Below are 57,121 nucleotides of genomic sequence, written 5' to 3'. Positions count from 1 at the left end.
AGCCAAGCCACGCACAGCAAATGCAGGATCATTCTTCAATTCTTCTGGTAGATCAATAGACATTTCTATTGATCCAACAATGCCTTCAATATGAATTACTTTTGTACGGCTATTCATAAAAAACTTTCAACTCTCTGAAATGACTACGCTAATTGCAAGCGCTCGACTGGGCGCCCTGCGATTAAATGAGACTGGATGATTTCTTCAACATCATCTACGTCAACCATGGTGTACCAAACACCCTCTGGGTAGACAACCATGACAGGACCGTCAACACAGCGATCTAGGCATCCCGCCTTATTCACCCGAATTTTTCCTGGGCCCGCAAGACCAAGCTCTTTCACTCTTTTCTTGGCATAGTCAAACAAGGCAAAAGCATTGTGCTGATCACAACAATCCTCACCATTGGCGCGCTGATTGAGGCAAAAAAATAGGTGGTGTGAAAAGCTCATAAAAAAATTATATTCATCAATGTTTCGGTTTAAATTCCACGGCACCTCGAACCATCCAAATCAGTGCCAGAGGTAACCATACTACGGAAACCCACTGCATCAGTTCATTAAAGTGCAATAGACGCCCTTGATACCAGTGTCTGAGCGTCAGAATAAAGTACGGATTGTCAGGCAAAACATTGACCGCTATTGTGGTGCCGAGCAAGCAAATCAAAGCTAACCAAAACTTTGTCATTTGCTTTAGCTTTAAGGTCCATCTTAATAAAATGCTGCCTATGACCATCCCCCAGAGAGCTCCATCTGTAAGCCAGATCAAACTAAACTCGGCGCCAAATTGAAGTGCGGTAAATAAAGTCTTCACCATCACCGTTAGACCAAGCAGTCCATTGAGAATACGCCACTGGGGGGCTTTCGCGCGTAACCCCAGAGAGAGCAGCAAGGCCACCCCAAGCCAGCACAAGGAGGTAATAACCGTTTCTTGAATGAGCTGATTAATCACCACAGTACCCCAATCAACTGAGCCAAATATGGCATGCCCCCATACTCCCGTGCCAAGCCAAGAGCTTTGTGGATAAATTTGTGACCAAGGAAATAATAAGAACAAGGCGCAAGCCGCCCAGTTGAGGCCAAACCATTGATCAAAACGCCGACGAATTGCACTTCCAGAGAGCCATTGCGGCCCCAAAGGAATCGCTAATAAGCCCCCTAACAATCCTCCTAATATATTGGCCCACCAATCCATCTGACTCGGTATGCGTGTAGGTAACCAAGATTGCAAAGTTTCTACACCTAGCGCCAGGGCAGCACTCAAGCTAAGGGCAATTCCAAGGGCTACATAGTTACGCCAACGCGGGTAGGCAGCAAACATCACCAAAAACCCAAATGGAATGTAAGCCAAGATATTGACTGATACATCAAATAAGGTCATAAATCGAGGCAAAGGAGCATCCAACCAAGCCCAAGCAGAGATCCCATTCTGAAAATCAAAGTCAAAGGGGTTCAAGCTTACATAGATGATCAAAAGCGCGTAGCTTAAGCTCATAGCCCTCGCTAAGGGCATAGCCTGTAGTGGCCATACCAGCTTCCGAGGTCGTTGATCTTTTTGATCCATCCCACAATTCTAGGTCAGACCTTTCTACAATGGCGGAATGACTGCAAATTGCATCCTTGAGCGCGTTACCGAGACTGGATCCACCAATGACGATCTTATGAGTCGCTGGCGTGCAGGGGAACTCATTGATCCAGTGGCTCGGATTGCCCACAAACAAACTGCGGGCAAAGGCAGGGCAGGCCGAGCATGGCTGGCCAACCCCGAAGACTCTCTTTGCTTCTCTCTCGCCTTTCCATTTAAAAGAACTCCAGCCAAACTCAGCGGACTCAGCTTATTAGTTGGCCTCGCAGTGATAGAAGGTATTGCACAAGCTTGCAACCTGAGCGAGGAAGCGCTTCAAGAGGCCGGCCTGCAACTGAAATGGCCCAATGACTTATTGCTGAACAAGCGCAAACTCGGCGGCATCCTCATTGAAGGCGGCCAAGCAAAAGCGGGTGATCTTACTTGGATGATTATTGGGGTTGGTATTAACTTGTGCAATCCAGAAGCCATTGAAGCAAACCTAGATACCGACCTGAAAGTGGGTTCACTTACTCAACTGACGCAATCACTTCCTGATACAGAGTATCTCTGGCTCAAACTGATCGCCTCACTCGAACACAGTCTTGCCGAATTTGACCTAAATGGATTTAAGCCCTGCAAAGAACGTTGGATGAACTGGGATGCCTATCGAGATCAAGCCGTGTACATTTCTGGCGCTGGTGAAGATCCTCTTCATGGCATCGCTAAAGGTGTGGATGAAACAGGGGCATTACTATTGGAACAAGAAAATAAAACCATCGCCATTCATGCAGGTGATGTTTCATTGCGGATTCAATCATGAGCCTTTATTTATTTTTTGATGTTGGTAATACGCGCCTGAAGTGGGCGGCTGTGGAGTCAACACAAAATCCCAGTGCTCAACAAAAAAAGTTATGGGCATACTCAGGCTCTATTAGCAGTAAGTCTTTGCAATCAGCAGAACATCGAGCTGAGTTGGCGGAATATATTTCTAAAACCTTACCGAAGCCTGCAGCCATTGGTTTTGCCTGCGTTGCTGGCCATGAGGCAATGACTAATCTTAAATCACTATTTCCACAATGGAGTGATTTGGATTGGAAGCAACTCAAAGGGGATAGCACTTATGCAGGGATGCGTAGCCTGTATCAAGATCCCAGCAAGCTCGGCGCAGACCGCTGGGCCGCACTAATTGGGGCGCGAGTTTTATCGAATAAAAACACCCTGCTTGTGAATGCCGGTACTGCGACTACCATCGACTTACTAGGTTCTAACGGCTTACATTACGGCGGATGGATTTTGCCTGGCCTTGGATTAATGCAAGAAAGTCTGGCAAACAATACTGCGCAGCTAAGCCTAGCTAAGCGTGGGGAGCATCATGGATTTGGATGCTCCACCAATGACGCAATTATCGGCGGTTGTGATGCAGCGCAAATTGGTGCAATTCTGTACGGAATACAGCAGGCAAAAGAATTAAATTTTCCCATTGAAAAAATTTGGCTTGATGGCGGAAATGCTAAAGTCCTAGCGCAGGAAATTACAAAAACCAATTTGTCAATCAAGCAAGCTGTGGAAGTAACTGAAGGGTTAGTACTTCGCGGTACCTGGGCGTGGTTACTACAAAACCTTTAAGAGCGAATCTTACCTAAGAGGCTTGTAGTTGAGCGCTCGTATAGGAAAGGTATCGCAACTGCTTTACCACTCCAACTTTTTACCAGATGGGTTTCTGCCAAAGTGTCGATTTCGTAATCACCACCCTTAACGTAAATATCAGGACGAATTTTTTCAATCAAATTGACTGGTGTTTGTTCGGTAAACAACACAGTCATATCCACACTTTCCAATGCAGCCAATAAAGCCTGACGATCAGCCTCTGAATTAATAGGTCTGTCATCGCCCTTACCCAACATCTTCACTGAGGCATCAGAATTCACGCCCACGACCAAGCTAGCCCCCAAGGCGCGGGCCTGGGCCAAATAGCTGGCATGGCCACGGTGCAGGATATCGAAGACTCCATTAGTAAATACCAATGGTCTAGGAAGATTTTCCAGGCGAGCAGCAAGCTGTTCTGGTGAGCAGACTTTTGCTTCAAAAGAGGGGGGTGGCAAATGACTCATAACCCAATATTAATGGCATTCTTGCGAGGCCAGCGATATTACCCAGAATGTCTTAGACTTGGCTTCTCACTCGTGAATAAAAAAGGTGCAATATGCCCCGTTTTGTAATGAACTGCCTATTTGGGCTATTTGCATTCTTGTCTGGATTTCAGCTAGCCAATGCTGCGCCCACTTGCAGCCCCCTGCTCTCCCATACTTTTCCTCGCTTGCAGGATGAAGCGCCGCAAAACCTTTGCCAATATCAAGGGAAGGTCTTATTGGTAGTCAATACGGCCAGCTTTTGCGGCTTTACGAGCCAATATGAGGGTCTTGAGAAGATTTACGCCAAATACAAGGATCAGGGCTTTGTCATTCTAGGCTTTCCCTCTAATGACTTCGGACAACAAGAGCCTGGTAGCAATAAAGAGATTGCCGATTTTTGTAAGAACACCTATGACGTGAAATTTCCGATGTTTGCTAAGAGCACGGTTTCTGGCAACAACCCAAACCCCCTATTTAAGATGTTGATTGCTAAAACTGGCACAACTCCAAAATGGAATTTTTATAAATATTTAATCGATCGAAATGGTAATGTGGTTGATTCGTTTGGAAGCGTCACCAAACCTACTAGCAGCGGCATTACAAATGAAATTGAAAAGCTTTTAGGAGAAAAAGCTCAGTGAGTAAAAAAAGAATTGCCATTATTGGCGCAGGCATCTCTGGATTAGGCTGCGCCTACGCCCTAAGACAACATCCTGAATTTGAAATTACCGTATATGAAGCTGGCGATCACATTGGCGGTCACAGCAATACAGTCGATATCACTTGCAACATCGGTGGCAAAGACATCACACACGGTGTAGACACTGGTTTTCTGGTATTTAACCGCAAGACTTATCCACGTCTTGTGCGTTTATTCGAAGAAATTCAGGCGCCAGTAGCTCCATCAGAAATGTCCTTTTCAGTATCGATTGATACGGCCGCCAAATCTGGGGCAGGAAAAAAGATTGAGTGGGCTGGTAATGACATTAATTCTTTTTTTGGACAAAGATCCAATCTTCTCTCACCATCATTTTGGAGAATGGCCTATGACATCATGCGTTTTAATCGATTGGCTACTCAGCTAGCGCATGACCAAATTGAGGCCGGCCATCAATATAAAGAGCCTGATGAAAAAATTGCGGATTTTTTAAAGCGCCATCGCTTTAGTCAAAGCTTTAAAGAGAATTACTTTCTACCGATGATCGGCGCCATCTGGTCTTGTTCAGTCGAGCAGATGCTCGGGTTTCCTATTCAAACCATGGTGCGCTTCTGCCATAACCACGGCCTTTTGCAAATCCAAAATCGTCCGCAATGGTTGACCATCAAGGGCGGTTCACGAGAATATGTAAAGCGCCTTGTGACAGCACTAGAAAAGTATGGGGTTGCCATTAAAAGGGAATGTGTCCTGAGAGTAAATACAGGTCATGATGGCGGGCCAGTTGAGGTTATCAGTCAGGCTGGCTCGGCTCACTTCGATGAAGTCATCATGGCCTGTCATAGCGACCAAACATTAGATTTAGTCCATGGCATTGATCAGCAATCAAGAAATATCCTAGCATCAGTTCCATACCAAAAGAATCGAGCAATATTACATACCGATATTCGTTTTTTGCCAGACGCAAAACGTTGCTGGGCTGCCTGGAATTACACCGCTAAATCCGGTGCTAAACCAAATACAAAACAACATGTCAGCGTTAACTACTTAATTAATCGCCTGCAACCATTACCAGACCAACTTAAAGATACGCAAATTATTGTGAGCTTAAATCCCTCGAAAGAGCCGGATCCAAAACTTGTACATCAAGAGATTCACTACTCACACCCTGTCTTTGATATGAATGCGATACAGGCGCAGAAAGAGCTTCCCTTAATTCAGGGCACATCATCTATTTGGTATTGCGGTGCCTGGACAGGATTTGGGTTTCATGAGGATGGCTTGCGTTCCGGCGAATTAGTTGCAGAAGCTTTAATTGAAAGCATTCATCAACCAGTCAAAACCAAACAAGATGTGTAGTTGATGTCAAATGCCAAGATTAACTTTGGAGTAGTAAAACACCAGCGCTTGCGGCCGGCTAAGAATGCTTTTGGTTATGGAGTATTTACCGTCTCCATACCTATGCGTGCTCGTAGCACTAATCCAAATTTACTGAGTCAAAACGGCTTAAGTGATAACCGTTGGGGTCTTTGTGCATTTTTTGATAAGGACCATGGCCAAGGAGAATCGAATAGCCTTGCTTGGATCGAAAAGATTCTGACTGACAATCATGTACAAGATGTCGATGGAGAAATTTGGCTACAGACTTTTCCTAGGGTGCTAGGTTACGTCTTTAATCCGGTGAGCTTTTGGATCTGCACGCGCACTGATGGCAAAGTACAAGCGGTACTAGCTGAAGTTAACAATACTTTTGGTGAGCGTCATTGCTATTTACTGCACAAAGATTCGGGCGAAGAATTGCACTCGGGCGAAACACTTAGTAGTAAAAAGGTATTTCACGTTTCACCATTTTGTGCAGTACGTGGTGATTACCATTTCCGCTTTTTATTTCCGCAAGATAGTAGTAGCGGCAAGAATAATGTCTGTCGCATTGAGCTTCATGAGGACGGCCAACCCCTCATTAACACCAGCATTAGCGGCACCAGCCGCCCACTCAGTCGCACCAATATCATGCTGGCGCTACTACGCTACCCATTAATGAGCTTGGGTGTCATTTTCCGAATACATTGGCAAGCATTGAAATTGTGGGTAAAAGGTGTACCCTTTCACTCAAAGCCTAAACCACCAGAACTTGAAGTTAGCAGATGAATCGCCCAGGACAATCCCTTCTCTCCAGACTCAATTTTTCTCGTCCACAAGGACGAGATATCGCTTCGCCGCAACACCAAATTAAGGCTAAGGCACTCCTAACCCTCCTGACAAAGCTAAGCAGTGGTCATTTAAAACTCACCCTTCCCAATGGCGAGAAGCGGGAGTTTGGTATTCAAAGCGATCAATTACATGCAGAAATTCATATCTTGGAGTGGTCTGTATTTAAAGAGATCATGTCCCATGGAGATATTGGTTTTGCCGAGAGCTATATTCAAGGCAAATGGAATACTCCCGACCTCAAAGCACTGCTTGAGTTAGCCATACGCAACCGAACCATTTTAGAAAAAGCCATTTACGGCAATTGGTACGGATCCATTTTTTACCGCCTGAAACACTGGCTGCGAGATAACAGCAAAGCAGGTAGTCGTAAGAATATTCATGCGCACTATGACCTAGGCAATGCTTTTTATACGCTGTGGCTTGATCCCACAATGAGTTACTCGAGCGCTTGGTTTTCTGAAGGTAATAAGCAAGCTTTAGCTGATGCACAGCGTGCAAAGATTCGACGCATTCTAGAATCCTTGAAGACTGCACCAGGAGATCACATACTAGAAATTGGCTGTGGCTGGGGTGGCGTCATGGAGGAATCTCTTCGTAACAATAGAGCTATTACTGGCCTAACTCTTTCTACAGAGCAAAAAGTGTTTGCAGAGAAACGTTTGCTAGAAGTGCAAGCTCAAGTTGCCAACCCCCCTGGATTTGAAGTCCGCCTTCAAGACTATCGTGATTGCCAAGAAAAATTTGATGGTATTGCTTCCGTCGAAATGTTTGAAGCAGTCGGAGAAAAGCATTGGCCAGAGTATTTTGAAACGATTGCTGATTGTCTTACAGCAGGTGGCAAAGCTTGTATCCAGACGATTGTGATTGCAGAAGATCTTTTTGATCGCTACAGGCGCAATACTGACTTTATTCAGCAGTATGTATTTCCTGGAGGCATGCTACCTTCAAGGGCAAGCTTTAAAGCAAGCGCGGCTAAAGCCGGATTACAGATTGATGATGAATTCGCCTTTGGCTGTGATTACGCAAGAACACTTTGCTTGTGGCGTGATAGCTTTAATCAAAAACTGCAAGAAGTTCGTCAACTTGGCTTTGATGAAACATTCATACGCCTTTGGAACTTCTATCTCATGTATTGTGCCGCCGGCTTTACTGAGCGTAATATCGATGTAGTGCAATTCACATTAAGCCATCAACCATCACCAGCATCTTCTGATGCATTAAGCGCATGAAACAAAGCGGAATAGATCGTTTTTCAGGCAAAAGAGTCTGGGTCATTGGCGCATCGAGCGGCATTGGCGAAGCTTGTGCGAAGGCCCTTCTTCTTAAAGGCGCTAAGGTAGCACTTTCTAGCCGCAGAGCCGAACGATTAAATCAAATTGCCAGCACTGCAGGGGTTGATCAATGCCTCGTTATTCCATTGGACGTCACAGATGATGCCCAACTGCACGATGGCTATAAAACTATTGTGAGCGCTTGGGGTGGAATTGATCTCCTTCTTTTTGTATCCGGTATGTACATACCGCTACGCGTAGACAATTTTGATTTCAAAATTGCAGAGCAAACCATTGATGCAAACCTTCTAGGTCCAATGAGAGCTGTAGCATTAGTGATGCCGGAAATGCTCAAAGCTCACTCAGGACATATTGCTATTGTTGGGAGCGTTGCAGGTTACAGCGGCCTACCGAAGGCCTTGGCGTATGGCCCCAGTAAGGCCGCCATCATCAATTTTTGTGAGAATTTATATTACGACTTGCTGCCAACTGGAGTCAGTGTACATATGATTTCCCCGGGCTTTGTAGCCACTGAGGCTACTGCACAAAATGATTTTGAAATGCCAGCGCTCATTAGCGCAGAAGAAGCGGCTAGCGAGATATTGGCCGGCATTCAGAATGGGGAGTTTGATATTCACTTCCCCAAGAGATTCACAAGATTCTTAAAGTTTTTGAGAATCTTGCCTTATCCAATCTACTTTTGGATTGTGCGCCACCTTGTCAAAATTTAAGCGGCACTAAAGCATTACGCAGCAACCTGTTTCGAAGTTACTACTTGTACTTATCTTTACGAATTTTCTCTTCTAGATAATCCATTACTGCAATTGCTTTAGCTTTAGATCCAGCAATAGACGGTGAAGTAACGTACTTACCTTGCATCACAATAGTCGGTACGCCATCAATACGATAGGCTTCGGTCAATTGCTTGGCGGCACGCGCTTTAGAAACTACGGCAAAAGAGCGATAAGTTGCCAAGAAGGTATTGCGATCAACACCCTGGGACGCAACCCAATCCGCAATCTCTGTCTCAGTCAAAAGGCGCTTATTTTCTTTGTGCATCGCGTACATGACTTTTTCATTTAAGGCATCAGCCTTACCCATCGATTCAAGTGCGTAATACATTTGGCTATGGGGTAAGAAATCGTCACGGAAAGCTACGGGAACTCTTTTAAAGACAACGTCTTTAGGCTGGCGCTTTACCCAGGCACTTAGCTCTGGCTCAAAGTCGTAGCAATGCGGGCAACCGTACCAAAAGAATTCAATAACTTCTACTTTTCCCTTGGTTTCTACAGGCTGCGCAACAGGCAATATGCGGTAATCAAAACCTTCTTCGATTTTTTGAGCTTGCGCACTAGCAAAACCACTTAAAGAAAGTAGTGCTAATAAAGTAATGAATCTTTTGCTGAATGAAATCATGATTTACTGGATTTGATTAGGGTTGGTTTAATGCCAATGCCACTCAATTTGTCTCGCACTGAGTTACTCTCATCAACACTGTTATAGGGGCCTACACGCACGCGCCAAAGGGTATTGCCGTCACTCGTGACTTCACTTAACTGGGCCTGAATTCCCTGGATTGCTAAATTCGCTTTTTGTGCATCCGCATCGGCACGTTTAGTAAACGCGCCCACTTGCAAGAAATAAATGGAGTCTGATTTACTTGCAGGAGCTACATCTGCTGGCTTGTCAGCAGTTTTCTTACCATTTACCAAATCACCTATCGGGTCTGATGAGGCTGGGGCGGGTGATTTACCCTGGAGCGGCTTATTTAAATCAACTGGCTCAGCAGGGGCACCTGCTTCACCTTCAGCAGGTGCTGTAGAAGGTTTAATGATCAAAGGCAGACTTGGGGCACGCATCCCCGGTCTTTCTTGAGGGGTATTTTTAGAAAGGTAAAAGGCAATGACAAAGGCGATTCCAAGACCGGCGCCCAAACCCAAAATAAAGCCGAGAATAGTGCCGCCGTATTGGGAGTTTTGTTGATTCGGTGTTTTCATCATTTCCTCATCTTACATCTTCACTTCATACCTCGCCATTACATCTTTATTGGCGCAGATACCCCGAGTACTTTTAAGCCATTTTGCAGAACCTGACGGGTTGCCAGTAGCAATGCAAGGCGCGCTTGCTTTAAGTTTTGATCATCAACCAAGACGCGATCTGCGTTATAGAAGGTATGGAAATCACCTGCTAAGTCACGCAGATAAAAAGCCAATGCATGCGGTGCCAACTCTTCGGCAGCAGCGGTCAGAACTTCTGGGTATTCAGCCAAACGACGCAGTAAATGATCCGATGCCTTGCTTTGTAAGAGCGATAAATCGGCCGCAGCCAAATCCGATATTTGACCACCCCACTGCTGCAAGATTGAATTAATTCTTGCATGCGCATATTGAACATAGAACACTGGGTTCTCATCGTTTTGCTGCAAGGCTAAATCAATATCAAAAACGAACTCGGTATCTGCTTTACGTGAGATCAAGAAAAAGCGCACAGCATCGCGACCACGTTGCAAAGCTAACTCCCGCTCTTCAGGCGTCATCTCTGGAGTAACGCCACCAGACCATTCAACCAAATCACGCACAGTGACATATGAGCCCGCACGCTTAGAAATTTTGACCTCTTCACCATGGCGCATAACCGTAACCATCTTATGCAGCACATACTCTGGATACGTTTTAGGAATATCCCAGCCGCGCTTTTGTGCCACGCCCTGCAAGCCTGAACGCACGCGGGCAATCGTGCCATGGTGATCACTACCCTGCACATTAATCACTTTCTGAAAGCCACGATTCCACTTGCTGGTGTGATACGCCACATCAGGCACAAAGTAGGTAAAGCTACCATCAGACTTACGCATTACGCGATCTTTATCGTCACCATCATCCGTACTCTTCAACCAGAGCGCACCTTCGGATTCATAGGTCTTACCAATGCTCTGTAAATCGCCAACGATTTGAGCAACGCTACCATCGGTATATAAAGAGGACTCTAAGTAATAGCAATCAAATTTCACACCAAAGGTTTTTAAATCAATGTCTTGTTCATTACGCAAATAAGCAACCGCAAATTGACGAATGGCTTCAAGATCATCTTTAAATTCTGGAGAGGCTTTAAATGCGCCCGCAATCTCCGCAATATATTCGCCGTTATATGCCTGCTCAGGCCAGTTGGCATCACCAGGCTTCAAACCCTGTAAGCGTGCTTGAACAGACAAGGCTAAATTCGCGATCTGCACACCGGCATCGTTGTAATAAAACTCACGATGAACTTTGATTCCCTGGGTAGCTAATAGATTAGCTAAGGCATCGCCCAGCGCTGCTTGTCTACCGTGACCTACATGTAATGGGCCGGTTGGATTGGCGGAGACAAACTCAATCATGGCGCTTGGCGCAGACCGACCGTCCTGCACAGACTCGCCAAAATGAGCTCCCGCAGAAAGGATCTCCTGAACTACAGCAGTCTTAGCAGCATTGCTAAGGCGGAAATTAATGAAGCCAGGGCCAGCGATGTCACAGGATGCAATCAGCTCATTAAAGCCTACTTGCTGCTGCAAGCGCTCTACCAAAGCCTGTGCCAGCTCACGCGGGTTCAGCTTCCAAGCCTTTGCTAGCTGAAGGGCGATATTACAAGCGACATCACCATGGTCAACAGCCTTGGGACGCTCCAAACGGGGGGTAGGAGCCTCCCCTAGGTCGCGCTCCTGAGCCAAGCCTGCAAGTGCAGCACTCAGCATTTCAATTAAACGATTTTTATTGGTTAACAACATAGATAAGTGAGTTTATCAGGTGGTAAGCTATCGAAATGATCTATCAATTTCGCTCAAAGGCTGGTCCAGATGTCATCATGCTGGCGGATCTGACTAAACGAATTTTTGATATTTTGGGGCGCCCCCTGGAGCCTCGCGGAATTTTGACCGTTGAGCAACTGCCAGACCTCATCACTGCTCTAGAAACTGCCATCCTCAAAGATCTTGAGGAGCGGACTAAAGCAAATGACGAGTCCGAGAAGGGCGCTGAGAAGCCTAAGCTGGCCGATCGCCTTGGACAGCGAGCCTACCCGTTCCTGGAGCTCATGAAGCAGTCCAAAGCCAAAGACGAGCCCGTCATGTGGGGCGTTTAATCTAGCAAGCTCGCTAGCTGACGACGGGTGTCCTCAATACTTTGCCCACGGCGCTTAGCCAAGTCTTCAACCTGGTCATCCGATAGCTTGCCCACATTGAAGTAGCGCGCATCCGGATGAGCCAGATAGAAACCGCTCACGCTTGAAGCTGGATTCATGGCCATTGACTCGGTCAGAGTCATGCCAATATCTTCAGAGCCAATGACTCGTAATAAATCCTCTTTAACTTCATGTGCAGGGCAGGCTGGGTAACCAGGTGCCGGACGAATACCGCGGTACTCTTCATTGATCATTTGATCGTTTGTCAAAATCTCATCTGTTGCATAGCCCCATAAGTCTGTACGCACCCGATGGTGCATCAGCTCAGCAAATGCTTCTGCCAATCGGTCAGCCAAGGCCTTCAACATAATGGCGCTGTAATCATCGTGCTTTGCCTGAAACTCAGCCACTTTCTTTTCAACACCATGACCAGTAGTCACTGCAAAACAGCCAAGGTAATCAGCTATACCAGAATCTTTTGGCGCTACGTAATCTGCTAAACAACGATTAGGTCTGCGTACCCCCTCTACTACCGGACGTTCAGACTGCTGTCGCAAGTTATGCCATACAAACAAAGGATGCTCGCGTGCTTCATCACTATACAAAATGATATCGTCACCAACGGTATTGGCTGGATAGAAAGCCACCACCGCATCGGCTTGCAACCATTGCCCCTTAATCAACTTATCAAGCAAGTCTTGGGCGTCTGCAAAGACTTTGCGCGCCTCAACACCAACCACCTCATCATCCAAGATCGCCGGAAACTTGCCAGCCAAATCCCAAGTCTGAAAGAAAGGTGTCCAGTCAATATATTTAGCAATATCGCTCAGCGCAAAGTTTTTAAATATACGACGACCAATAAACTTTGGCTTCTCTGGAACATATGCAGACCAGTCAATCATCTCGCGATTTTTACGGGCTGCAGATAAAGAAATTGTTGGCGCTGCTTTCTTGTTTGCATGTTGCTCACGAATACGCACATAGTCATCGCGTAAATCTTGAATAAATTTCTTGGCACTTTCATCGGACAGCAAGCTGGAAGCTACTGAAACCGAACGAGATGCGTCAGGCACATACACCACGGGGCCATCGTAGTGTGGGGCAATCTTCACTGCTGTATGAACACGTGAAGTCGTTGCGCCGCCAATCATCAGCGGAATTTGACGTTCGCGGAACCAATCATCGCGTTGCATCTCTTGCGCAACATAAGTCATTTCTTCTAGCGAAGGTGTAATCAATCCAGATAAACCAACAATATCTGCATTCTCTTCTTTGGCACGCTTGAGAATCTCTGCACAAGGAACCATTACACCCATATTGGCTACTTCAAAGTTATTGCACTGCAGAACAACGGTCACAATATTTTTACCAATATCGTGCACGTCGCCCTTCACAGTAGCCATGACGATCTTGCCCTTAGCCTTAGCTTCGCCACCTGCTGCAATATGTTGACGCTTCTCTTCTTCGATGTACGGAATCAATATGGCAACTGCTTGCTTCATCACACGCGCACTTTTAACTACTTGAGGTAAGAACATCTTGCCCGCACCAAACAAGTCGCCCACGACATTCATACCATCCATCAGAGGACCTTCAATGACCTCAATAGGTCTACCGCCAGCGCCCATAATTTCTGCGCGCAACTCTTCGGTGTCTTCTTCAATAAAGGTAGTGATGCCATGCACTAGGGCATGCGTTAGACGCTCACGTACAGGGGCTTCACGCCACACTAGGTTCTCGACCTGCTTAGCGCCACCACCCTTAAATTGGTCAGCAATATCGAGCAATCGCTCGGTAGGTGTTTTGCCATCCTTTTCTTTAAAGCGATTAAGGACAACATCCTCAACACGCTCACGCAACTCAGGATCCAAATCAGCGTAGACGCCCAACTGACCAGCATTCACAATGCCCATGTCCATGCCGGCCTGAATGGCGTGATACAGGAACACCGTATGAATTGCTTCACGCACACGGTCATTACCGCGGAATGAGAAGCTCACATTAGAAACGCCGCCGCTTACCTTAGCGCCAGGGAGGTTTTCTTTAATCCAACGAGTAGCGTTAATGAAATCAACCGCATAGTTGTCATGCTCTTCAATGCCCGTTGCAATTGCAAAAATATTTGGATCAAAAATAATGTCTTCAGCTGGAAAGCCAATTTCATTCACTAAGATCTCATAGCAGCGCTGACAGATTTCTGTCTTACGCTTAAAGGTATCGGCTTGCCCTACCTCATCAAAAGCCATCACTACAGAAGCAGCACCATAACGACGAATTAAACGCGCTTGTTTTCTGAAAGACTCTTCACCCTCTTTTAAGGAGATCGAGTTCACAATTGGCTTACCTTGAATGCACTTCAAACCTGCTTCAATCACACTCCACTTGGAGGAATCGATCATGATAGGAACACGTGCAATATCAGGCTCAGAGGCGATCAAATTAAGGAAGCGTGTCATCGCCGCCTCAGAATCTAACATCGCTTCATCCATATTAATGTCGATGACTTGTGCGCCATTCTCAACCTGCTGACGCGCCACAACGAGCGCCTCATCAAATTGATTATTCAAAATCATTCTGGAAAATGCTTTTGAGCCTGTGACGTTCGTACGCTCACCGATGTTGACGAAGCCAACATCAGAGGTCACGTTAAATGGCTCAAGGCCAGAAAGCTTCATCGCTGGCATTACTTTTTTCTCTATCTTGCTCATGCTGATATCTCCGCATTTTCGCGATAGAAGGCACGTGGCTTACGCTTAGCAACGGCATTCGCAATTGCACGAATATGATCAGGTGTCGTACCGCAGCAGCCACCTACCAAATTTACTAAGCCATCTTTAGCAAAACCATCTACTAGGCTAGAAGTGATTTCTGGGGTCTCATCAAAGCCCGTATCACTCATCGGATTAGGCAAACCCGCATTGGGGTAACAAGACACTGCCGCATCGCAAATTCTTGCTAGCTCTGCAATATAAGGGCGCATTAAAGCGGCACCTAATGCACAGTTCAAGCCAAAAGTGAGTGGCTTAATGTGACGCAAACTATTCCAGAATGCCTCAACTGTTTGGCCTGACAAAATACGTCCAGATGCATCAGTCACTGTTCCAGAAATCATTACCGGTAAACGCTCACCAGTCTCTTCAAAAAATTCGTCGAGGGCAAACAATGCTGCTTTGGCATTGAGCGTATCGAAAATGGTTTCAACCAAAAATAAATCGACGCCACCCGCAAATAAACCTTCAATCTGCTCGCGATACGAGGCGCGTAATACATCAAAGCTTACATTGCGTGCACCAGGATCATTAACATCTGGTGAAATGCTCGCAGTCTTTGGTGTAGGTCCAATTGCACCGGCAGCAAAACGCGGTTTATCAGGTGTACTGTATTTCTCACAAGCTGCGCGCGCTAATCTGGCGGAGACTTCATTCATCTCGCGTGCCAAGCCGGCCATTTTGTAATCTTCTTGAGCGACTGAAGTTGCACCAAAAGTATTGGTCTCAATAATGTCAGCGCCCGCATCCAAATATTGCTCATGGATCTTGCTAATAATTTGCGGCTGGGTCAAAACCAGGAGCTCATTGTTGCCTTTGATATCTCCAGGATGATCCGCAAAACGAGTATTCCCCGGTAAACCACGATAGTCAACCTCGGTTAACTTGTATTGTTGAATCATGGTGCCCATGGCGCCATCCAAAATGAGGATGCGCTGCTTTAATAGCTCGGGAAGCTTTTGACCGCGGGTATAGGGCTGGGACAAACCATTAGATTGCATTGTTAAACCGGGATTAATCTCTAGAATCCCTTATTCTATTGGAAAAGCCACTTTTCATTTACCCCGGAGCCCCTATGTTTGGAACCATTCCAGAATTCAATCAAAGCTTAGATATGTTTAAAACCATGTGGGGGCAAGGTGCCGCAGGTCAGGCCGGGCAGTTCCCCTTCACGGCAGATGCCTCTAAGGCTGCAGGTGGCTTTGCTTCAGCCTTTCCTGGCTTGGATGTAGATGAGCTAGAAAAGCGCATTAAGGACCTGAAAAGCGTTGAAAACTGGCTCAATTTGAACCTCAACATCCTCAAATCAACGATTCAGGGGCTAGAAGTTCAGCATGCCACCATGATGGCTCTCAAGTCCTTTGGCGATGCTGTCTCTGCAGCTAGCTCAGCAGCCAGCTCAACAAGCGCCCCAAAGGAAGAATCTAAGACCAAAACGACTAGCGCTAAACCACGGAAAACCGCAACACGCCGTCCTCGCAAAGCTGGCGATGCAACTTTCCTCGACGAAGTAGGTAATTCAGATGAGCAATAGCCTCACCCATTGCAAATGTGAGTTGATGAATATCTAATTCACGCTTAAACAAGACCGGCACAATCTCCCTAGCATGTGCCGGTTTTTTACATGCGGCCAAAGTATCCGCCAAGCGATCTTCATGATGCGCTTTGAGTTGCGCAACACGCGGCCTAATTCCAGTAAATGGTTTGCCGTGTGAAGGAAGTACCAATGCATCCTCAGGCAATACTAAATATTTTTCAATAGAGTCAAGATATAAGCCTAGCGGATCTGCATCTGGATCAGCATCATAAACACTCACATTAGTAGAGATGCGAGGCAACAACATATCTCCAGAGATTAATACTCCAAGCTCTTTACAGAAGAGAGAAGCATGCTCTGGGGCGTGTCCATAACCCATGATGACTTGCCACGCACGACCACCAATCAAAATAGACTCGCCATCAATAATGCGACGATATTGACGCGGCACTCCAGGAACCATATTGCTGTAGTAATTGGAGCGCCCGCGAATTTTTTCTAAATCTTCTGAGCCCGTTAAACCATGTCTTTGAAAGTGATCTGCAGAACCACCACTGCCAGCGCGTGAACCAACTGCAGCACCACCCTCTTTGCAACTTAACCATTGAGCAGTTAAGTAATCTGTCATGGAAATCCACATGGGGACATGCCATTTTTCACAGAGCCATTGTGATAGACCCACATGGTCAGGATGCATATGCGTCACTATCACGCGCAAGACTGGTAAGCCTTCAAGCTGAGTAGCAAACACTTGCTCCCAAGAGTTTCTTGTCTCTTCATTAGCAATGCCACAGTCCACAATCGTCCAACCCGCAACGCCATCAATTTCATCGCGCAGCAGCCAAAGATTGATGTGATCTAAAGCAAAAGGCAGACGCATTCTGATCCAGCGAACACCTGGCGCAACCTCTATGCTGCTACCCACTTCCGGAAGAGCGTCTCCTAAGGGATAATGAATTGCAGCTTCAGAACTTGCTTTGTTTTGAGTATTCATGGCGTAGTGTTATTGATTGATTTTTTACTTCTAGGTTTGCTTTGACAACAGTTCCATCGCCTTGCATTAATTGGTGTGACATTAATCCTGAAAATGGTTACTGTCGTGGCTGCTATCGTACCTTGACTGAAATTGCTGATTGGTCAGATCTCACGAATCCTGAGAAGCTTGAGGTTTGGACGCAACTTCCAAGTCGCAAACCCCAAGCACCGCAGTAATACCAATCTTTATTTCTTTTTCATTTATTGACGTCGACAATCAATCGTCCACGTACATTGCCCGCCATTAATTCTTGCGCGTATTTGATCGACTCCTCAAGCGTGATCTCATGAGAGATTTCATCTAAGGTTTTCAGATCCACCAACTTACTCAACTGCTCATAGGCGGCAATGCGTTTTGCACGTGGCACAGTCACACTATTAATGCCATACAAAGTCACTCCGCGCAAAATAAATGGTGCAACACTAGAAGGAAAATCCATGCCCTGCGCCAAGCCACAAGCAGCTACTGCACCATCGCTCTTGGTCTGTGCACACGCATTAGCCAAGGTATGACTACCAACACTATCAACCACTGCAGCCCATCGCTCTTTTGCCAATGGCTTACCAGGAGCAGATAAAGTAGCGCGATCAATTACTTCAGTTGCACCCAATTTCTTCAGGTAATCCGCTTCAGCCATACGACCGGTACTCGCGAAAACAGTAAAGCCCAGCTTGCTAAGAAGGGTGATGGCAAAGCTGCCAACGCCGCCTGCAGCACCGGTGACTAGAACCTCACCATCACTTGGCTTAAGCCCATGCTTTTGTAGTGCCATAACGCAGAGCATGGCGGTATAACCGGCAGTGCCAATGGCTAATGCTTGTTTAGCAGTAAACCCCTTGGGCAGTGGAATCAACCAATCGGCTTTCACACGGGCCTGCTGTCCTAGGCCGCCCCAATGCCCTTCCCCAACTCCCCAGCCGTTGAGAAGCACCATGTCGCCAGTCTTGAAGTCGGAACTGGTGCTCTCCATCACTTCACCAGCAAAATCGATGCCTGGCACCATTGGGAAGCTGCGAACTACCGGGCCTTTACCCGTGATAGCCAGGCCATCCTTGTAATTGAGGGTGGAATATAGGACCTTTACGCGAACATCACCTTCTGGGAGCTTCGCCTCATCGACTTGGGCTAACTCTGCGCGATACCCTTGATCATCCTTGTTTACCAATATTGCTTTAAACATGTCTCTTCCTTTTAGAACGAGGTATTTCCCCGCAACAATTGCTTAATAGGTTTATCCTAACGAGCATTGCTGATTATGGAGGTTTCCATGAAAAAAATTCTACTATTAACTACGATTTCTGGCTTGGCGCTATCTGGCTGCTATTCCACCCAAATTAATATGTCCATGGGCAATATGCGCCTGATCACCTCTAGCGCTGCGCCGCAGGATGTTATGGATTTTGCCACTAAGACCTGTAAAGATGATTTCTATGAAGGCGCCAGCTTTCTATCCAAGGCAGGCAAGGAATATCGCTTCAAGTGCGTAAAAGCTGAAGAGAATGAAGTGTTAAATCCCATTCCCGGTACAACACTGACCGCTACAGCAAAAGCTGAAGCTAAATAAGCAAAGACTAATGACCCCGTTTACTTCACAAGAGCTACGCAAAGGTTTTGCATCATTTGCAACTGGGGTCACTGTTATCACTTGCCTGGATGAGGAAAATAATTCTCACGGCATTACGATTAGCTCCTTCAACACCGTCTCACTCGAGCCGCCACTTATTCTTTGGAGCCTCAAGAAACATTCACGTCTGATGCCTTGGGTTGAGCTTGGCAAGAAACATTTGATTCATGTTTTAGAACGCTCGCAAGAGAATTTGGCAATGCATTTCGCTAATGTGAAGACCGATCAATTCAAGGGAATTGATCACAAGCTAGCTGCTAGCGGACTTACGCAGATTGATCATTGTGTAGCTTATTACGAGTGTGAAACTGTTTGTGTTCATATTGGCGGCGATCACAATATCATTGTTGCCAAAGTAATTAACTTAAAAAATCATCCTGAACGAGAGCCCCTCATTTTTGCGCGCAGCCAATTTGTTGGTCTCGATTTCACAGAAACTAAAGCTAGCTAATACCACTTCATCTTTGTAAGGAAATGCCATGATGCGTTTATGGGGTCGCAAAAGTTCTATTAACGTTCAAAAAGTATTGTGGTGCCTTGCTGAGCTTGGACTTAAGGAAGGCAAAGACTTTGAGCGCCTCGATGCTGGCCTACAATTTGGTATCAATAACACTCCAGAGTTTTTAAATCTCAACCCAAATGGCTTAGTACCTACACTGGAAGATAGTCAAGTGGTGCTTTGGGAATCCAATACCATCATGCGCTACTTAGCCCGTCAGCATGATCAGACTGGGCGCTTTGCAGCAGATATTAAGACTCAGTACGAATCCGAGAAATGGATGGATTGGCAATTGGGCACGATGTGGCCAGCACTACGGATTGCATTTCTGGGTCTCACCAGAACACCAGAGGCAGAACGTAAATACGAATCCATTCTCAAGGGGTATCAAGAAACTAATCGGTTGCTTGGATTACTTGATCAAACATTGTCTAAGCAAAGCTATTGCGCGGGCAATCAATTTCAGATTGGAGATATTGCTCTAGCTCTGTGTGTCAGTCGTTGGATTCTTCTAAATCAGACCTTCCCACAACACACTGGCGAGCGTGCAGCACTTAAGAATGTTGACGCTTGGATGAAGCGCTTAGAGTCAGAAACTTGCTTTAACGATATTGTTGAAAAAGAACTCAATATCGTTAAATAGTTTTTCTGTCTTTCATTTTTACTGCTGCTTAAATTTCTTGGCGTGGTGATCGGCACCAATAAATAAGTACATTGCTGGCACTACAAAGAGTGTGAACAGCGTACCAATTGACAGGCCAGTGAAAATTACAATACCCATCGATTTACGTCCTGCGGCACCCGCCCCAGAAGCAATCACCAAAGGCAGTACACCTAAAACCATTGCTGCAGTTGTCATCAAAATCGGGCGCAAACGAACGCTACTTGCTTCGACGATGGCGTCGAGCTTACTGCGCCCCGCCTCCTGAAGTTCATTCGCAAACTCCACGATCAAAATACCGTGCTTACTAATTAAGCCCATGAGTGTGACTAGGCCAACTTGGGTATAGACGTTTAAGGTTGTGAATCCCAAATTAATAAAGATCAGGGCACCAAATAAAGCTAGCGGCACAGAAACCAAAATCACAATCGGATCCCGGAAACTTTCAAACTGAGCTGCAAGCACCAAGAACACAATCAGAATCGCAAAGAACATGGTGACCAAGAATCCACCGGATTCAGCCATAAATTGGCGTGACGGGCCTGCGTAGTCCATGGTGTAACCATTCGGCGCAACCTCTTTCAGAGTCTGACGCATAAACTCCAATAAATCCGCTTGCGAAATAAATGGCGTGCTCACTCCCGAAATCGTTGCTGAATTCAATTGCTGGAAGTGATTAATAGACTGCGGCACCACTCTTTGTTTAATCGTTGCAATAGTGCGCGCTTGAACCATCGCGCCACTAGGCGTGCGAATGTAGTAATCCAATATTTGATCAGGATTTAGACGATCCACTTGCTTCACTTGTGGGATCACGCGATAAGAACGTCCAGCTACAGAGAAGTAGTTAACGTAGCCACCACCTAAAGCAGCAGATAAGGCTGAGCCGACTTGTTGCTGAGTCATGCCTAAGGCAGCGACTTTTTCTCGATCAATCTCTAAAACATCTTGTGGCTTATCAATCTTAAGATCAGAATCCACGAAGAAGAAATTGCCACTGCGGCGTGCTTTATCAAGCACTGCTTGTGAGACTTCATTTAACGCCGCATAAGATTCTGTTGTATTAATAACAACCTGCACGGGTAAGCCTTGTGCTCCCGGTAAGGCCGGAAACTGGAAGGCGGCAACGCGTGCGCCGGCAATGGAGTTCCACTTTTGCTGCATATCTTCTTGGAACTGAGTTGCATTACGACCGCGCTCACCCCAATCTTTCAGCAAGATACCGCCAAAGCTCGAAGTTGGACTCGTGATCTGAAAAGCCTGTTCGTATTCTGGTTCTGCAGCAGCAATTGCGTAGATTTGATCTGCATAAGTCTGCATTTGCGTCACCGTACTATTGGGAGGTCCTGATGCTTGCATCAAAACAATACCCTGGTCTTCGGTTGGCGCCAATTCAGCACGCGCAGTTGAATACAAATAAGCTACGCCACCTAGCAAGATGACTCCCATCACGATGATGACCTGCCAAGTGCTTAGCAAATCACGCAAAGTGGTTTGATAGCTGTGATGTACCTTCTCAAAAATACGATCAATCTTTTGTACAAAAGGTGAAGCCTCTTGCTCTTCTGTAAAGATACGAGAACACATCATGGGTGAGAGAGTTAAAGCAATTAAACCTGAAACCGCTACTGCACTAGCCAAAGTAAAGGCAAACTCAGTAAACAGCGCACCCGTCAAACCGCCCTGAAAGCCAATCGGGATATACACCGCAATCAGCACCACTGTCATTGCCAAAATAGGTCCGCCTAATTCGCGGGCAGCAATTAAAGATGCCTCTAGTGGTGACTTACCTTCCTTCATGTGACGGTCAACGTTTTCCACCACGATGATGGCGTCGTCCACCACCAATCCAATTGCCAAGACCAGAGCGAGAAGGGTAAGCAAGTTAATCGAATAACCCAGCACTTGCATGAGGAAGAAAGTACCAATGAGCGATAAAGGCATTGCAATCACTGGAACAGCAACCGCACGAGCACTGCCCAAGAAGAGATAGATCACCACAGTCACAATCACCAAGGCCTCTATTAAAGTAGACACCACTTCATCAATAGAGCTAGTAATAAATTTGGTAGAGTCATAAACAATCTTGCCCGTCATGCCAATGGGTAATTGCTTCTGAATATCTGGCACCACATCCCGAACACGTTGCGCTACTTCCAATAGGTTGGCCTGTGGCGCAACCTTAATGGCAATAAATACTGACCTCTTACCGCTAAAGGCAACGTTCGTGTTGTAGTCCTCAGACCCCATGGTGACATTAGCCACCTGGTCTAAATACACAATATTCACGCCATCTTTTTTAATGACTAACTTGCGAAACTCATCCAGAGTATGTAAGTCGGTACCGGCAACCAAATCAACCGAGACCATCTCGCCTTTAGTACTTCCAACTGCTGATAAATAATTATTGGCTGACATGGCGTTATAAACATCATCGGCGCCCACGCCAAGACCGGCCATCTTCTCTCGATCCAACCAGGCGCGTAAGGCAAATTTGCGACCACCAGTGATCTCTGCATTCTGAACTCCCTCAACAGAATCCAGTTTTGGCTTTACAACACGCAATAGATAGTCAGTGATGGCATTGTTGGGGATGTCATCGCTATAGAAACCCATATACATTGCAGCAGTAGATTGCCCTACCTGCACCGTCAAAATAGGTTGCTGTGCCTGCGGTGGCAACTGATTTTTTACCGCACTAATTTGAGTTTGTATCTGCGTTAATGCCGCGTTTGAGTCATAGTTCAACTTCAGAGTTGCAGTAATAGTGGAGACCCCACTCACGCTGGCAGAAGATAAGTAATCAATCCCTTGTGCCTGAGCTATAGATGCCTCAAGAGGTTGAGTAATAAACCCAGCAATCGTTTCAGGGTCGGCACCATAGTAGGCCGTAGTGATGGTCACAATCGCATTTTGCGTTTGCGGATATTGATTTACAGGCAAAGAACCAATTGCCTTCAGACCAAAAATCAACACAAGAGCGCTCACCACCATGGAGAGCACTGGTCTGCGGATGAATATGTCAGTCCAATTCATCTGCTATTTATTCCTGCGGCTTTGGATCAGGTGAGTTAGCTGGCTGCACCTTGTTATTAATAATTAGTGGCGTGCCATTCTTGAGCTTAAGCTGACCGCTAGTCACCACCGTTGCGCCTTCATCAACACCCTTCAAAATGGCCACCTGATCACCACGAGTTAATCCAGTCGTTACAAATACCTGTTGTGCCTCAAGGGCTGGATTGCCTTGCTTATCTTTCTTGCCGGTAGGTTTAGCGATAAAGATGGTCGAGCCATATGGGTTATAAGTAACTGCTGTCTGAGGCAGGGTCAGGTATTTCACTTGATCACCCAACTTGATATTCACATTGGCAAACATGCCCGGCAAAATTTTCTTATCCGGATTAGCGAGTTGCGCTTCGACTTGAATATTGCGGGTATTGCTATCGACCTTTGGACTAACAGCAGTAATCTTGCCCGTGAAGCTTGAATCCTTAAATGCATCAGTAGTCACCTCAACCTCTTGGCCAACCTGAATGAGTTCAGCATTGTTTTGCGGTAAGTTGAAATCTACAAAAATAGGATCCAAGGTTTGTAGCGTTAGTAACTTATCGCCAGGGTTTACATACTGTCCTGGATTGATAGAAACAATACCTACACGACCACTAAATGGCGCCTTGAGGTTTTTCTTGGCTACTAAAGCAGTTTGCTGCTCAACCTGCGCTTGTTTTGATTTGGAATCAGCAGCACTCGTATCAAATACGTTCTTACTAATTGCCTGAATTGCTAACTGCTGTCTATCTCGCTCATTAATGACTTTAGCTAGATCAGACATTGCTTTTAAAGAATTCAATTGAGCTACATCAGATGCATCGTTTAATTTAATGAGGAGTTCGCCCTCTTTAACGTCTTGACCTGACTTAATGGGCACAGTCTGCACTAAGCCACCAATCTCCGTGCTGAGCTCAACACCCCTAAATGCACGCACATTACCAACGCTAGTTAACTTAGGCTGCCATTCTGCATTCGCAATAACCAAGGTGGATACCGTTGCAGGAGGCAATCCCATGCCCGCGATGAAATGCTTAATCATGAAAGTCTTCAGCTGATTGAAAGCGAAGATCAGGCCCAATAATAAAAATACACCGCAAAGCATGATGGTCATACGGCGCTGCAAGGGCTCCATTGCCATAAGCTTTTCATGAGCCTTGGTACCACGCCATTTTTGACCCATGCGAGCCCAAAAGGCTTTGGTCTTTTCCCAAAGAGCAATTGCTCTCTCACGCAATTTCCATTCAATTGCTTTACGTTGCATCCATGCCCACAAGGCAAGAATCAAAGCAACGAGCTTGTTCTTAATTTGTTCCAGAAGTTTCATTTTGATCTTTGTTCGCTATGTCTTTTGGTTTAAAAGCAGGGCCTTCACGATTCCACCAGCCGCCACCTAATGCTGCAAATAAAGCTGCGGTATCTGAGAAGCGAGTTGCTTGTGCTGCAACTGATTTCACTTTTGCTTGCTGATACTGATTTTGGTAATAGAGCACTGCTAAATAACTGGCTGTACCGAGTTTGTATTGTTGCTGCACTAAGTCCAGAGTTTCATAGGCATAACGCTCTGCGTCTGATGCTGCTTTGAGTGCTTGCGCACCAGTCTCTAGTGCACGTAATGCATTGGCTACTTCTTGGAATGCATTTAAGACAGTTGCCTGATATTGAAATGCTGCTAGCTCATAGTTAGCAATGGCTCCACGACGCTGCGCCAACAGCTGACCACCCTGGAACAATGGCTGCAAGATGCCTCCGCCAAGTGACCATAAGGCAGAGTTCGGCCCAAACAATCCATTGGAAGTTAATGAGGCTGCACCAATAGATCCTGTGATATTAAATTGCGGCAATAAGTTCGCCGTTGCAACGCCCACGAAGGCATTTTGAGCCTTTAACTGGGCCTCAGCCGCCCGCACATCGGGACGTTGCCGCACTAGGCTGGAAGGCACCGATAGAGGTAGCTTCTCTGGCAAATGCAAATTGGCCAAATCAAACTTGGCAATATTAGCGTTGCTCGGAATTTCTCCCACTAGCACTGCTAATTGATTGCGCGCAAATGCAAGATTTCGTTCGTAATTAAAGAGATCCACTTGAGAGTTTGATACCAAGGTTCGCTGGGATGTGACGTCTACCTTAGAAACCGTACCAATGACTAACTGCTTCTCAGTTACTTCGGCAAGATTCGTTTGAGCCTTCAAAATTTCTTCTGTAGCTTGCATCTGCGCGCGCAGTGCGGCCTCTTTAACAGCGCTCGTCACTACGTTAGCTGTTAAAGAAAGATAGGCGCCCTCTAATTGAAACTGTGCCACCTCTGCTTGCGCGCGCGCACCTTCAACCGCTCTACGAGCACCGCCAAATACATCTAACTTATAAGTCACATTGACTGTCGTGTTGTAAAGGCTATAAATGTTAGAGCCGGAGTTCATGCCATACACGGCTGCAGGTTGTTTCTGTCTTATTGCATTTGCACCAACACCAATTGATGGAAAGTATTGGCCGCCAATCTGTGCGTTCACATTTTCCTGAGCGGCGCGCAATGCTGCATCGGCTGCACCTAAATTCGGATTCTGCTCAAGCGCTCTTTTAATAAGAGCATCGAGCTCGGGAGATTTATAGAGCCCCCACCATTGCGCCTCTATATCTGCGCCTTCAACAAACTCTTGCTCACTACCGCCTGGAACGCCGGGTGCAGTTGTCAATTTCTTGGATAGCGTTGTTTCTGTATAAGAAGAGGTCTTAGGTGCTTCGGGTTGCTTGAAGTCTGGGCCGACGGCGCATGCCGAGAGAGCTAGCGCCCAAATTAGCGGAAGCAATTTCAAACCTGAAAGACGGGGCATCGACAGAAACATGGGTTTTAACAAATATCCTCTTCTACATGAGTTATTTGAACACAGAAATACAATCACGGCTTCGTAACGCCCTGATTTAACTACTGAAATTTGTTCACAACTCTAGGTGAATGTCAAACAAGTGGAAAATTATTCGACTGTCACGCTCTTTGCAAGGTTTCTAGGTTTATCGACATCGGTGCCGCGTGCGCAGGCTGTGTGATAAGCCAATAGCTGTAGAGGAACTACGTGCAATATTGGCGAGAGGTTGCCATAGTGCTCAGGCAACTTGATGACATTGATGCCTTCGCTACTGGAGATATGAGTATCCTGATCAGCAAATACATATAGCTTGCCGCCACGTGCTTTGACTTCTTGCATATTAGATTTAAGTTTCTCCAATAAGACGTCATTTGGCGCAACGGTAACAACCGGCATCTTGTCTGTAACTAAAGCAAGCGGTCCATGCTTTAACTCGCCAGCTGGATAAGCTTCAGCATGGATATAAGAAATTTCTTTGAGCTTTAATGCACCCTCAAGTGCAATTGGGTAATGCATTCCACGGCCTAGGAATAGGGCATTTTCACATTTAGCAAAAGCATCGCTCCAGGCTATGATTTGTGGCTCAAGCGCTAGTACTGCATGTAGCGCTTTTGGTAAATGGCGCAAGTCACGCAGGAGCTCCTTCTCTTTTTCTGGAGAAATTCTGCCATCACGCTTAGCAATCGAAACCGCCAAGAGATAGAGCGCTAAAAGCTGCGTAGTAAATGCCTTTGTTGAAGCAACACCAATTTCAGCGCCAGCCTTAGTCAAAAAATGCCAATCAGTTTCACGAACCATGGCGCTACTAGCCACGTTGCATATGGCTAATGTAAAGCGGTGGCCCAAACTCTTGGCATGACGCAATGCTGCTAAGGTATCTGCTGTCTCGCCAGATTGTGAAACCACCACAATGAGTGTTTTTGGATTTGGCACGGTGGTGCGATAGCGATACTCACTCGCAATTTCCACTTGAGTCGGAATGCCCGCAATATCTTCTAGCCAATATTTAGCAACACATGCGGAGTAATAACTTGTGCCACATGCCAATATTAAAATCTGCTCAAAAGCTTTCCAGTCTTCTGGCTTTGCTTCAAATAGCTCAGGACCAAAGTCAGCGATATTGGCAAGCGTGTCGCCAATTGCTCTAGGCTGCTCAAAGATTTCTTTTTGCATGTAATGCTGATATGGGCCAAGATCAACCGAGTCAGCCTGTGCTGGCATAGGCTTCAGCTCTCTTTGAGCGACCTTACCAGCCTGATCAACCACATCAACAGAATCAGCCTTGAGAACAGCAACATCACCTTCTTCCAAATACATCATGGAATGAGCGCGTCCTGCCAATGCCAAAGCATCAGAAGCTAAGAAGTGCTCATGATCGCCTATGGCAACCACCAGAGGAGATCCAACGCGGGCGCCTACTAAAGTGCTTGGATTATCTTGTGCGATCACGCCAATAGCGTATGCACCATGCAACTGAGGAAGTACTGCTCTTACCGATGCCGCAATATCTTTTTGACCACTAGCCACATATTGCTGGTGAATTAAATGGGCGATAACTTCAGTATCTGTTTCAGAGGTAAACACATATCCAGCAGCTTTTAAATCTGCACGAAGAACTTCATAGTTCTCAATAATGCCGTTGTGTACAACCGCAATTAAGTCGTTGGAAGTATGGGGGTGGGCATTTTGGGTATCTGGCTTACCGTGGGTAGCCCAACGTGTGTGCGCAATACCCAAGGTGCCGAAAAAATCTTTACCTTGCTCACCTAATTCAGAAACACGTGCAGTAGTTCGAGCTCTTTCGATGGGGTGCTTGGCATCCTCGCCATTAATGACCGCAAAACCACAAGAGTCATAACCACGGTACTCTAGGCGGCGTAAACCTTCAACCAAAACATCAACAATATTTTTATGGGAGGCCGCGCCAACAATACCGCACATTATTTTTTACCCTTTGCAGATTTCTTAACCGTCTTCTTGACGGCCTTCTTCACAGCCGTCTTTGCTGCTGCTTTTTTCACTGGTTTCTTTTCTTGCTTGATAGGGCGCTGCCACTGCAAGGAAATTTGTTTTGCTCTGGATACTGTGAGCTGATTGGCAGGCGCATCTTTAGTCAAGGTTGTTCCTGCGCCCAATGTGGCACCACGGCCAACACGCACAGGCGCAACCAACTGAGTATCAGAACCAATGAAGACATCATCTTCAATAATGGTCTGGTGTTTGTTAACGCCATCGTAGTTACAGGTAATGGTGCCAGCACCAATATTGACTCGTGAACCAACAATGGAGTCTCCGACATAAGCTAAATGATTTGCTTTGCTATTAGCGGCAATTTTGCTGTTCTTCACTTCCACAAAATTACCAATATGCACATCATTTGATAAATCTGCGCCAGGACGCAAACGAGCATAGGGGCCAATTAATGATTGATTACCTACTTTGGCGCCATCTACATGACTATATGCATGAATGGCTACGCCTTTACCGATCACGCTATTGCGAATCACGCAATATGGTCCAACCTTTGTGCCAGCATCTAAAGTGACGCAACCTTCAAATACGCACCCCACATCAATTGATACATCAGTGCCGCACTCTAAGGTGCCGCGCACATCAATACGTGCAGGGTCAGCAAGCGATACGCCTGCATCCATTAATTGATTGGCAATATTAATTTGGTGTACACGCTCTAATGCAGCGAGTTGATCACGACTATTAACGCCAATCGTCTCAAACTCATCATCAGCTTGTGTTGTACGAATCGGCACACCGTCTTTAACAGCCATGGCAATCACATCAGTCAAGTAGTACTCGCCTTGTGCATTGCTGGCACGTAAAGACTTAAGCCATTTCTTCAATGAGTTCGTTGGCAATACCATGATGCCGGTATTGATTTCTTGAATTGCTTTTTGTGCAGGCGTCGCATCCTTTTCTTCAACGATCTCTTTTACAGAGCCGTCAGCATCGCGCACGATGCGGCCGTAGCCAGTAGGGTTGCCAAGGTTCTGTGTCAGCAAAGCTAATGCAGAATCTTGTCCTCTGAAGCCATCAGCCAACTTCGCTAATTTAGCCAGCGTCTTTTTTGTAGTGAGCGGAACATCGCCATATAAAACTAAAGTGGGCTCTTGAACATCTAATTTAGGCAAGGCTTGCAATAGTGCGTGACCCGTTCCTTTTTGTTCAGCTTGCAGCGCAGTGCTTACTTTGCCAAAGCTTGGATCTTCCTTGCTTGTGTTTAGCAAGAATGTTTTTACATCTGCTGCACCATGACCAACCACTACAACGGGGCCAGATTTAGACTTTTTGTCTTGTAGTGAAAGCGCAGTACTGAGAACGTGTTGGAGCAGGGGTTTGCCTGCGAGAGTTTGCAGGACCTTGGGCAGAGCGGATTTCATCCGCTTTCCTTGCCCAGCAGCCAAAATGACGATATTCATAAAGGGGGATTATAAGTCCCCTGAATCATGGTTCCACAGGCTAATTCATCCAATTCAGCCTCATCAATTGCCCTGTCGCCAGAAGATCTAGCGGCAATACCCGCTAACTCGGTGGAAATCTCCAGATTTTTGAAATCAAAGGCTTCACCATCCATCAAATGGGATGGGACGATGTGATGCATAGAGCGGAACAAGTTCTCCACTCGACCTGGATGCTTCTTTTCCCAATCGCGCAGCATTTCTTTCATGACCTGGCGCTGCAAATTGGGCTGACTTCCACATAAATCGCACGGAATAATCGGGAAGTTCATATCTGCCGCATAACGTTCAAGCAGTTTCTCAGGGACATAAGCTAAGGGGCGAATCACTATATGTTTGCCATCATCTGAGCGCAACTTGGGTGGCATGCCTTTTAGCTTGCCCGCATAAAACATATTGAGCATCAAGGTTTCTAGAATGTCATCACGATGATGACCTAAAGCAATCTTTGTTGCGCCCAACTCATCTGCAACACGATACAAAATACCTCGGCGCAAGCGTGAGCATAATCCACAAGTGGTTTTACCCTCAGGAATCACACGCTTCACAATGCTGTAAGTATCTTGTTCTTCAATGTGATACTGAACACCTAAACTCTTCAAATAATTGGGCAAGATTTCAGCAGGGAAATTAGGCTGCTTCTGATCTAAGTTCACTGCAACAATTTCAAAATTGATTGGCGCGCGCTCACGCAGCTTCATCAGAATATCGAGCATGGCGTAACTATCTTTACCACCCGAAACACATACCATGACCTTATCGCTCTCTTCGATCATGCCAAAGTCTCCAATGGCCTGACCTACCAAGCGGCAGAGTTTCTTCTCTAGCTTGTTTTCTTCAAAGACAACTTTACGAATATCGCCCATAAGAGTTCTTTTCTAAATTCTATTTAAGAATTCTTGATACGGAATACTTCAACACCCACCGAATGACAGTCTGGATAGACATCTGGCTTAGCCGTGCTTACACGCGCAGCCAATACCTTTGAGTGCAACAACATTGCCGTCACGATGTCATCGCAAAAGGTTTCCTGTAAATGAATATGTCCCTGAGAGGCCCGAGCCTTAATGGTTTCACGCATGAAGTCGTAATCCACTACTTCATCCAACTGATCGTTAGTTGGCGTATTCATATCAAGGGGAATATATAAGTCCACATTGAGGATGACGCGCTGCTCTGCTTTTTTCTCAAAGTCATGAACTCCGATGTTGATATAAATCTCATAGTCCCGGAGAAATAAACGGCGACAGTCAACAAGAGCGGGATGAGAAAGAATGGCGTGCATGTATATTTGCTTTTTAAAAATACTTAATTGGTTTTGAACATCACATCACGTGATGATGGTAATAAATGTTGCCCACCGTCCACATATAAGGTGGTTCCGGTGATGGCGCTAGAGTCCGCCAAAAATACGGCTGCCTTTGCAATATCTGCAGGCGATGAGGATCTACCTAGCGGCGTCATTTGATGGGCCTTGGAAAAACCATCCATTGTTTGATCGCCTGATGGCAAAGAGATTCCGGGTGCTAATCCGACTACGCGCAGATGAGGCGCAAAATCCATTGCCAATAATTCAACTGAAGAAAGTAGCGCTGCTTTAGACAATGTGTAAGACAAATAATCTGGATTAGGGTTAATCAACTTTTGATCTAGCAGTTGAATTACTACTGGAATGACGCCGAGTGTATTTGGCTTACTTTTTTGAAACTCAAACATCAGCTGAGAAAGCAAAATTGGCGCAGTTAAATTGACTTGCATATGGTCTAGCAAACTTTTTCCACTTAACGGGGTGCTCGAATTCGCACGGTCATATTCAAAGATAGACGCGCTATTCACTAAACAAGCCAAATTAGGGAATGCCTTGCTGACAGCCAGGAAAAGGTCTTTAGTGGCAGCCTCATCAGCCAAGTCTGCCTGGAAAGCTTGGACTTTCACACCCATCATTTTGATTTCTCTGATGGTTTCTTGGGCCTCTTGCTCAGATCGCCCATAATGAACGGCAACATCCCAGCCCTGACGGGCAAACTGCAAGGCAATTTCTCGACCCAGGCGCTTGGCGGCGCCGGTCACTAAAACTGCTTTTCCTTGCTGGGATGGGGGCGTTGAACTAGGGTTCAATTAAATTCTCTTAGACTAGCGAGCTATGGATATTACCTTGACCAGCCTTGAAACGGAGCATAGTGCGCTTCTAAAGGCCAAAATAGCCTCTCAAATCGCCTTAAAGGGCGGCTGGCTGCCATTCTCTCGCTATATGGAGATGGCTTTATATGAGCCCGGCATGGGTTATTACAGTGCTGGCGCTCACAAACTAGGTGCCGGCGGCGATTTCACTACTGCCCCTGAACTAAGCCCTCTCTTTGGAGCAGCCATTTGCTCCACTCTCCTGGCTGTACTTGAGGGGCTCAAGGAAAAAGGTCTGCCCACTCAAATCTTGGAGTTTGGCGCTGGAACAGGAAAGCTTGCTACTTCAATACTTACCCGCCTGAATGACCTTGGCTTTCATTTGGATCGTTACGACATTATCGAAATTTCACCAGACTTAGCACAGCGCCAACAAGAAAGAATTAGAAATACTGTTGGACAACTCAATCTTAAGACCCAATGTAATTGGTTAACGGGTTTACCTGAAAATTTCAAAGGCATCATTCTGGCCAACGAAGTGATTGATGCGATTCCTTGTGATGCCATCATTTATCAAAATGGATTTTGGTATTGGTACGGTGTTGCATTTCAGAATGACAAGCTGATCTGGAAAGTAGGTTCACCGGTCGAGCAACAACTACTTCCTGAAAGCCTTCTCAGCGGCAACTTCTCTGAAGCTTATGTCACCGAACTACACGCGCCAGCAAATGCCTGGATGCAACAGGTTGCAAAACATTTAGATGCCGGCTTATTCCTCACGTTTGACTATGGATTTCCTGAAAGCGAGTACTACCACCCACAAAGGCTTGAGGGCACCCTCATGGCACATCATCGCCATCATGCAATTCAAGATCCATTTCATCTACCTGGTCTTTGCGATTTAACAACGCACGTTGAATGGTCCCAAATTGCTCGTAGCGCGTTGGCTGAAAATGTGGATGATGTATACCTTACCAACCAGGCTGCGTATCTATTAGATGCTGGCATTGGTGACATTGCTTTAGAAATTGGCGATCCAAGCGATCCAGAAACCTTCCTGCCAATCTCCAATTCTTTACAAAAGTTATTGTCTGAAGCGGAGATGGGCGAACTCTTTAAGGTCTTTGCATTTTCTAAGAAATTAGAGAGCCTACTACCGGGACATGTACTTGAAGATCTGCCAGGTCTACGCGGCAGAAATAGACTGTAGAAGTTTTTTAAGCCGCTAGAGCTGCAGTAATTGCAGACAACCGAGCAGACTCAAATGCACTGCCAATGCGCTCACCATTAGACCGATCTTCTGCAGCAACGCCAGCAATTATTTCGGCAGTATTGATGGCTTGAGTGGTGCGCATTGCATTGATCAAAGGGGAAACATGCATTCCCAATTTATCCGCAAGATTCAAAAGTGCTTGTGCTCGATCCGGCTTACGCCAAACATCTGCACGGTTGAACCAAGCTAAAACATCTACTGCCTGATAAGAATTCTCGGGATGCTTATTTACCAAGATTCTAAGATCACTAAATATTTCACTGAAATCTCGCACATCAATTGGCATGCGTACACACTCAGCCCATGAACGAATTTCATTTGCGGACAAATTTATTAAGGCAATTGCGCAGCGCTCTTCAATACTATGTCCAGCTAAGGAAAAATACGCGATGAGCTCTTCACGGAACGACTCTTCAGACAGTTGGGTGGTCAATGAAGGCGCCAATATCGTTCTGGCAGCACCGGTATCCAATAAAACCTGAAACAAGCGCATCGGCTTAGAAGCAATTAAGCCCCTGGCTAATTCCTGCCATATACGCTCTGCCGATAAAGCATTTAACTCGCCTGATTGAGTAATGGCCTTAAGAGCGCTGAGCGTTTCAGGAGCAACACTAAATTCAGGAAAGCGTGCAGCAAAGCGAGCAATGCGTAAGAGACGCAATGGATCTTCTGCAAATGCATCTGAAACATGACGAAATACTTTGGCAGCCAAATCTTCTTGACCGTTATAAGGATCAATAATGGGGCCGAATTGCTTTCCATCAGCGCCCACTTCTTGCGCCATTGCATTGATTGTTAAATCACGACGCCCCAAGTCTTGCTCCAGAGTGACAGAAGGGTCGGCATAGAAGTTAAAGCCTTTATAGCCTTTACCAGTCTTGCGCTCAGTGCGCGCCAGTGCATATTCAGCCTGCGTCACTGGATGCAAAAACACTGGGAAATCTTTGCCCACCGGACGAAAGCCCTTAGCAACCATCTCTTCTACGCTGGAACCCACCACAACATAATCAATGTCGTGCACAGGTAAACCCATAAGGGTGTCCCTAATGGCTCCGCCTACTGCGTAGATTTTCATTACTGCATACCCTCTAGGCTGCGACGACTCATTTTGAATACTTCCGGCAACGCATCAACACTATTCACTGGCAAAGTATTGGGCACTTGCATAGATGCAATATTGTCACGAGACATCAATGTAGGACCGGGCAAGAATTCAAATGCCAATGCCTGTAGATAGCCCACAAAAGCAGGCACAGGAATGATGAGGCACGAGGTTTTAGCCTTACGTGCAGCAAACTCAACAATCTCTTTCATGGTGTAGGCCGCTGGGCCAACCAAGTCATAGGACTGACGAATGGTTTGAGGCATCGATAAGGATTTAACAAATGCACTCGCAACATCATCTACGCTCACCGGCTGAAACTGCGCCTCGGAATTCGCTAAAGGCATGGCTGGAAATAACTTAGTCAATTTCGAAAACAAATTAATAAACTGATCTTGGGCACCAAAGATGACTGAAGGCCTAAAGATGGTCCAATTCAAATCGCTGGCCTTCACTGCAGCCTCACCATCACCCTTGCTACGCTGATACATCGATGGGCCATGAGAGTCAGCGCCCAATGCACTCATATGTAAATAACGCCTTAATCCATGCAACTGCATTGCCGTAATAATGTTTTTCGGAAGCTCCACATGGGCAGCCTTAAATACTTTTCCATAAGGTTTGGCAGGCTTATCGTGTAGCGCGCCGACCAAATTGATCACAGCGCCATTCGGCTTAATGCGCCCACAGAGGCTCTGCAGCTCATCAAACTCATGAACATCAGCCTCTTCGACATGTACCTTAGGCAACATGCGCAATTCACGTGCAGCGCCTAAATGGCTCGTTGGGACTAATACGGAGTAACCCGCTAACTGAAGTTGCGCAGCAATCACCCGGCCCACAAATCCATTGCCCCCGATTAGAAGGATGTCATATTTCATAAGAAGCTTTCTTTACCAAGGAATAAATCATTTAAGGAAGCTCGGATTGAGTTGCAGCCTTAGGTGTAATTACACCCAAGCGTTGTTTTAAAGATTGTGGCTGACCATTTATCACCGACGAATAGTAATTCGCATTGGAAAGCACATTCTTCACATAAACACGCGTCTCTGTAAACGGAATAGTTTCAGCAAAAATAGCGCCCTCTGTTGGGCCAGATAATTTTTCCCGCCAAGCCTTTGAGCGTGAAGGGCCTGCGTTATAGGCTGCGGAAGCCAAAACCCATGATCCATCCAGATCGATCAAAACCATATTTAGATAATTACTGCCTAAAGTTAAATTGGTATTCGTATCACTCAATTTGTCATTGGTGTAATTCGCCATTCCGATCTTTTTTGCAACGTACTTTGCAGTATTCGGCATCACCTGCATTAATCCAGAAGCCCCCACAGAAGAGGCTGCGTTCATAATGAAGCGTGACTCTTGACGAATTAAGCCGTAAGCCCAAGCAAGATTGAGGTCTATTTGACGCGCAATAGGAGATAGCTCTTCTTTGTACGGAGTTGGGTAGCGCAAGCTAAAGTCATGCTCTTGCTTGGTACGATCAGCAGTGTTAACGACACGGTCATATAAATTGATTCGTTTTGCATATTCGGCAGCTGCTAACAACTGCTTGTCGGTCATATTGCGTAATTCCCAATTCCACTCACGATTACCTTCGAAGCGAAGATTCATGGAATACAAGCGCTCACCACGAATAAAGCCCTTGCGGCTGGCCATTGCATCTATCTCCTGCTCAGTCACCTTCGTTTTAGCAGGCGCATTATTAGATTTGCCTAATTCTTCGCGCGCAAGCTGGCCATAAAAGTTGTATTGATCAGCAATCATTTCAAAACTGTCTTTGGCCTTTGTGTCCTGCCCTTCAGCTTTGAGCGCACGACCATACCAATAGGTCCATGCAGGATCTTTAGCCCGCACCGCTGGGTTCATGCCATCAATCGCATTTTTAACTAGAGTCCAATCTTTAGCGCGCAAGCCTGCGCGCACCTTCCATTCTTGTGACTCGACTGAAAGAAGCTCGTTATAGCCTAGCTCTTGTTGCAAGCGGAAGGCATCATCTGCATTAGGGTCTAATTTTTTGGCCAAAAATTGCCCGATCACACCCCAAGCAACAGCTTGGTTTTCTTTGCTATAGCGTGAAGCGTTTTGAGAAAAGTCGCGATAGGCCTTTGCTGGATCAGCCTTTGCAGCCTTAACAATATCTGTGATCGGATCTTCACCGCCAAGGCGACGCGCCATCGTGTCATAGCCCCTCTCACTAGCCGCACGCCCAATAGCTTTAGCCTCACTCGGGGACATGCCGCCTGCAGCAACTAAAGATGGAACCAATTCTTGGCAAGCTTGTCCAAAATAACTTGGATCAAGCAACACTGCTCGAGAATCAATCGCTAATTTTGTTGGATTTTCACCTTGAGATAATTTAGACAACAAGGAATAGCATTTCACTTGCGTATCGTCGTCTAATACAAACTTAGCGTACTCCACATCAAAGCGTGCCCAGTCCCTACGCTTACCCAAAACCAATAACCAATCATTGCGCATACGGTCAGCCAATGCTGTGCCTTGATATTGATTTAAGAATGCAACCACTTGAGCATCTGCACCATAGTCATTACGTGCACCGCCAGCACTATCAAATAATTGCGGCTTGATCCGGAAATAAGCTACGTAGTCATCAAATGGATAATTAACCAGATTGGATGAAAGTTGCTGAGTACGAAATACATCATTCTTTTTTGCAGCTTCGCGCAAATCAATGAACATCCGATCGGTATCGGTAATTTCAGCTGGGGCAGCCTTGCTTTCATACGACTTAGGTAGGCTTGGCTTCTTCAGCTTTTCAGCATAGGAATTGGACGCGCCTAGCGCTAGACCCAAAACCAGAATTTTGGCCCACTGAAGGTATTTGCTGTTTACTGTTACAAACTTCATTCTTACGATCCAACCCTATCTCTATTTGCAAGGCTGGGGGCCCTGCAGTACTTGATTACTATATCCTTTAATTTTCGCCTGATAATGGTCGGTATGCACGGTAATTCACTAAAAACTCTTCGCCAAGATTTATTAAAACAACGCAAAGAATTTACTTCTGGGAATAGCTACGCTTCCGCAAAAGCGGGCCTGATTGCAGGTCTTAATCATTTTTTAGTCAATGAGGGCAAATCCGTTCGCTCAATAGCGCTTTATTGGCCTATTCAGGATGAAATTGATTTACGGCCCACTTTATTAAGCTGGATGAAGAATGCCGCTGAGCGTCGCTTAGCGCTGCCCTATGCGCGACCTGATAAACACCTTGATTTTTTTGAGTGGCAAGAAGGGGATGCATTAATTCCAAGCGCGCACGGCGTTCCTGAGCCCAGCCCAGAAAACACTGCCAGGCCACAACTCATTCCTGACTGTATCCTGATTCCCTGCGTTGGCTGGTCTAGCTCTGTTGTGAGCGGTAAAGCACACTACTGGCGACTAGGCTATGGCGGCGGGTATTTTGATCGAACCCTAGCGCAGTTGCGAAAAGACAATCCAAACCTCATTTGCATGGGGGTTGGATTTGATTGGCAAAAATTAGATGATTCTCAATGGGCTGCTCAAACACATGACGAGCCCCTGGATATGCTGTTGACGGAGTCTGGCTTACTTATTTGATTTACTTCGTTAAATCCAAATTGTCTGCAATCGCTAAAACTGCATCTGCCTGATTTAGCGAGTAGAAATGGATTCCAGGTGCGCCAGCAGTTAACAACTGATCACACAAGTCAGTCACCACTTCTTCACCAAATGCACGAATAGAAGCGATGTCATCACCGTAGGATTGAAGACGTAAACGAATCCAACGCGGTATCTCGGCACCACAGGCGTCAGAGAAGCGGAGCAATTGGCTGCTATTGGTAATCGGCATAATGCCGGCAATTATTGGCTGTGTAACGCCTAATTCATAAGCCTCGTCTACGAAGCGGAAGTAAGCATCGCTGTTGTAAAAATATTGAGTAACAGCTGAATTTGCGCCCGCCTTCATTTTTTGCACAAAGAAATCGATATCACTAGCAGGCGACTTTGCCTGTGGATGCGTTTCTGGATAAGCGGCTACATCGATATGAAACCAATCGCCTGTTTCTGCACGAATAAATTCTACCAATTCATTGGCATGATGAAACTCGCCATACTGGCCCATGCCAGAAGGCAAGTCGCCGCGCAAAGCCACAATGCGCTTCACGCCTAAGGCTTGATATTGCTTGAGCATCTCGCGCACGCTCTCACGTGAGCTACCTACACAAGATAAGTGGGGGGCAACAGCTGCACCAGCAGCATGAATGTCGCTCACCACTTTTAATGTGCCAGACTGAGTAGAACCGCCAGCACCAAAGGTCACGGAATAAAAAGCGGGCTTGAGCGTTTCAGAAAAACGCTCACGTACCAGATGCAACTTACTCTCACCTTCAGGTGTTTTTGGAGGAAAGAATTCGACGCTTAATTCCATGATTTTGGGCCTAGGTATCTATTGAACAGTGATTGGATTAATAACGATAGTGGTCAGCCTTGTAAGGGCCTTGCTTCGTTACACCAATATAGGAAGCTTGCTGATCTGACAACACAGTTAACTCTGCATTCAGAGTCTTGAGCTGTAAGCGAGCAACCTTCTCATCCAAATGCTTAGGCAATGTGTAAACACCGACTGGATATTTATCAGTTCCTACTGCATTCCACAATTCAATCTGGGCAATCACTTGGTTTGCAAATGAAGAGCTCATGACGTATGAAGGATGTCCTGTACCGCAACCCAGGTTAACCAAACGACCCTTAGCTAAGATAATGATGCGCTTTTCAGGCTTGCCATTGGCGGCCGGGAAAATCACATGATCAACTTGTGGCTTGATCTCTTCCCACTTGTATTTCTCAATACCAGCAACATCGATCTCGTTATCAAAGTGACCAATGTTACAAACGATGGCTTGATTCTTCATCTTCGCCATGTGGTCATGTGTAATCACATGGTAGTTACCAGTTGCAGAAACAAAGATGTCGGCTTTATCAGCAGCGTAATCCATGGTCACAACGCGGTAGCCTTCCATCGCAGCTTGTAGTGCGCAGATTGGATCAACCTCAGTTACCCAAACTTGAGCGGACAAAGCGCGCAATGCTTGAGCTGAACCTTTACCCACATCGCCGTAACCACAAACGACTGCAACCTTACCAGCAACCATCACGTCAGTGGCACGCTTGATCGCATCTACTAAAGACTCACGGCAACCATAGAGGTTGTCGAATTTGCTCTTAGTAACAGAGTCATTTACGTTAATAGCTGGGAACTTCAACTCGCCCTTGGCGAACATTTGATACAGGCGATGTACACCGGTAGTCGTTTCTTCTGTAACGCCTTTAACTTTTTCTAAGCGTGTTGAATACCAAGTTGGATCTTGTGCCAATTTTTTCTTGATAGCAGCAAACAAAATAGTTTCTTCTTCGCTGGTTGGATTATTCAAGCAAGCTTGATCTTTCTCAGCGCGTGCTCCAAGGTGCAACAACAAAGTAGCATCGCCACCGTCGTCCAAAATCATATTGGTGTAACCGCCGTCAGCCCACTCAAAAATGCGGTGAGTAAAGTCCCAGTACTGCTCAAGGGTTTCGCCTTTAATAGCAAATACTGGCGTGCCGTTAGCAGCAATGGCTGCAGCAGCATGGTCTTGTGTAGAGAAAATATTGCAAGATGCCCATTGAACTTCAGCACCGAGTGCCTCTAGCGTCTCGATCAATACTGCAGTTTGAATGGTCATGTGCAATGAACCAGTAATGCGTGCGCCACGCAATGGCTGTTGTGCAGCAAATTCATCACGAATGGCGATTAAGCCTGGCATCTCGGTTTCAGCAATGGCGATTTCTTTGCGGCCGAAGTCAGCCAAAGAGATATCAGCGATTGCGCAACGAGTTGCAACAAAGTTATTTAAATCAGAAACGGTATTCATTAATGCTCCAGCTAAATACGATCCAATGCTGGAGTAGAAACTCGCTAGCCATTGAATCATGGGTTAGCGAGCGCGGTTGCAATTAGCAAACTCCGGGGGTTACCTTAGAGCCCACTCCCTTCAAGCCTGGGGAAGTGCTGGGTCTCAGCATTCCTTGCAACGCTCCTTGAAGGTATGCCGTAATTGTAAACAATTACGGCATATTTCGCCTCAATACATCTACAAACTGCGTATTTCCTGCTTACAGACCTGCTGCAGCACGTAATGCTGCCGCTTTATCTGTTTGCTCCCAAGTAAATTCTGGCTCTTCACGACCAAAGTGGCCATAAGCAGCTGTCTTCTTGTAAATTGGGCGCAAGAGATTCAACATCTTCACGATACCCTTTGGACGCAAGTCAAAGTGCTCAGAAACCAATTGAGCAATCTTCTCGTCCGAAATCTTGCCAGTACCAAAAGTGCTCACCATGACTGAGGTTGGTTTAGCAACACCAATCGCATAGGAGATCTGAATCAAGCACTTGCTTGCCAAACCAGCAGCAACCACGTTCTTCGCAACATAACGTCCAGCGTATGCAGCAGAACGGTCAACCTTAGATGGATCTTTACCAGAGAAAGCGCCGCCGCCGTGAGGAGCTGCACCACCGTAGGTGTCCACAATAATTTTGCGACCAGTTAAACCACAATCGCCCTGTGGGCCGCCGATAACAAAACGTCCAGTTGGGTTTACCAAGAAATTAATAGCGCCTTTGATCAAATGCTTAGGCAATACTGGTTTGATGATTTCTTCGATGACTGCTTCACGTAATTTTTCGAGAGAAATTTCTTCATCGTGTTGAGTAGACAACACAACAGTATCAATAGAATCAGGCTTGCCATCCACATAACGCAATGTCACTTGTGACTTCGCATCAGGACGCAACCAGTTCAAACGACCATCGCGACGCAACTGTGATTGACGCTCAACCAAGCGATGTGACAAGTGAATTGGCAAAGGCATGAGCTCTGCAGTTTCATCACAAGCGTAACCAAACATGAGGCCTTGGTCGCCAGCACCTTGATCTAAGCCGTCATCATGGGCTTTATCAACACCTTGAGCGATATCAGGACTTTGCTTGTCGTAAGCAACCAATACTGCACAACCTTTGTAGTCGATACCGTAGTCAGTGTTGTCGTAACCAATTTCACGCAAGGTATTACGCGCAACTTGGATGTAGTCAACGTTGGCGTTAGTAGTAATTTCACCAGCCAAAACAACTAAGCCGGTGTTGCACAAAGTTTCTGCAGCAACGCGTGCTGTTGGATCTTGAGCCAAGATGGCGTCGAGAATCGAATCAGAGATTTGGTCTGCTACTTTATCGGGGTGACCTTCAGAAACGGATTCTGAGGTAAAGAAGTAATCATTTGCCATTGCATATTCCTTTAATAATTAACACGATCATTGGGACAACTCGACGTGCCAGGAACTACAACGGCGACGCTTTAGCAGAATTTATGAATCGCCCTGCAAGTTGCCTTAACTCAGCGATGGGTGGATTCTATCCGAAAAATGCCTAATTCAGCAAGGCATGCTGAAATCCACACACTCAGAGCGGCATTGAATATCATTAGGGGGTGCGAAAACTCCTTCTTAAGCTCTGCCTTAATACGATTGCCGTCCTTCCCCTTGCGCTTGTACAGGCGATTGGAGCCTTTTTAGGCATGCTTGCCTACGTAGGGTCCAAGCAATACCGCTCACTCTTTAGGCCCCAATACAAAGCGGTAGTTGACGCACGGAGCCTGCCATTCAAGCTTTGGGATGCAGTAAGAGCCTCTGGAATGCTGTTTTCAGACAGCTTATGGATTTGGCGCAACCCTGCAAGAGCACTGAAATTAGTTGAAGTGCAAAACTGGGATGTAGTTGCAGCAGCGATTGGCGAAGGGCACGGCTTAGTGATGCTGACCCCTCACCTCGGTGGTTTTGAGATCATTCCACGCGTTCTCGCACAGCATTTTCCAGCAACCATTCTCTACAGACCATCACGCCAAGAATGGCTCAATGAAGTGGTAGAAGAAGGCCGCGCCTATCCAAATATGCATTTCGTGCCGACCAACCTCAATGGCGTGCGCCAAATGACTAGAGCACTCACTCGAGGTGAGGCGATTGGCATTCTTCCAGATCAAGTGCCCAGTGGTGGCGAAGGCGTTTGGGTTCCATTCTTTGGGCGTCCTGCATACACAACGCCATTACCAGCGCGCCTTGCCAATCGGAATAACACGCCAGTAGTCATGTTTACCGCTAAGCGCAAAGGTATTGGCCAAGGATGGCTCATGCAGGCTACTCGTCTTGCGCCTTTATCTGAAGATGCCAATCTTGCCGCCGCAGAACTCAACGTTGCAATTGAAAATGCAGTGCTGGTCGCACCAGAACAATTTATTTGGTCATACAACCGCTATAAGCATCCTGCCGGTGCAGAATTGCCCCCAAGCAATTAAATAAATTCGTTATCATTTTTGAAATGACCTGGTTACAAAACCTCTTCAATTTCTTGGCGCTCAGTCTTTTGCGTCTCTTTGCCTTCCTGCCTTATACGATTACCGTCCACGTGGGCTATGGTCTGGGCTGGCTTGCCGCCCATATTCCAAACAGCCGGACCCATGTAGTAAAGACTAATTTACGTTTGTGTTTTCCCAGCCTCAGCGAAAAAGAACTTGATGACCTGGCGATTGAGCATTGGAAATTATTTGGCCGCAGCGTATTAGAGAGAAGTCGCATCTGGCTTGGCAGTGGCAAACAAATTACCGACATCGTCACCATCAAATCAGCGATTACCTTGGGAGATCGCAAGCCGCGCCTACTGATTAATCCACACTTTGTTGGGCTTGAAGGCGGCTTTATGGCACTGTCAGTATTAGCTAATGAATATGACTGGCCCCGTGGCGCAGGGCTTTATCAAAATATGAAGAATCCTTTCTTCAATCAAAAAATGATTGAGTGGAGGAATCGTTTTGGCGGCAAGTCCATCGAAAGACAAAGCCGCCTGCGAGATCTCATAAGAGAAATTCAAACCGGTAACTTTATTTTCATTGCCCCCGATATTGACTTGGGCCCACGTGACTCCGTCTTTGTACCCTTCTTTGGTATCCAGACCAACACCATTACCTCAGTCTCGCGCCTGGCAAGACTCAGTGGCGCTGAAGTATGTTTAATGACAACTACCTTAAACAAAGACCGCAAGGGCTATACCTGCCATATTAGCGAGCCATTGCCAAACTTTCCTAGTGATGATGTTGAAAAAGATACTGCTCGCCTAAATCAATATATCGAGGAACTTGTTCGAGAAAGACCAGCAGAGTACTATTGGGTTCATAAGCGTTTTAAACACAGGCCTGAAGGCGAACCCAGTCTTTACGATTAAACGGAAATATTTTGAGTACCAATACCAACAATCCAGTACGCAAGCTACGCTTCACCAAAATGCATGGTGCTGGCAATGACTTCATTGTGCTCAACGGTATCGACCAAGACTTGAGTGACATTACCAAAGATCAATGGCAAGCCTTAGCCCATCGTCAATTTGGCATTGGTGCCGATCAAATTCTCCTAGTTGAAAAAGCCACACGCCCTGATGCTGATTTTAGATACCGCATTTTTAATTCAGATGGCGGTGAAGTTGAGCAATGCGGTAATGGGTCGCGCTGCTTTGTGCGCTTTGTATTAGATCAGGGCCTATCCAATAAGAACCCTTTGCGCGTGGAAGTGGCGCACACTGTTCTGACCCTCAAGTCCCATCCGGATGGCCAGGTGGAGGTGGATATGGGTGCACCAATTTTTGAACATAGCCATATTCCATTTAATGCGAATGGCTTAGCAAGCGTTCAAGAGTTTCAAGAGGCTCTCTATGCGCTCCCTTTGAATTACCCCGCGACTCACGATAGTTTGGTTGGCGTCCTGTCTATGGGCAATCCACATGCCGTGCAAGTAGTTGGTGATGTTGATAGCGCACCCGTATTAGAAGAAGGACCGGAAATTGAAAAGTTTGCCGCGTTTCCGAAAAAAGTAAACGTGGGTTACATGCAAGCAATCAATCGCAATGAAATCAAATTGCGTGTCTTTGAACGCGGTGCTGGAGAAACGCTAGCCTGTGGTACTGGTGCTTGCGCAGCAGTGGTTTCAGGGATTCGCAGAGGCTTGCTAGACTCGCCTGTAAAAGTGCATACCCGCGGTGGAGATTTGCAGATTGCTTGGGGTGGAACTATTAATAACGTTGCTCAGCCAGTTATCATGACCGGCCCAGCAGTTACTGTCTTTGAAGGCGAAACAACAATCTAAAAGCGACTGCCCTTAGATTCCATATTTATCGCGGTAGGCTTTAACAGCGGGCAAGTAATGAGTGAGCTGAGCATCACTAGAAGTAGTTAGGAAAGACATTAAGCCGGCTAAGTTAGCAATCGTAACAACTGGCAAACCAAACTCTTGCTCTACGGCTTGCACTGCAGACTTATCCCCAATCTCAACAGCATTGCCTGAACGCTCCATTCGATCTAAAGCAATTAACACTGCCGCTGGCTCTGCACCAGCTTTACGAATGAGATCTACCGACTCCCTAACTGAGGTGCCAGCAGAAATCACATCATCAATGATGACAACCCTGCCTTTTACTGGTGCACCAACCAGCATGCCACCCTCACCATGATCCTTAGCTTCCTTGCGGTTGTAAGCATATGGAACGTTAATGCCATCATCTGCCAGCGCAATGGCTGTTGCCGCTGCAAGTGTGATTCCCTTATATGCAGGTCCATAAAGCATATCGAACTGAATGCCCGATTCTTGCAAGGCTTTGGCGTAATAACGACCCAAAGCGCTTAGACGAGCTCCATCATTAAATTCACCAGCATTAAAGAAATAAGGTGAGAGTCTTCCCGCTTTGGTTTTAAACTCCCCGAAGGACAAAACCTTTGCCTCCAAGGCAAAACGAATAAAGTTATCTTGATTTGAATTATTTGAGCTCATAGGCCTACATGTTACGCATCATTTCCGCGAACCTCAACGGTATCCGTTCCGCAGTCAAAAAAGGCTTTCTGCCATGGGCTGTGAAGCAAAAAGCTGACTTCATTTGTATGCAGGAGCTCAAGGCTCAGCGCGATGATCTAGAGGATGCCATTCTCAATCCAGACGGCATGCATGGCTTTTTCCATCATGCCGAGAAAAAGGGTTACAGCGGTTGCGGCATTTATACGCCCCACAAACCAGACGAAGTCTTATACGGCTATGGCAATGAAGAGTTTGATGCTGAGGGGCGCTATGTCGAGGTGCGCTTTAAAGGGCTTTCTGTTATTTCTGTCTACATGCCCTCCGGCTCGAGCTCTCCTGAGCGCCAAGAGGCTAAATACCGCTATCTCGATAGCTTTCTGCCGCATCTCGTTTCTCTCAAAAATTCTGGGCGTGAAATCGTCCTATGCGGCGACGTCAACATTGCCCATCAAGAAATTGACCTAAAGAACTGGAAAGGGAATCTTAAAAATTCAGGCTTCTTACCGGAAGAGCGCGCGTGGCTTACCAACCTCTTTAGCAAAATAGGTTACGTCGATGTCTATCGACACCTTGAACCAGAGGCAACAGAAACTTGTTACACCTGGTGGAGCAATCGCGGCCAAGCTTACGCAAAGAATGTTGGCTGGCGTATTGACTATCACATCACCACTCCCGGCATTGCCGCTACAGCTAAGAAAACTGCTGTGTACAAAGAAGAGAAATTTTCAGATCACGCGCCACTTACAGTGGATTACGACTGGAAGATTTAATCAGTAGCGAGGGGAGCTTACCCCCCCCTACTCACCTTCTTTTTTGATCTGAACAATGTTGAAATGCATCGTTGCCCAAATGAGAAGTAGGACTGGGGCGCCAATGATGGCAGTTCCGTAGAAGAATGCTGGATATCCGAAGTTGTCGACAAACACCCCCGAGAAGCCCGCCAACCATTTAGGCAAGAGGAGCATCATCGAGCTAAACAAAGCGTACTGGGTAGCTGAGTAACGGATATTGGTCAGCGAGGATAAGAAAGCAATAAAGGCGGCGCTGGCAATACCAGAACTGAGATTATCTGCGGAGATCACCCAAATCAAACCATGCAGGTCATGACCTTGTGTAGCTAGCCAAGCAAATAGCAAGTTACTGACAGCCGAAAGAATGGCACCTACAAACAGAATTCGCAACACGCCAAAACGAAGTGTGAGTACCCCACCGACAAAGGCGCCAACCAAAGTCATCACAACCCCAAACACTTTGCTTACAGCGGCAACCTCATCCTTGGTGTAGCCCATATCAACATAAAACGGATTAGCCATGATGCCCATCACGACATCACTAATACGGTAGATGGCAATTAATGACAAGATCAAAATAGCATGCCAGCGATAGCGTGTAATAAATTCTGCAAATGGCTCAACCAGGGTTTGATATAGCCAGGCTTTAGCAGTTCGTACTTTAGCCAATTCGTATCTTGCTGGCTCTTTACTTAAAAGAGTAGTGATCACGCCCACCCCGATAGAAGCTGCCATGCAAAGATAGGCAAATTGCCATGCACTGGCGTCATAGCCACTGCCTATTTCAGCCCGAGCAGCAAGCCAAAGCACGCCTGCGCCAGCCCAAATTAGGGCAAGACGATATCCAGTTTGATATGTAGCAGCAAGAGCTGCTTGATGGTCACTATTGGCTGACTCAATACGAAAAGCATCTAATGCGATATCTTGAGTGGCAGATCCAAATGCCACCAATAACGCACACCAAACAATGGAATTGAGCGCCAGCTTGGGATCTAAAGTCGACATACCGACCAGACCCAAAATGATGAGTGCTTGGGCAAAGAGTAACCAGCTGCGGCGGCGTCCAAACAATTTAGTTAAGAGCGGGATTTGTAGGCGATCCACGAGAGGCGCCCAAACCCATTTAAAGGCATAGATCAAACCAACCCAGGTTAAATAACCAATGGTGCTGCGATCAATTCCGGCTTCACGCAACCAAAAGCTGAGTGTTCCCAGAATAAGCAATAGAGGGAGGCCTGCGGAAAAGCCCAGAAATAGCATACGCAAACAAGGCCATTCGAGATAAACCCGAAAGTCTTTTAACCAAGATTGGACTGCAGTTAACACCTTTGAATTTTTATCCTAGGCACGACGAATGCGGAATAAAGCGAGGCTACCAAATAAATTTGGCATCAAGGTAACCTGACGGCCTTCATGCAAGATACATTGATCAAGAACCTTCAGGCCAAGACTTGAGGCCAACTTCTCAAAGTCAGCAACCGTAAGCACGCGCACGTTAGGCGTGTTGTACCACTGGTAAGGCAAGCTCTTAGAAACCGGCATGCGGCCCAGACCAACAGCCAATCGATGAGACCAATGACCGAAGTTTGGAAAAGAGATTACCGACTCTTTGCCGACGCGAACTACCTCACGCAAAATCTTTTCAGTTTGATGAATGGTTTGCAGAGTTTGTGACAGCACAACCGTGTCAAAACTGCTGTCTTCAAAGAGTGCTAAGCCGCCCTCTAAATCTTGCTGAATGACATTTAAGCCCTTTTGTACGCAAGAGAGCACCCGTGAATCATCAATCTCAACGCCATAAGCGTGAACCGGTTTTTGTTTCTGCAAAAACTCTAAGAAACTACCATCGCCACAACCGAGGTCGAGCACTTGAGTGTTTGGTGCAATCCAATTGGCTATGGCAGCAAAGTCGGTACGCTTATTGAAATTACTCATGCCTGAACCTCGCGCATTTGCTTAAAGTAAGCCCTAACGAGATTGTGATAACGCTCATCATCTAGCAGGAAAGCATCATGTCCATGTGGCGCATCAATCTCTGCATATGTCACTTCACTCTTATTGCTCAGCAACGATTGCACAATCTCGCGACTGCGATTAGGCGGGAAGCGCCAGTCAGTTGAAAAGCTGACAACCAAAAACTTAGCTTGTACTTCCGCTAGGGCGCGATTCAGACTGCCATCGTAACGACGCGCAGGATCAAAATAATCTAGTGCACGTGTAATCAGTAAATAGGTATTGGCATCAAAGTAGGTTGAAAACTTATCTCCTTGATGACGCAAATAACTTTCAACCTCAAACTCAACATCAAAGCTAAAACGGTATTCATTGGACTCGCCATTGGGGCGCTGCAATTCTCGTCCAAATTTTTCTGCCATGTCATCGTCAGATAAATACGTGATGTGGCCAACCATGCGGGCTAAACGCAAGCCGCGCTTAGGAACTACGCCATGCTCGTAATAATTGCCCCCATGAAAATCAGGGTCAGACAGAATGGCATTACGTGCTACTTCATTAAAAGCAATGTTTTGTGCGCTCAGCCTTGGGGTGGATGCCACAACAACGCAATGGTCTATCCGCTTGGGAAACTGAATGGCCCAAGCCATAGCCTGCATGCCGCCCAAGCTTCCACCCATTACGGCAGCAAACTTCCGAATACCCAATTTATCCGCCAAGCGGGCCTGAGTATTCACCCAATCTTCAACTGTAACGACTGGAAAATCAGCGCCATATGGCTTGCCATTTGCTGGATTAATGCTCATAGGTCCAGTTGAACCAAAACAAGAGCCTAAATTATTTACGCCTATAACAAAAAAGTGATTGGTGTCTACCGGCTTCCCCGGGCCAATCATGTTGTCCCACCAACCAATATCTTTTGGATCTTCTGGACTTGGGCCAGCTACGTGATGAGATGCATTGAGTGCATGGCAAACAAGAACGGCATTACTTTTATCGGCATTGAGCTTGCCATAAGTTTCAATCACTAAATCATAGCCAGACAAGATGGCGCCACTCTGCAAAGGCAGGGGCTCGGCAAAATGAATAGTATTTCTAGAGAGGTGTAGCTCGCTCATTCTGACAGGAGAAGGCGCAGACTAACATCAGAGGCTTCAGTTGGCAGTTTCTTAAATCCGCTACGGGCAAAGCGATGCCAACGACCCAAAATAAAACTCATCAACATGGCCGCACGGATGCTGACCTCTTCCTGACCCAGCTGCGCCCAATTACCACCTTGGGTTTGGGCAATACGCAGAGCTTGCTTAAGAGATGCCTCGACACGATCGAGCACTTGAGTAATGCGCTCTTGAAGACGATCATCTTCTTGCAATAAAGCATCACCCAATAAAACACGAGTCATGCCAGGATTCTTTTCGGCAAAGAATAAAAGCATTTGCAAGATACCGCGCGCCTGAGCAAGACCAGACTCTTCTTTTTGATTAATTTGATTAATCAGCCCAAAGACGGTTTGCTCAATAAAAGAAATTAGGCCCTCGAACATTTGCGCCTTGCTGGCGAAGTGACGATATAGAGCCGCTTCTGATACTTCAATCTTGGCTGCTAAAGCCGCCGTAGTGACACGCTCACCCTTCGGGTTTTGTAACATCTCAGCAAGCACTTGCAGAATCTGTAAGCGGCGTTCGCCTGGGCGAGGGCGCTTACGAGCTACACCAGCATCAGCGTTGCTGTCGTTGATGTTTGCTGGCTCTAAGGACTCGCGCATGTTTATCTACTTATCTAGAGCGGATCATCGTACCGAACGCTTGCTCGGTCAGAATTTCTAACAATAAAGAATGCTCAATGCGGCCATCAATGATGTGCACTGAATTCACGCCGCTCTTAGCCGCATCCAATGCAGAAGAAATCTTCGGCAACATGCCGCCAGAAATAGTGCCATCAGCAAAGAGTGCATCAATTTCTCGCGCAGTTAAATCTGTCAGCAACTTACCGTCTTTATCCATCACGCCCGGAATGTTAGTCATCATGACCAACTTCTCTGCATGAAGAATTTCGGCCATCTTGCCAGCCACCAAGTCAGCGTTAATGTTGTAAGCCTGACCTTCTGCACTAAAGCCGATAGGAGAAATCACCGGAATAAACGCGTCATCTTGCAGAGCTTTGACCACCGCAGGATTAATTGCCTCGATCTCACCAACAAAACCGATATCAACCATCTTGCCCGGCTCTGTATCGCTAGGAATCTTCATTTTCTTAGCATGAATCAATCCACCGTCTTTACCAGTTAAGCCAACAGCCTGGCCGCCAAAGTGGTTGATCAACATCACAATGTCCTGCTGAACCTCGCCACCTAGAACCCATTCCACTACTTCCATGGTTTCTTCATCAGTTACGCGCATACCTTGAATAAAAGTACCGGTCTTACCAATCTTCTTTAAGGCCTCATCAATTTGTGGGCCTCCGCCATGTACCACCACTGGGTTCATGCCGACCAGTTTTAACAAGATGACGTCGCGCGCAAAACTTTCTTTTAGGCGCTCTTCCACCATCGCGTTTCCGCCGTACTTAATCACAATAGTCTTGCCGTGATAAGCACGAATGTAAGGCAGCGCTTCAGCAAGAATCTCCGCCTTTAATAAAGGAGAGATATCACTAATAGTTGGTAAATGCTTAGTCATCGCTACTTAAAATTTATTCGCCAAATAATTTTTGACGGAGTTCACGACGCTCTTGAGCCTCAAGAGATAGATTGGCTGTAGGCCTTGCAATTAAACGGTTCAAGCCGATTGGCTCACCAGTTTCTTCGCACCATCCATAGTCGCCAGACTCAATGCGCGCCAATGCTTGCTCTACTTTTTTGAGCAGCTTGCGCTCACGATCACGCGTGCGCAATTCCAATGCATGCTCCTCTTCGATCGTTGCACGATCGGCAGGATCAGGAACCAAAATATTTTCACGCAGATGCTCTGTTGTCTCGGAGGCATTCTTCAAAATGTCGTTTTTTAGAGTGAGCAGTTTTTGACGGAAAAAATCTAACTGCGCAGCACTCATGTAGTCCTTGTCGGACATCTTGAGCAATTCCGCCTCAGTTAATGGAGCACCTTTTGCAACCTTAGCGCTCGCAGCTTTACTGCTAGCTTTTGTAGCAGTCGCTGGTTTTGTTGCTGTTTTTACCGTCATCTCATTCTTTCCTGGTTTAAAGCATTATTGCCTCATTCTGCCAAACTTTTACGGCCCTTTTATTAATATTCATCAATATCGGCCGTGGCGGCGGATTGTACCCGAATCTTGCTAGGCCAAACAGCCCTCAAGCCCAGCCAATAGGGTGTCCTTGGGCAAATCGATGCCTATGAAGACCATCCGGGTTTGCTTGGGTTCTGCGCCCCACGGACCGGCTAAATCACTGCCCATCATCTGGTGAACGCCCTGGAACACCACTTTTCGACTACTTCCCTTCACATAGAGTACGCCTTTATAGCGCAACATCTTCTCTCCAAAGACCTCCAAAATGCCTCCCAGGAAGTCTTCCAACTTTTTGTGATTAAAGGGTTTATCACTACGAAAAACAAAGGATTGGATGCGATCTGTGTGTCCTGCATGGTCATGATGCTGATGGTCATGACTATGGTCGTGGCCACAGGTACTGTGATCGTGGTCATGGTCGTGTCCATGATCGTGCCCACAATGCTCATGGTCGTGATCATCCTGCTCCAAGAAATGGGGGTCGATATCCAGCTTGGCATTGAGATTGAAGCCCTTGAGGTCTAAGACAGCATTTAAAGGCACCACGCCCTTAGAAATGCCTGCAATAGGCGCTCTTGGATTCATATGCATTAAGCGATTACGTAAGGCATCTACTTCGGCAGGCGTCACTAAATCGGTCTTAGTAATAAAGATTTGGTCGGCAAAGCCAACTTGGCGCTGAGCCTCTTCATGCTCATTGAGTTGTTGCTGACCGTGCTTGGCATCCACCAGGGTCACCACGGCATCCAAAACATAATGGTCCGCTACATCATCATCCATAAAGAATGTCTGGGCAACGGGGCCAGGATTGGCAACACCCGTGGTTTCAATGACAACGCGATCAAAGCTAATCTTCTTATCTTTGCGTTGCTCCCAAAGCTCATTTAAAGCATCCACGAGATCACCACGAATGGTGCAGCAAATACAACCATTACTCATTTGCACAATGTTCTCTTGGTTGTCTTGCACCAAGATATCGTTATCAATATTCTCTTCGCCGAATTCATTCTCAATCACGGCAATTTTTTTGCCGTGCTCTTCAGTCAAGATGTGTTTAAGTAAAGTGGTTTTGCCGCTTCCCAAGAAGCCCGTCAAAATCGTTACTGGAATTAATGCCATGGATGATCCAATCAAAATCTAAAAGCCAACAGTTCCCAAAGCGGGAAACCTTCTATCTTACCGAGTTCCTCAGCCTTTGCCAGCCTTTGCGCGGGGATGCGCTTTATCGTATGCCTGAGCTAGGTGCTGAAAATCTAAAGACGTATAAATCTGGGTACTAGCAATGCTGGCATGCCCCAGCATCTCCTGTACTGCACGTAAATCCTGTGAGGATTGCAGCACGTGGCTTGCAAAGCTATGGCGCATCATATGAGGGTGCACATGGGTGGGTAAACCAGCACGCATAGCTAAAGTGCGCAATCTCGCTTGCACCGTACGCGGCGATAAACGCTTACCTGTTGCCGACAAAAACAAGGCGATGGATTCTTCTGGATAAGTTCCAGCATCGCGCAGCTCTCGCCACGCAGCAAGTGATTTCATCGCAGGCACACCAACAGGCACTGAACGTCGTTTGCCGCCCTTACCTAAAACTGTTACTTCAGCAGCATCCCAATCTAACCAGCCAGCAGATTCCTGTTGGCGATCTTTGCTTTGCATTACATCAATCCCCAAGAGCTCTGAAAGGCGCAAGCCAGAGGAATATAGCAAATCAATAATGGCAGCATCGCGGATGGATTCCAAATCCTTTTTTTCTTCAGCCTCTTTGACGGCTTGATTTACCAAGGAAAGAGCCTGCTCGACCGATAAGGCCTTGGGTAGAGACTTCAGACGTTTGGGTGCCTTGACGTCGTCAACCGGATTGGCGATTAAATTGCTGGTTACCTTGCCGGCACGGGCATCGCGCCTGGCATCTTTTTCAGTAAGCCAGTCATACCATCCTCGCCATGCTGAAAGGGCTCTCGCAATACTTCTTGAAGATTTACCTTTGGAATGTAAGCGGCCGGCCCAACGACGTACATGGCCGTTACTCACTCTTAACAACTCAATATTGTCTTCAAGTGCAAAGTTTTGCAGGTCACTCAGGTCCATGCCGTACGCTTTAAGCGTATGCGGCGAAAGTTGACGCAACACATGTAACTCATGCAAATACTCTTGCATGAGAGGATGTAGTTCAGTCGACTTTAATTTCATAAGCCTGGATACGATCCAAAGCTGCAGCAGTTAATTCGGCAATTTGACGCAAATAGAAAGCGCCCATATCCGCCGTAAAGCGGGATTCATCCTTGCTGGCTAACAGCAATACTGCGGGCGATTGAGCGGCACCAATACTCTTGCCTAATGGCAACCCAATGGCCACCATGCTTTGCCATTCAGAATCAATGCTTGTCTGGCTTGCTAACAAATCTACGCTGGCTGCCGCCAACTCCTTAGCAGAGCCGCATAACGGGGTGTCTACCCAAGGGCCAAAAGCAGAGTTAGGCGACAGTAATTGTGCAGCCTCTACTTCGAATACTTCGGCTAAGCCCGAAGTTATCGCCGCCTCCACATCAGCCTTATTGTTGGACTTCATCAAACGCAATAACCAAGCAACCAAACTTTGTTGGGTTTTGTCATTACGACTTCCAAAGTGCAACATCTCACTTAAGCGACGATTGAGCTCTTGATTTTGTGTACGCAATACCGTCATCTGACGCTCTTGCAAAGAGATCGCACGATCCTCATGTGGATGCTTAATCCGAATCTCATTAAAGAGATCAGCGTAACGCTCAAAGAAGCCTGGGGTTACACGCAACCACTCTGCAACCAATTCTTCTTGCTCGGCTTGTTTTGGATCGATTGCGCTCATGTATTTCTTTCTAATGATGTTCTTTTGTTAACCAAGTTTTTTACGCAAGAGCTCATTGACCTGACCAGGGTTTGCTTTGCCTTGCGAGGCTTTCATGATCTGGCCAACGAGAGCGTTAAACGCCTTCTCTTTACCCGAGCGGAACTCTTCAACCGATTTCTGGTTAGCCGCTAACACCTGATCAATGATGGCCTCAATGGCTCCACTATCACTAATTTGTTTCAGCCCTTTGGCGTCAATCACCTGATCAACGGTACTGATAGCTTTACCTGCAATCGCTTCTTCCCAAAGAATGGCAAAGATATCTTTAGCGATCTTGTTGGAGATAGTGCCATCAGCCACACGCGTTAGTAATGGCGCTAAATGCTCCGCTTTTAATGGCGCGTCAGCAGTAGCAATACCTGCACGATTTAAAGAGGAAGCAAATTCACCAGCAATTAAATTGGCCGCGGCTTTTGCCAATGGCTTACCTACGATTACTAATAGCTCTTCAAATACTTTTGCGGTATCACGATCTTGCGTGAGCAACTGCGCATCGTAAGCACTTAAACCAAACTCGGTTTGCCACTGCTCGCGTAATTGGGCTGGTAGCGCAGGCATTTTGCTACGGACATCTGCAATCCATGCATCATCAATCACAACGGGCAATAAGTCAGGATCGGGGAAGTAGCGATAGTCGTTAGCATCTTCTTTACTACGCATACTGCGGGTTTCTTGCCGATCAGGATCGTAAAGTCGAGTTTCTTGAACAACGGTACCGCCATCCTCAATCAATTCGATTTGACGACGCACTTCGTGCTGAATGGCCTCTTCCAAAAAGCGGAAGGAGTTCAAGTTTTTAATTTCGCAACGAGTACCAAATTCAGTCTGGCCTTTGGGGCGAACCGAAACGTTCGCATCGCAACGGAAAGAGCCTTCTTGCATATTGCCGTCACAAACCCCAAGCCATACCACCAAGCCATGCAAAGCCTTGGCATAAGCAACGGCTTCAGCAGCGCTGCGCATGACTGGCTCTGTCACGATCTCGAGGAGTGGTGTACCTGCGCGGTTCAGATCAATCCCGCTAGAAGGTTCGCCATGAGGGCCTGTAAAGCCCTCTTCATGGACGGATTTACCAGCATCCTCTTCCATGTGGGCGCGCGTCAATTCAACTACTTTAATTTCATCCCCGACCAAGATCTCAAGATGACCGCCAACAACAACCGGGATATCCATCTGGCTGATTTGATAGCCCTTAGGTAAATCAGGATAGAAATAGTTTTTGCGAGCAAAAATACTTGCTGGAGAAATCTTCGCATTCACTGCCAAACCAAAACGAATGGCATGCTCAACAGCCTGACGATTAAGCACGGGCAAAACACCAGGTAGCGCTAAATCCACTGCGCATGCTTGCGTGTTTGGGGCTGCGCCAAAGCGCGTACTTGCACCGCTAAAAATCTTGGATTGAGTTTGTAGCTGAGCGTGGGTCTCTAGACCAATGACGACTTCCCATTGCATCATGCCACCTCACTTGCTGGACGCAAATGCCAATCGCTGGCTTGCTGATATTGATGGGCCACTTGCAACAAGCGCGCTTCAGAAAAATAATTACCAATGAGCTGCATGCCAATTGGCAAGTTGTTTATATTAAATCCACAAGGAACACTCATCGCCGGCAAACCTGCCAAGTTTGTAGAAAGCGTATAAATATCTTCTAGATACATTTGCACTGGATCTTTAGATTTCTCGCCCAAACGCCAAGCTACATCAGGGGCTACAGGCCCCAGGATGACGTCACATTGATTGAATGCAGCTTGAAAGTCTGCAGCAATAATGCGACGAATTTTTTGTGCCTGCAGGTAATAAGCATCATAGTAACCATGACAAAGAACATAGGTACCAATCATGATGCGGCGCTTTACTTCAGCTCCAAAACCTTCGGTACGTGACTTAGCATACATATCATTGAGATCGCGATACTCATTGGCACGATACCCATAACGCACACCATCAAAGCGACTCAAGTTACTCGATGCTTCTGCAGGCGCTAAAACGTAATACACCGGAATAGAGAGTTTGGTTTTTGGCAGACTCACATCAATCAATGTAGCGCCTAAATTTTCTAAAAGCTTGGCTGCTTCATTAACGGATTTCGCTACATCGCTTGCCAAACCTTCAGCAAAGAATTCTTTTGGCAAACCAACACGCAAACCTTCCAATGGTTTTGCGGGATTGGTATTACCTTCTTTCCAATGTTGATTGAGGTAACGACCGTAATCTTCACCAGAATCAGCCAAGGAGGTGGAGTCACGCGGATCATGCGAAGACATTGCAGACAGCAACAAGGCGCAATCTTCTGCAGTTTTGCCCATCGGCCCAGCTTGATCGAGCGAGGAAGCGTAAGCAATCATGCCGTAGCGCGACACGCGCCCATAACTCGGTTTAATACCGGTTAATCCACAAAAAGCTGCTGGCTGACGGATTGAGCCGCCAGTATCTGTACCGGTAGCGATCGGAGCCAAACCAGCGGCTACAGCTGCAGCCGAGCCGCCCGATGAACCGCCAGCCACGTGGGCAGAATTCCATGGGTTTAGTACAGGGCCATAGGCAGAGTTCTCATTAGACGAGCCCATCGCGAACTCGTCCATATTGGTTTTACCCAAACAAACCATTCCAGCGCCATGGGGATTGTTTTCATCAGGAATTCCCAGATTGGCAACCACAGTGGCATCAAAAGGACTCTGATACCCAGCCAAGATTTTGGAGGCAGCAGTCGACTTCCAGCCACGGGTTACGAAGACATCTTTGTGGGCAACAGGGATGCCCGTCAACTTACCAGCTTTTCCTGAAGAAATGAGCTTGTCTGCTTTATTTGATTGTTCTAAGCTTAAGTGAGCGCTCACATCAAGATATGCATTCCACTGTTTTCCAGCTTCAATACGGTCTAAAAAGTACTGGGTTAGCTCTGTGCTGGAGACCTCTTTTGCAGCCAGTGCTTTTGACATCAAAGCGATGGGGGTGTTGTGCCAACTCATTCGATCACCTTTGGCACCAAGAAATAGCCGTCATGCTGAGCAGGGGAAGATTGCATGTTTTCGGCACGATGGTCTGATTCGGTAACCTGGTCAACACGCATGGGTTGGGCCAAATCACGCAAAAAGAGGATTGGGTGAGCCAAAGGCTCAAGACCACTTGTATCAACGGCCTGCATTTCCTCAACCAAGGAAAAAATGGCCTGTAATTGAGGCAAAACTGCCTCGGCTTCTGCCTGGTTTAACTCAAGCCTAGATAGGTGCGCAATGCGCTGGACATCATCAAGTTTCATGGGACGAGAGTATCATTCCTATATATTTTCATTAACACTTTCTATTTTCCCACTACATCATGTTTGGTTTTTTCCGCAGCT

58 protein-coding genes and 1 riboswitch (2 of these 59 cut by a window edge) are annotated in these 57,121 nt (G+C 46.5%); of the genes, 20 read left to right on the top strand and 38 right to left on the bottom strand.

Annotation, left to right across the window (positions count from 1 at the left end):
• The 3 genes in view from VC159_RS01265 to VC159_RS01255 are tightly spaced (at most 26 nt apart) and all read right to left on the bottom strand, a layout consistent with a single transcriptional unit that may run on beyond the window.
• Nucleotides 1-117, bottom strand: partial view of an alpha/beta hydrolase gene (locus VC159_RS01265; protein ID WP_323472449.1) — the 5' portion only. It extends 597 nt beyond the left edge of the window; the window shows 117 of its 714 coding nt (coding positions 1-117); its start codon is at nt 115-117; its stop codon lies off the left edge, out of view.
• A gap of 26 nt (nt 118-143) precedes the next feature.
• Complete coding sequence (locus VC159_RS01260) at nt 144-452, bottom strand: ferredoxin (RefSeq protein WP_323472448.1); 309 nt, start codon at nt 450-452, stop codon at nt 144-146.
• Between the two features lie 16 nt (nt 453-468).
• Nucleotides 469-1,494 (bottom strand): VanZ family protein, encoded by a 1,026-nt coding sequence (locus VC159_RS01255; RefSeq protein WP_323472447.1) that lies wholly within the window; start codon nt 1,492-1,494, stop codon nt 469-471.
• A gap of 106 nt (nt 1,495-1,600) precedes the next feature.
• Here VC159_RS01255 and VC159_RS01250 point away from each other — a divergent pair, with 106 nt between their 5' ends.
• Nucleotides 1,601-2,386 (top strand): biotin--[acetyl-CoA-carboxylase] ligase, encoded by a 786-nt coding sequence (locus tag VC159_RS01250; protein ID WP_323472446.1) that lies wholly within the window; start codon nt 1,601-1,603, stop codon nt 2,384-2,386.
• Nucleotides 2,383-3,192: a type III pantothenate kinase gene (locus VC159_RS01245; protein WP_323472445.1), complete on the top strand. Its 810-nt coding sequence runs from the start codon at nt 2,383-2,385 to the stop codon at nt 3,190-3,192. Before VC159_RS01250 ends, VC159_RS01245 begins: the two co-directional genes overlap by 4 nt.
• Here VC159_RS01245 and rfaE2 read toward each other — a convergent pair.
• On the bottom strand, nt 3,189-3,677 hold the full coding sequence (gene rfaE2 / locus VC159_RS01240; protein ID WP_323472444.1) for a D-glycero-beta-D-manno-heptose 1-phosphate adenylyltransferase: 489 nt from the start codon (nt 3,675-3,677) through the stop codon (nt 3,189-3,191). The genes VC159_RS01245 and rfaE2 overlap by 4 nt on opposite strands.
• 107 nt (nt 3,678-3,784) lie before the next feature.
• On the opposite strand from rfaE2, the gene VC159_RS01235 reads away from it, so the two are divergent.
• Genes VC159_RS01235 through VC159_RS01215 form a run of 5 tightly spaced genes read left to right on the top strand, consistent with a single transcriptional unit; the run spans nt 3,785 to nt 8,566 of the window.
• Entirely contained in the window at nt 3,785-4,339 is a 555-nt protein-coding gene (locus VC159_RS01235) for a glutathione peroxidase (RefSeq protein ID WP_416350436.1), read from the top strand.
• Nucleotides 4,336-5,712 (top strand): NAD(P)/FAD-dependent oxidoreductase, encoded by a 1,377-nt coding sequence (locus VC159_RS01230; RefSeq protein WP_323472442.1) that lies wholly within the window; start codon nt 4,336-4,338, stop codon nt 5,710-5,712. Before VC159_RS01235 ends, VC159_RS01230 begins: the two co-directional genes overlap by 4 nt.
• 3 nt (nt 5,713-5,715) lie before the next feature.
• Nucleotides 5,716-6,501: a DUF1365 domain-containing protein gene (locus tag VC159_RS01225; RefSeq protein ID WP_323472441.1), complete on the top strand. Its 786-nt coding sequence runs from the start codon at nt 5,716-5,718 to the stop codon at nt 6,499-6,501.
• The gene (locus tag VC159_RS01220) at nt 6,498-7,793 is read left to right on the top strand and encodes a cyclopropane-fatty-acyl-phospholipid synthase family protein (RefSeq protein WP_323472440.1); all 1,296 of its coding nucleotides are present in this window, start codon (nt 6,498-6,500) and stop codon (nt 7,791-7,793) included. Before VC159_RS01225 ends, VC159_RS01220 begins: the two co-directional genes overlap by 4 nt.
• Nucleotides 7,790-8,566 (top strand): SDR family NAD(P)-dependent oxidoreductase, encoded by a 777-nt coding sequence (locus VC159_RS01215; RefSeq protein WP_323472439.1) that lies wholly within the window; start codon nt 7,790-7,792, stop codon nt 8,564-8,566. The genes VC159_RS01220 and VC159_RS01215 overlap by 4 nt, the downstream gene beginning before the upstream one ends.
• A 40-nt stretch (nt 8,567-8,606) precedes the next feature.
• On the opposite strand, the gene VC159_RS01210 is transcribed toward VC159_RS01215, so the two are convergent.
• Genes VC159_RS01210 through argS form a run of 3 tightly spaced genes read right to left on the bottom strand, consistent with a single transcriptional unit; the run spans nt 8,607 to nt 11,598 of the window.
• Complete coding sequence (locus tag VC159_RS01210; RefSeq protein ID WP_323472438.1) at nt 8,607-9,251, bottom strand: thiol:disulfide interchange protein DsbA/DsbL; 645 nt, start codon at nt 9,249-9,251, stop codon at nt 8,607-8,609.
• A complete protein-coding gene (locus tag VC159_RS01205; RefSeq protein WP_323472437.1) occupies nt 9,248-9,835 on the bottom strand; it encodes an SPOR domain-containing protein in 588 nt (195 codons plus the stop codon). The genes VC159_RS01210 and VC159_RS01205 overlap by 4 nt, the downstream gene beginning before the upstream one ends.
• A gap of 35 nt (nt 9,836-9,870) precedes the next feature.
• Entirely contained in the window at nt 9,871-11,598 is a 1,728-nt protein-coding gene (argS, locus tag VC159_RS01200; protein WP_323472436.1) for an arginine--tRNA ligase, read from the bottom strand.
• 35 nt (nt 11,599-11,633) lie between these two features.
• Here argS and VC159_RS01195 point away from each other — a divergent pair, with 35 nt between their 5' ends.
• Nucleotides 11,634-11,951, top strand: a complete 318-nt coding sequence (locus VC159_RS01195; protein WP_323472435.1) for a DUF1840 domain-containing protein — start codon at nt 11,634-11,636, stop codon at nt 11,949-11,951.
• Here the strand turns inward: VC159_RS01195 and metH are convergent.
• Nucleotides 11,948-14,698 (bottom strand): methionine synthase, encoded by a 2,751-nt coding sequence (metH, locus tag VC159_RS01190; protein ID WP_323472434.1) that lies wholly within the window; start codon nt 14,696-14,698, stop codon nt 11,948-11,950. The genes VC159_RS01195 and metH overlap by 4 nt on opposite strands.
• Complete coding sequence (locus VC159_RS01185; protein WP_323472433.1) at nt 14,695-15,759, bottom strand: homocysteine S-methyltransferase family protein; 1,065 nt, start codon at nt 15,757-15,759, stop codon at nt 14,695-14,697. Before VC159_RS01185 ends, metH begins: the two co-directional genes overlap by 4 nt.
• Nucleotides 15,760-15,833: 74 nt before the next feature.
• Here VC159_RS01185 and VC159_RS01180 point away from each other — a divergent pair, with 74 nt between their 5' ends.
• The gene (locus VC159_RS01180) at nt 15,834-16,292 is read left to right on the top strand and encodes a PhaM family polyhydroxyalkanoate granule multifunctional regulatory protein (RefSeq protein ID WP_072582636.1); all 459 of its coding nucleotides are present in this window, start codon (nt 15,834-15,836) and stop codon (nt 16,290-16,292) included.
• Here the strand turns inward: VC159_RS01180 and VC159_RS01175 are convergent.
• Entirely contained in the window at nt 16,204-17,289 is a 1,086-nt protein-coding gene (locus tag VC159_RS01175; protein WP_323472432.1) for an MBL fold metallo-hydrolase, read from the bottom strand. The two genes, VC159_RS01180 and VC159_RS01175, sit on opposite strands and share 89 nt — an antisense overlap.
• A 41-nt stretch (nt 17,290-17,330) precedes the next feature.
• Between VC159_RS01175 and VC159_RS01170 the strand changes: the two genes are divergently transcribed.
• Nucleotides 17,331-17,507 carry a DUF1289 domain-containing protein gene (locus VC159_RS01170; RefSeq protein WP_072582634.1) on the top strand — a complete coding sequence of 59 codons (177 nt, stop codon included), beginning with the start codon at nt 17,331-17,333 and terminating at the stop codon, nt 17,505-17,507.
• Between the two features lie 20 nt (nt 17,508-17,527).
• Here the strand turns inward: VC159_RS01170 and VC159_RS01165 are convergent, their stop codons facing one another.
• Nucleotides 17,528-18,511: an MDR family oxidoreductase gene (locus VC159_RS01165; protein WP_323472431.1), complete on the bottom strand. Its 984-nt coding sequence runs from the start codon at nt 18,509-18,511 to the stop codon at nt 17,528-17,530.
• Between the two features lie 87 nt (nt 18,512-18,598).
• Between VC159_RS01165 and VC159_RS01160 the strand changes: the two genes are divergently transcribed.
• Genes VC159_RS01160 through VC159_RS01150 form a run of 3 tightly spaced genes read left to right on the top strand, consistent with a single transcriptional unit; the run spans nt 18,599 to nt 20,097 of the window.
• The gene (locus VC159_RS01160) at nt 18,599-18,895 is read left to right on the top strand and encodes a hypothetical protein (RefSeq protein WP_215321134.1); all 297 of its coding nucleotides are present in this window, start codon (nt 18,599-18,601) and stop codon (nt 18,893-18,895) included.
• A 10-nt stretch (nt 18,896-18,905) separates the two neighbouring features.
• Nucleotides 18,906-19,406, top strand: coding sequence for a flavin reductase family protein (locus tag VC159_RS01155; RefSeq protein ID WP_072582631.1), 501 nt, complete (start codon nt 18,906-18,908; stop codon nt 19,404-19,406).
• A 28-nt stretch (nt 19,407-19,434) separates the two neighbouring features.
• Nucleotides 19,435-20,097 (top strand): glutathione S-transferase family protein, encoded by a 663-nt coding sequence (locus tag VC159_RS01150; RefSeq protein ID WP_323472430.1) that lies wholly within the window; start codon nt 19,435-19,437, stop codon nt 20,095-20,097.
• Nucleotides 20,098-20,115: 18 nt separating this feature from the next.
• On the opposite strand, the gene VC159_RS01145 is transcribed toward VC159_RS01150, so the two are convergent.
• The 8 genes from VC159_RS01145 to VC159_RS01110 form a co-directional block, all read right to left on the bottom strand.
• Nucleotides 20,116-23,151 carry an efflux RND transporter permease subunit gene (locus tag VC159_RS01145; protein WP_323472429.1) on the bottom strand — a complete coding sequence of 1,012 codons (3,036 nt, stop codon included), beginning with the start codon at nt 23,149-23,151 and terminating at the stop codon, nt 20,116-20,118.
• Between the two features lie 7 nt (nt 23,152-23,158).
• Nucleotides 23,159-24,298: an efflux RND transporter periplasmic adaptor subunit gene (locus tag VC159_RS01140; protein ID WP_323473546.1), complete on the bottom strand. Its 1,140-nt coding sequence runs from the start codon at nt 24,296-24,298 to the stop codon at nt 23,159-23,161.
• A gap of 169 nt (nt 24,299-24,467) precedes the next feature.
• The gene (locus tag VC159_RS01135; RefSeq protein ID WP_323472428.1) at nt 24,468-25,994 is read right to left on the bottom strand and encodes an efflux transporter outer membrane subunit; all 1,527 of its coding nucleotides are present in this window, start codon (nt 25,992-25,994) and stop codon (nt 24,468-24,470) included.
• A gap of 141 nt (nt 25,995-26,135) precedes the next feature.
• A complete protein-coding gene (gene glmS / locus VC159_RS01130) occupies nt 26,136-27,968 on the bottom strand; it encodes a glutamine--fructose-6-phosphate transaminase (isomerizing) (protein ID WP_323472427.1) in 1,833 nt (610 codons plus the stop codon).
• Entirely contained in the window at nt 27,968-29,461 is a 1,494-nt protein-coding gene (gene glmU, locus VC159_RS01125) for a bifunctional UDP-N-acetylglucosamine diphosphorylase/glucosamine-1-phosphate N-acetyltransferase GlmU (protein ID WP_323472426.1), read from the bottom strand. Before glmU ends, glmS begins: the two co-directional genes overlap by 1 nt.
• Nucleotides 29,458-30,366, bottom strand: a complete 909-nt coding sequence (ttcA, locus tag VC159_RS01120) for a tRNA 2-thiocytidine(32) synthetase TtcA (protein WP_216262878.1) — start codon at nt 30,364-30,366, stop codon at nt 29,458-29,460. The genes glmU and ttcA overlap by 4 nt, the downstream gene beginning before the upstream one ends.
• A gap of 23 nt (nt 30,367-30,389) precedes the next feature.
• On the bottom strand, nt 30,390-30,785 hold the full coding sequence (locus tag VC159_RS01115; protein WP_323472425.1) for a dihydroneopterin aldolase: 396 nt from the start codon (nt 30,783-30,785) through the stop codon (nt 30,390-30,392).
• 23 nt (nt 30,786-30,808) lie between these two features.
• Nucleotides 30,809-31,618, bottom strand: a complete 810-nt coding sequence (locus VC159_RS01110) for an SDR family oxidoreductase (RefSeq protein ID WP_323472424.1) — start codon at nt 31,616-31,618, stop codon at nt 30,809-30,811.
• A gap of 25 nt (nt 31,619-31,643) precedes the next feature.
• Here VC159_RS01110 and VC159_RS01105 point away from each other — a divergent pair, with 25 nt between their 5' ends.
• The gene (locus tag VC159_RS01105) at nt 31,644-32,831 is read left to right on the top strand and encodes a class I SAM-dependent methyltransferase (RefSeq protein ID WP_323472423.1); all 1,188 of its coding nucleotides are present in this window, start codon (nt 31,644-31,646) and stop codon (nt 32,829-32,831) included.
• A gap of 7 nt (nt 32,832-32,838) precedes the next feature.
• Here the strand turns inward: VC159_RS01105 and VC159_RS01100 are convergent, their stop codons facing one another.
• Genes VC159_RS01100 through VC159_RS01090 form a run of 3 tightly spaced genes read right to left on the bottom strand, consistent with a single transcriptional unit; the run spans nt 32,839 to nt 36,867 of the window.
• Nucleotides 32,839-33,969, bottom strand: a complete 1,131-nt coding sequence (locus VC159_RS01100) for a polynucleotide adenylyltransferase (RefSeq protein ID WP_323472422.1) — start codon at nt 33,967-33,969, stop codon at nt 32,839-32,841.
• Nucleotides 33,969-34,877 (bottom strand): complex I NDUFA9 subunit family protein, encoded by a 909-nt coding sequence (locus VC159_RS01095; protein ID WP_323472421.1) that lies wholly within the window; start codon nt 34,875-34,877, stop codon nt 33,969-33,971. Before VC159_RS01095 ends, VC159_RS01100 begins: the two co-directional genes overlap by 1 nt.
• Before the next feature lie 31 nt (nt 34,878-34,908).
• A complete protein-coding gene (locus VC159_RS01090; RefSeq protein WP_323472420.1) occupies nt 34,909-36,867 on the bottom strand; it encodes a lytic transglycosylase domain-containing protein in 1,959 nt (652 codons plus the stop codon).
• 93 nt (nt 36,868-36,960) lie between these two features.
• Between VC159_RS01090 and VC159_RS01085 the strand changes: the two genes are divergently transcribed.
• Nucleotides 36,961-37,578 (top strand): 5-formyltetrahydrofolate cyclo-ligase, encoded by a 618-nt coding sequence (locus tag VC159_RS01085; protein WP_323472419.1) that lies wholly within the window; start codon nt 36,961-36,963, stop codon nt 37,576-37,578.
• 1 nt (nt 37,579) lies between these two features.
• Here the strand turns inward: VC159_RS01085 and metF are convergent, their stop codons facing one another.
• The 3 genes from metF to metK form a co-directional block, all read right to left on the bottom strand.
• Nucleotides 37,580-38,410, bottom strand: coding sequence for a methylenetetrahydrofolate reductase [NAD(P)H] (gene metF / locus VC159_RS01080; protein ID WP_215358746.1), 831 nt, complete (start codon nt 38,408-38,410; stop codon nt 37,580-37,582).
• A 37-nt stretch (nt 38,411-38,447) separates the two neighbouring features.
• Complete coding sequence (ahcY, locus tag VC159_RS01075; protein WP_215360473.1) at nt 38,448-39,893, bottom strand: adenosylhomocysteinase; 1,446 nt, start codon at nt 39,891-39,893, stop codon at nt 38,448-38,450.
• Between the two features lie 61 nt (nt 39,894-39,954).
• A riboswitch (S-adenosyl-L-homocysteine riboswitch) is annotated at nt 39,955-40,067 on the bottom strand.
• Nucleotides 40,068-40,134: 67 nt separating this feature from the next.
• Nucleotides 40,135-41,301 (bottom strand): methionine adenosyltransferase, encoded by a 1,167-nt coding sequence (metK, locus tag VC159_RS01070; protein ID WP_072582616.1) that lies wholly within the window; start codon nt 41,299-41,301, stop codon nt 40,135-40,137.
• Between the two features lie 203 nt (nt 41,302-41,504).
• Between metK and VC159_RS01065 the strand changes: the two genes are divergently transcribed.
• Genes VC159_RS01065 through dapF form a run of 3 tightly spaced genes read left to right on the top strand, consistent with a single transcriptional unit; the run spans nt 41,505 to nt 44,202 of the window.
• Nucleotides 41,505-42,365: a lysophospholipid acyltransferase family protein gene (locus tag VC159_RS01065; RefSeq protein WP_215358747.1), complete on the top strand. Its 861-nt coding sequence runs from the start codon at nt 41,505-41,507 to the stop codon at nt 42,363-42,365.
• 23 nt (nt 42,366-42,388) lie between these two features.
• Nucleotides 42,389-43,288, top strand: a complete 900-nt coding sequence (locus tag VC159_RS01060) for a lipid A biosynthesis acyltransferase (protein ID WP_215358748.1) — start codon at nt 42,389-42,391, stop codon at nt 43,286-43,288.
• A gap of 59 nt (nt 43,289-43,347) precedes the next feature.
• Nucleotides 43,348-44,202, top strand: a complete 855-nt coding sequence (gene dapF / locus VC159_RS01055; RefSeq protein WP_215360475.1) for a diaminopimelate epimerase — start codon at nt 43,348-43,350, stop codon at nt 44,200-44,202.
• Between the two features lie 12 nt (nt 44,203-44,214).
• Here the strand turns inward: dapF and pyrE are convergent, their stop codons facing one another.
• Nucleotides 44,215-44,883 (bottom strand): orotate phosphoribosyltransferase, encoded by a 669-nt coding sequence (gene pyrE / locus VC159_RS01050; protein WP_215358749.1) that lies wholly within the window; start codon nt 44,881-44,883, stop codon nt 44,215-44,217.
• An 8-nt stretch (nt 44,884-44,891) separates the two neighbouring features.
• Between pyrE and VC159_RS01045 the strand changes: the two genes are divergently transcribed.
• A complete protein-coding gene (locus VC159_RS01045; RefSeq protein WP_215358750.1) occupies nt 44,892-45,674 on the top strand; it encodes an exodeoxyribonuclease III in 783 nt (260 codons plus the stop codon).
• 27 nt (nt 45,675-45,701) lie between these two features.
• Here the strand turns inward: VC159_RS01045 and VC159_RS01040 are convergent, their stop codons facing one another.
• The 12 genes from VC159_RS01040 to gatC all read right to left on the bottom strand — a co-directional run bounded on the left by VC159_RS01040 (nt 45,702) and on the right by gatC (nt 57,040).
• A complete protein-coding gene (locus VC159_RS01040) occupies nt 45,702-47,021 on the bottom strand; it encodes an AmpG family muropeptide MFS transporter (RefSeq protein ID WP_251367732.1) in 1,320 nt (439 codons plus the stop codon).
• A 15-nt stretch (nt 47,022-47,036) separates the two neighbouring features.
• Nucleotides 47,037-47,630, bottom strand: a complete 594-nt coding sequence (metW, locus tag VC159_RS01035; RefSeq protein ID WP_215358751.1) for a methionine biosynthesis protein MetW — start codon at nt 47,628-47,630, stop codon at nt 47,037-47,039.
• On the bottom strand, nt 47,627-48,766 hold the full coding sequence (gene metX, locus VC159_RS01030; protein WP_215358752.1) for a homoserine O-succinyltransferase MetX: 1,140 nt from the start codon (nt 48,764-48,766) through the stop codon (nt 47,627-47,629). The genes metW and metX overlap by 4 nt, the downstream gene beginning before the upstream one ends.
• Nucleotides 48,763-49,413, bottom strand: coding sequence for a nucleoid occlusion factor SlmA (gene slmA, locus VC159_RS01025; RefSeq protein ID WP_323472418.1), 651 nt, complete (start codon nt 49,411-49,413; stop codon nt 48,763-48,765). The genes metX and slmA overlap by 4 nt, the downstream gene beginning before the upstream one ends.
• A 10-nt stretch (nt 49,414-49,423) precedes the next feature.
• The gene (argB, locus tag VC159_RS01020) at nt 49,424-50,326 is read right to left on the bottom strand and encodes an acetylglutamate kinase (protein WP_215321158.1); all 903 of its coding nucleotides are present in this window, start codon (nt 50,324-50,326) and stop codon (nt 49,424-49,426) included.
• A 13-nt stretch (nt 50,327-50,339) separates the two neighbouring features.
• Entirely contained in the window at nt 50,340-50,717 is a 378-nt protein-coding gene (dksA, locus tag VC159_RS01015; RefSeq protein WP_072582887.1) for an RNA polymerase-binding protein DksA, read from the bottom strand.
• A gap of 222 nt (nt 50,718-50,939) precedes the next feature.
• Nucleotides 50,940-52,010, bottom strand: coding sequence for a GTP-binding protein (locus VC159_RS01010; protein ID WP_323472417.1), 1,071 nt, complete (start codon nt 52,008-52,010; stop codon nt 50,940-50,942).
• A gap of 69 nt (nt 52,011-52,079) precedes the next feature.
• Complete coding sequence (locus VC159_RS01005; RefSeq protein WP_215358755.1) at nt 52,080-53,081, bottom strand: tyrosine recombinase XerC; 1,002 nt, start codon at nt 53,079-53,081, stop codon at nt 52,080-52,082.
• Entirely contained in the window at nt 53,062-53,736 is a 675-nt protein-coding gene (locus tag VC159_RS01000) for a DUF484 family protein (RefSeq protein WP_215358756.1), read from the bottom strand. Before VC159_RS01000 ends, VC159_RS01005 begins: the two co-directional genes overlap by 20 nt.
• A 27-nt stretch (nt 53,737-53,763) precedes the next feature.
• Nucleotides 53,764-55,233, bottom strand: a complete 1,470-nt coding sequence (gene gatB / locus VC159_RS00995; RefSeq protein WP_323473545.1) for an Asp-tRNA(Asn)/Glu-tRNA(Gln) amidotransferase subunit GatB — start codon at nt 55,231-55,233, stop codon at nt 53,764-53,766.
• On the bottom strand, nt 55,233-56,750 hold the full coding sequence (gatA, locus tag VC159_RS00990) for an Asp-tRNA(Asn)/Glu-tRNA(Gln) amidotransferase subunit GatA (RefSeq protein WP_323472416.1): 1,518 nt from the start codon (nt 56,748-56,750) through the stop codon (nt 55,233-55,235). The genes gatB and gatA overlap by 1 nt, the downstream gene beginning before the upstream one ends.
• The gene (gene gatC, locus VC159_RS00985; RefSeq protein WP_216243125.1) at nt 56,747-57,040 is read right to left on the bottom strand and encodes an Asp-tRNA(Asn)/Glu-tRNA(Gln) amidotransferase subunit GatC; all 294 of its coding nucleotides are present in this window, start codon (nt 57,038-57,040) and stop codon (nt 56,747-56,749) included. Before gatC ends, gatA begins: the two co-directional genes overlap by 4 nt.
• A gap of 59 nt (nt 57,041-57,099) precedes the next feature.
• On the opposite strand from gatC, the gene VC159_RS00980 reads away from it, so the two are divergent.
• Nucleotides 57,100-57,121: the 5' portion of a rod shape-determining protein gene (locus VC159_RS00980; RefSeq protein ID WP_068319852.1), read on the top strand. The gene runs 1,022 nt beyond the window's last position; 22 of the gene's 1,044 nt are visible here — the first part of the coding sequence; it begins with the start codon at nt 57,100-57,102; its stop codon lies beyond the right edge, outside the window.

The sequence above is a fragment of the Polynucleobacter sp. JS-JIR-II-c23 genome (assembly GCF_035011225.1).
GTDB lineage: Bacteria > Pseudomonadota > Gammaproteobacteria > Burkholderiales > Burkholderiaceae > Polynucleobacter.
The sequence above is the reverse complement of the archived record's forward strand: the minus strand, read 5'-3'. Positions and strand labels throughout refer to the sequence as shown.

Excerpts from the sequence above, each read along its gene's own strand:
- VC159_RS01045 (WP_215358750.1), top strand. The coding sequence starts at position 44,892 with ATGTTACGCATCATTTCCGCGAACCTCAACGGTATCCGTTCCGCAGTC.
- metF (WP_215358746.1), bottom strand. The coding sequence starts at position 38,410 with ATGGAATTAAGCGTCGAATTCTTTCCTCCAAAAACACCTGAAGGTGAG.
- metW (WP_215358751.1), bottom strand. The coding sequence starts at position 47,630 with ATGAGTAATTTCAATAAGCGTACCGACTTTGCTGCCATAGCCAATTGG.
- VC159_RS01145 (WP_323472429.1), bottom strand. The coding sequence starts at position 23,151 with ATGAATTGGACTGACATATTCATCCGCAGACCAGTGCTCTCCATGGTG.
- VC159_RS01260 (WP_323472448.1), bottom strand. The coding sequence starts at position 452 with ATGAGCTTTTCACACCACCTATTTTTTTGCCTCAATCAGCGCGCCAAT.
- VC159_RS01085 (WP_323472419.1), top strand. The coding sequence starts at position 36,961 with ATGCACGGTAATTCACTAAAAACTCTTCGCCAAGATTTATTAAAACAA.
- VC159_RS01010 (WP_323472417.1), bottom strand. The coding sequence starts at position 52,010 with ATGGCATTAATTCCAGTAACGATTTTGACGGGCTTCTTGGGAAGCGGC.
- dapF (WP_215360475.1), top strand. The coding sequence starts at position 43,348 with ATGCATGGTGCTGGCAATGACTTCATTGTGCTCAACGGTATCGACCAA.
- rfaE2 (WP_323472444.1), bottom strand. The coding sequence starts at position 3,677 with ATGAGTCATTTGCCACCCCCCTCTTTTGAAGCAAAAGTCTGCTCACCA.
- VC159_RS01005 (WP_215358755.1), bottom strand. The coding sequence starts at position 53,081 with ATGAAATTAAAGTCGACTGAACTACATCCTCTCATGCAAGAGTATTTG.
- VC159_RS01255 (WP_323472447.1), bottom strand. The coding sequence starts at position 1,494 with ATGAGCTTAAGCTACGCGCTTTTGATCATCTATGTAAGCTTGAACCCC.
- VC159_RS01095 (WP_323472421.1), bottom strand. The coding sequence starts at position 34,877 with ATGAAATATGACATCCTTCTAATCGGGGGCAATGGATTTGTGGGCCGG.
- gatB (WP_323473545.1), bottom strand. The coding sequence starts at position 55,233 with ATGCAATGGGAAGTCGTCATTGGTCTAGAGACCCACGCTCAGCTACAA.
- VC159_RS01205 (WP_323472437.1), bottom strand. The coding sequence starts at position 9,835 with ATGATGAAAACACCGAATCAACAAAACTCCCAATACGGCGGCACTATT.
- VC159_RS01185 (WP_323472433.1), bottom strand. The coding sequence starts at position 15,759 with ATGCAATCTAATGGTTTGTCCCAGCCCTATACCCGCGGTCAAAAGCTT.
- VC159_RS01115 (WP_323472425.1), bottom strand. The coding sequence starts at position 30,785 with ATGCACGCCATTCTTTCTCATCCCGCTCTTGTTGACTGTCGCCGTTTA.
- VC159_RS01135 (WP_323472428.1), bottom strand. The coding sequence starts at position 25,994 with ATGCCCCGTCTTTCAGGTTTGAAATTGCTTCCGCTAATTTGGGCGCTA.
- metK (WP_072582616.1), bottom strand. The coding sequence starts at position 41,301 with ATGGCAAATGATTACTTCTTTACCTCAGAATCCGTTTCTGAAGGTCAC.
- VC159_RS01245 (WP_323472445.1), top strand. The coding sequence starts at position 2,383 with ATGAGCCTTTATTTATTTTTTGATGTTGGTAATACGCGCCTGAAGTGG.
- VC159_RS01105 (WP_323472423.1), top strand. The coding sequence starts at position 31,644 with ATGGATATTACCTTGACCAGCCTTGAAACGGAGCATAGTGCGCTTCTA.
- VC159_RS01165 (WP_323472431.1), bottom strand. The coding sequence starts at position 18,511 with ATGTTTAAAGCAATATTGGTAAACAAGGATGATCAAGGGTATCGCGCA.
- gatC (WP_216243125.1), bottom strand. The coding sequence starts at position 57,040 with ATGAAACTTGATGATGTCCAGCGCATTGCGCACCTATCTAGGCTTGAG.
- dksA (WP_072582887.1), bottom strand. The coding sequence starts at position 50,717 with ATGTCCGACAAGGACTACATGAGTGCTGCGCAGTTAGATTTTTTCCGT.
- VC159_RS01180 (WP_072582636.1), top strand. The coding sequence starts at position 15,834 with ATGTTTGGAACCATTCCAGAATTCAATCAAAGCTTAGATATGTTTAAA.
- argB (WP_215321158.1), bottom strand. The coding sequence starts at position 50,326 with ATGACTAAGCATTTACCAACTATTAGTGATATCTCTCCTTTATTAAAG.
- VC159_RS01100 (WP_323472422.1), bottom strand. The coding sequence starts at position 33,969 with ATGAAAATCTACGCAGTAGGCGGAGCCATTAGGGACACCCTTATGGGT.
- VC159_RS01060 (WP_215358748.1), top strand. The coding sequence starts at position 42,389 with ATGACCTGGTTACAAAACCTCTTCAATTTCTTGGCGCTCAGTCTTTTG.
- VC159_RS01215 (WP_323472439.1), top strand. The coding sequence starts at position 7,790 with ATGAAACAAAGCGGAATAGATCGTTTTTCAGGCAAAAGAGTCTGGGTC.
- ahcY (WP_215360473.1), bottom strand. The coding sequence starts at position 39,893 with ATGAATACCGTTTCTGATTTAAATAACTTTGTTGCAACTCGTTGCGCA.
- VC159_RS01160 (WP_215321134.1), top strand. The coding sequence starts at position 18,599 with ATGAAAAAAATTCTACTATTAACTACGATTTCTGGCTTGGCGCTATCT.
- VC159_RS01175 (WP_323472432.1), bottom strand. The coding sequence starts at position 17,289 with ATGAATACTCAAAACAAAGCAAGTTCTGAAGCTGCAATTCATTATCCC.
- pyrE (WP_215358749.1), bottom strand. The coding sequence starts at position 44,883 with ATGAGCTCAAATAATTCAAATCAAGATAACTTTATTCGTTTTGCCTTG.
- glmS (WP_323472427.1), bottom strand. The coding sequence starts at position 27,968 with ATGTGCGGTATTGTTGGCGCGGCCTCCCATAAAAATATTGTTGATGTT.
- glmU (WP_323472426.1), bottom strand. The coding sequence starts at position 29,461 with ATGAATATCGTCATTTTGGCTGCTGGGCAAGGAAAGCGGATGAAATCC.
- VC159_RS01220 (WP_323472440.1), top strand. The coding sequence starts at position 6,498 with ATGAATCGCCCAGGACAATCCCTTCTCTCCAGACTCAATTTTTCTCGT.
- VC159_RS01210 (WP_323472438.1), bottom strand. The coding sequence starts at position 9,251 with ATGATTTCATTCAGCAAAAGATTCATTACTTTATTAGCACTACTTTCT.
- VC159_RS01150 (WP_323472430.1), top strand. The coding sequence starts at position 19,435 with ATGATGCGTTTATGGGGTCGCAAAAGTTCTATTAACGTTCAAAAAGTA.
- VC159_RS01195 (WP_323472435.1), top strand. The coding sequence starts at position 11,634 with ATGATCTATCAATTTCGCTCAAAGGCTGGTCCAGATGTCATCATGCTG.
- ttcA (WP_216262878.1), bottom strand. The coding sequence starts at position 30,366 with ATGGGCGATATTCGTAAAGTTGTCTTTGAAGAAAACAAGCTAGAGAAG.
- VC159_RS01140 (WP_323473546.1), bottom strand. The coding sequence starts at position 24,298 with ATGGAGCCCTTGCAGCGCCGTATGACCATCATGCTTTGCGGTGTATTT.
- VC159_RS01000 (WP_215358756.1), bottom strand. The coding sequence starts at position 53,736 with ATGAGCGCAATCGATCCAAAACAAGCCGAGCAAGAAGAATTGGTTGCA.
- VC159_RS01225 (WP_323472441.1), top strand. The coding sequence starts at position 5,716 with ATGTCAAATGCCAAGATTAACTTTGGAGTAGTAAAACACCAGCGCTTG.
- slmA (WP_323472418.1), bottom strand. The coding sequence starts at position 49,413 with ATGCGCGAGTCCTTAGAGCCAGCAAACATCAACGACAGCAACGCTGAT.
- VC159_RS01155 (WP_072582631.1), top strand. The coding sequence starts at position 18,906 with ATGACCCCGTTTACTTCACAAGAGCTACGCAAAGGTTTTGCATCATTT.
- metH (WP_323472434.1), bottom strand. The coding sequence starts at position 14,698 with ATGAGCAAGATAGAGAAAAAAGTAATGCCAGCGATGAAGCTTTCTGGC.
- gatA (WP_323472416.1), bottom strand. The coding sequence starts at position 56,750 with ATGAGTTGGCACAACACCCCCATCGCTTTGATGTCAAAAGCACTGGCT.
- VC159_RS01090 (WP_323472420.1), bottom strand. The coding sequence starts at position 36,867 with ATGAAGTTTGTAACAGTAAACAGCAAATACCTTCAGTGGGCCAAAATT.
- VC159_RS01250 (WP_323472446.1), top strand. The coding sequence starts at position 1,601 with ATGACTGCAAATTGCATCCTTGAGCGCGTTACCGAGACTGGATCCACC.
- argS (WP_323472436.1), bottom strand. The coding sequence starts at position 11,598 with ATGTTGTTAACCAATAAAAATCGTTTAATTGAAATGCTGAGTGCTGCA.
- metX (WP_215358752.1), bottom strand. The coding sequence starts at position 48,766 with ATGAGCGAGCTACACCTCTCTAGAAATACTATTCATTTTGCCGAGCCC.
- VC159_RS01235 (WP_416350436.1), top strand. The coding sequence starts at position 3,785 with ATGAACTGCCTATTTGGGCTATTTGCATTCTTGTCTGGATTTCAGCTA.